Below are 57671 nucleotides of genomic sequence, written 5' to 3'. Positions count from 1 at the left end.
CTTGGGGAAGGGTGGCCGACGTGCTGGCCCGGGAGAAGGCCGCCGGGCTGCAGGAGCTGTCCGGGTACACCGAGTTCTCCGCTCGGGTGGCCAAGGTGCGCCGGGACCTTCTGCGGTTCCTCATCGAAGCGGCCGAGCGCGGCGAGACGGTCGTCGGCTACGGCGCCCCGGGCAAGGGCAACACCCTGCTCAACCACTGCGGCATCCGGCCCGACCTGCTCCCGTACACGGTCGACCGCAACCCCTACAAGCACGGCAGGTTCACCCCGGGCACCCGCATCCCGATCCTGCCGCCCGAGCAGATCAGCACCGACAGACCGGACTACGTGCTCGTCCTCCCGTGGAACCTGCGGGCCGAGCTGGTCGAGCAACTGTCCTTCGTGCACGCCTGGGGCGGCCGGCTGGTCTTTCCCATCCCGGAACTGAGCATTGTCGAGGTCGCGTCTTGAAAGGGCACAGCATGAAGGTCGTACTGTTCTGCGGCGGTTACGGGCTGCGTATGCGCAACGGAACCTCCGACGACATACCCAAGCCGATGACGATGGTCGGCCCGCGGCCGCTGATCTGGCACGTCATGCGCTACTACGCGTACTTCGGGCACACAGACTTCATCCTGTGTCTCGGGTACGGGGCGCACCACATCAAGGACTTCTTCCTCAACTACGAGGAGACGACGTCCAACGACTTCGTGCTGCGCAACGGGCGGACCGAGCTGCTGTCCACCGATATCGCCACTTGGACGATCACATTCGTGCAGACCGGCATCGAGTCACCGATCGGGGAGCGGCTGCGCCGGGTGCGGCACCACCTGGACGGCGAGGAGATGTTCCTCGCCAATTACGCCGACGTGCTCACCGACGCCCCGCTGCCGGAAATGATCGACCGGTTCGCCGTGCGCGACGCCGGTGCGTCGATGATGGTGGTGCCGCCGCAGTCCTCGTTCCACTGCGTGGAGCTGGGCGAGGACGGCCTGGTAGGAGGCATCACCGCGGTGAGCGAACTGCCGCTGTGGGAGAACGGCGGCTACTTCGTGCTCCGCCAGGAGGTCTTCGACCACATCCCGGAGAACGGGGACCTGGTCGCCGACGGATGTGCCCAACTGGCCAAGCACGGCCGGTTGGTGGCGCACCGGCACCGCGGCTTCTGGAAGCCGACCGACACCGTGAAGGAGCGGGCCGCTCTCGACGCCGCCTACGCCCGGGGCGACCGCCCGTGGGCCGTGTGGGAGCGGGACGGCGCGGGAGCGAACCCCGGGGTGAGGACCGCATGATCCAGCTCAGCGCCGGGCGTTTGGACCGGATCGTCGCGGTAGGCGCGCACTGCGACGACATCGCCATCGGCGTCGGCGGCACGCTGCTGACGATGTGCCTCGCGCGGCCGGGTATCCGCGTCGACGCGCTGGTGCTCTCCGGCGGTGGCAGCGAGCGGGAGCAGGAGGAGCAGGCCGCGCTCGCCGCCTTCTGCCCGGGCGCCGAACTGCGGCTGACCGTGCTCAAGCTGCCGGACGGCCGGCTGCCCGCGCACTGGGAGGAGGCCAAGGCCGCGGTCGAGGAGCTGCGCGAGCGGACCGAGCCGGATCTGGTGCTGGCCCCGCGTACCGATGACGCACACCAGGATCACCGCGGCCTGGCGAAGCTGGTGTCCACCGCGTTCCGCGACCACCTGGTGCTCGGCTACGAGATCGTCAAGTGGGACGGCGATCTCGGCCGTCCGGCGGCGTACCAGCCGCTGTCGCCGGAGACCGCCGAACGGAAGGTGCGGCTGCTGCAGGAGCACTACCCCTCGCAACGGCACCGGCCCTGGTACGACCGGGAGGCCTTCCTCGGTCTTGCACGAATCCGCGGCATCGAATGCCACGCGCGCTACGCCGAGGCGTTCGCCGTCACCAAACTCACTCTCAAGCTGGAGGGATGAACCTTGCGCGTACTGCTGACCGGACACCAGGGCTACCTGGGCACCGTGATGGCCCCGGTACTCACGGCCGCCGGACACGAGGTCGTCGGTCTTGACGCCGGCCTGTTCGCCGACTGCGTGCTGGGCCCGCCGCCCGCGGACCCGCCGGGGCGGAGGGTGGACCTGCGCGACGTCACGGCCGAACACGTGGCCGGGGTGGACGCCGTGATCCACCTGGCCGCGCTGTCCAACGACCCGCTGGGGTCGCTGGCACCGGAGCTCACCTACGACATCAACCACCACGCGTCCGTGCGGCTGGCCCGGCTGGCCCGCGACGCCGGAGCGCGGCGCTTCCTGTACGCCTCGACCTGCTCGGTCTACGGCGCCTCCGGCGACCCCGACTTGTCGAACTTGGTGGCCGAGGACGCCCCGCTGCGCCCGGTGACGCCGTACGCGGAGTCCAAGGTGCGGGTGGAGGACGACCTGCACGCGCTGTCCGACGGCGACTTCAGCCCGGTGTTCATGCGCAACGCCACCGCCTTCGGCTACTCACCCCGGCTGCGCGCCGACATCGTGCTGAACAACCTGGTGGGCCACGCGCTCCTGTCCGGCGAGGTGCTGGTGCTCTCCGACGGCACCCCCTGGCGCCCGCTGGTGCACGCCGCCGACATCGCACGGGCCTTCGCGGCCGCGCTGATCGCGCCGCGGGAGGCGGTGCACGACCGGGCGTTCAACATCGGCAGCGAGATCAACAACGTCACGGTCGCCGAGATCGCCGAGCAGGTCGCCGCGGCGGTATCCGGCTCGCGGGTGGTGATCACCGGGGAGAACGGTGCCGATCCGCGGTCGTACCGGGTGGACTTCTCCCGGTTCCGCGCCGCGGTGCCCGGCTTCGACTGCGAGTGGACGGTGAAGCAGGGCGCGCTCGAACTCGCCGACGCCTACCGGAAACACGGGCTGACCCGGGAGGACTTCGAGCGACGCTTCACCCGGCTTGCCGTGCTGCGTGCGGCGTCCGACGCCGGCGCCGTGGACGACACCCTGCGGTGGCGCCGATGACCGCGGTCGGCGAACAGCCGATGACCACCGCCGGCGAAGAGATGCACGCTCTGGTGGAGCGGTTGTACCCGCTGTGCCGGAGCATCACAGGCGACGGTGTGCGCGCCACCCTGGAGATCGTCGGCGAGTACGTTCCGCTGCAGGTGCACGAGGTGCCGACCGGGACGCAGGTGCTCGACTGGACGGTGCCGCAGGAGTGGAACATCCGGGACGCGTACATCGCCGACACCGCCGGCAACCGGGTCGTCGACTTCGCCGCGTCCAGCCTGCACGTGCTCGGCTACAGCGTGCCGGTGTCGGCGACCATGCCGCTGGCCGAGCTGCGTGGACACCTGCACACCCTGCCGGACCACCCGAGCTGGGTGCCGTACCGCACCAGCTACTACCAGCCGGAATGGGGGTTCTGTCTGGCCCAGGAGACCTTGGACGCGCTGCCGGACGGCGAGTACGAGGTGCGCATCGACTCCACACTCGCGGACGGCCACCTCACCTACGCCGAGCACGTGGTCCCCGGTCAGGTCCCCGACGAGGTGATCGTCTCCTGCCACGTCTGCCACCCGTCGCTGGCCAACGACAACCTGGCCGGCATCGCGGTGGCGACGTTCCTGGCCCGGGCGCTGGCGGAGGAGAAGCCCTGGTACACCTACCGGTTCCTGTTCGCGCCCGGCACCATCGGGGCGATCACCTGGCTGGCCCGCAACGCGGAGCGGGTGAATGGGGTATCCCCTGCTCTGGGGGCACCTCCCGGCCGAAGGCTGGGGGAGGAGCCGAGAGCTCGGGGAAGGGTCAAGCACGGGCTGGTGCTGGCCTGCGCCGGCGACTCGGGCCGGCTGACGTACAAGCAGAGCAGGCGCGGAGACGCGGAGATCGACCGGGTGATGCGCCATGTGCTGGTCGCCTCCGACCGCCCGCACCGCGTCGCCGAGTTCACTCCGTACGGCTACGACGAGCGGCAGTTCTGCTCGCCCGGGTTCGATCTCGGCGTGGGCTCGCTCAGCCGGACCCCGTACGCCGGCTACCCCGAATACCACACCTCGGCGGACAACCTGGACTTCGTCTCCCCGGAGGCGATGGCGGACACGCTCGCCGTCTGCCGCGAGGCATTCGCCGTGCTGGACCGCAACCGGCGGTACCTCAACCTCAGCCCCTACGGCGAGCCCCAGCTGGGCCGGCGTGGGTTGTACGACTCGCTCGGCGGCCGCAGCGACGCGAAGCAGGCCCAGATGGCCATGCTTTGGGTGCTCAGCCTCTCCGACGGCGAGCACAGTCTGCTGGACGTCGCCGAGCGGTCCGGCCTGCCGTTCGACACCGTCGCCGTCGCGGCCGGCGCCCTGCAGGGCGCAGGGCTGATCAAGGCATGACGCCGATGACCACCGAGGGGGAGAAGACGACAACACCGGCGGACCGGGCCGGACACGCCCGGCGGACCGCCAAGCGGGCCATGGTCGGCCGGCTGTCCTGGGGACTGGCCGACCAGGCGGCCTCCAGCATGACCAACTTCGCGGTGGGGATCTACGTGGCACGCTCGCTGGGGCTGGCCGCGTTCGGCGTGTTCAGCCTGGCCTGGGTGACGTACGGCGTGGTGCTCAACGTCTCCCGCGGGCTGGCCACCGACCCGCTCGTGGTGCGCTTCAGCGGCGTGCCGGCCGCGTCCTGGCGCACGGCGGTGGCCCGGTCGTCGGGTGCCGCGCTCGGCGTTGGTGCCGTCCTCGGCGCAGCGTGTCTGCTGGTCGGGCTGAGTCTCGGTGGCCGCGTGGGGCCCGCGTTCGCCTGCCTCGGCGTCGTACTGCCGGCGCTGCTGCTGCAGGACGCCTGGCGGTACTCCTTCTTCGCCGCCGGCACCGGGCAAAAGGCGTTCGCCAACGACCTCGTGTGGGGCGTCGCGCTCGTCCCGGCCATGGTGGTCGCGGCCCACGTGGGCAGCGTGGCCGCTTTCGTGCTCGCCTGGGGCGCGTCCGGCGCGGTGGCCGCGGGGTACGGCTGCTTCCAGTCCGGCATCCGGCCCCGGATGACCGGAGCGCGCGAGTGGCTTCGCGAGCATCGCGACCTCGGCTACCGGTACCTGGTCGAGAACGTCAGCGTCAGCGGCGCGAGCCAGCTGCGGGCGTACGGGCTCGGCGCGATTGTCGGGGTCGGCGCGGTGGGTGCGGTCCGGGGTGCCGAGCTCCTGCTCGGCCCGTTCCTCGCCGTACTGATGGGGCTGTCTCTGGTCACCGTCGCGGAGGCGGTACGGGTGCTGCGGCGGGCCCCGCACCGGCTGGGCACGTTCTGCCTCCTGCTGGGCGGCGGGCAGGCTGCCGCCGCGCTGCTCTGGGGCGCGGCGCTGCTGCTGGTGCCGGACCGGGTCGGTGAGTTCGTGCTCGGCGGCGTCTGGAGTTCTGCCTCGGAGCTCATCGTGCCGGCCACGCTCGGCGTCGCGGGCGCCGGCCTCGGCACCGGCGCGGCGGCCGGGCTGCGCGCGCTCGGCGCGGCTCGGCGCAGTCTGCGCTGCCAGCTGTTCGCCTCCGCCTGCTATGTCAGCGGTGGGCTCGGCGGAGCGGCCGTGGCCGGCACGGTCGGCTCGGCCTGGGGCGTCGCCGCCGCGACCGTCTGCGGCTCGGCCGTGTGGTGGCTGCAGCTGCGGTCCGCCCTGCGCGAGCGCCACCAGAAACCCATCCGCGAAGTGAGGACGCCATGACCGCCCATCCCCGGTTGAGCATCGGCCTGCCCGTGTACAACGGCGAGGAGTACCTTGCCGAGGCGCTCGACGCCCTGCTCGGCCAGACCTACGAGGGCTTCGAGCTGGTCATCTCCGACAACGCCTCGACCGACGGGACCGAGGACATCTGCCGCCGGTACGCCGCGCGGGACTCGCGTATCCGGTATCTCCGGCTGCCCCGGAACATCGGCGCCGCGCCGAACCACAACCATGTGTTCACCGAGTGCCGCGGCGAGCTGTTCAAGTGGGCCTCGCACGACGACCTGTACGCCCGGGACCTGCTGCGGCGCTGCGTGGAGGCCCTGGACGAGCGGCCGGACGTGATCCTCGCGCACAGCGGCCAGGCGGTCATCGACGGCGACGCCCAGGTGAAGGTCCCGTACGAATACGGGCTCGCCACCGACTCGCCGCACCCGCCGGAGCGCTTCCGCAGTCTGCTGTTCGAGCCCGGTGGCGACGACTTCTACGGGGTGATGCGGGCCGACGTGCTGCGCCGGGTGAAGCCGCACGACAGCTACCACCACGCGGACCGCACGTTCGTCGCCGAGATCGCCCTGCACGGGCCCTTCCACCAGGTGCCGGAGCTGCTGTACTTCCGCCGCGACCACCCCACCCGCGCCGAGCGGGCGAACCCCGGCAAGCGCTCCCGGTGCGTCAACCTGGACCCGCGCCGGGCAGGCCCGCTGCACCCGACGCCCCGACTGCTCGCCGAGTACGTCTGGGGCTTCGTCGCGGCGATCCGGCGGGCGCCGTTGTCCCCGGCCGACCGGCGCGCGTGCTACCGCCACCTGGCCGCGTGGATGGCCAGCCGGGTCCGGCCGGGCGCCGGCGAGCGGGTCGAGGACCGCGCCCCGGTCGACCCGGGCCGGCTCACTGTCTCCGTCGACGCCCTCGTCGCCGGCCGTGAGGGGAGGCAGGCATGAAGTCTGGACACGAAACTCCGGTGCGCGTCGGGGTGTTCGGCCTGCTCGGATCCGGCAACCTCGGCAACGACGGGTCGCTCGAGGCCGTGCTCGGGTACCTCCGCGCCGAGCACCCGGAGGCGGTCGTGGACGCGCTGTGCGGCGGACCGGAGGCCGTCGCGACCCGGTACCGGATCCCCGCGACGCGGCTGCACTGGTACCGCGGGGAGTACCGGACCGCGTCGCGTGCGGGCGCGATCGCGGCGAAGGGTCTGGGCAAACTCGTCGACGCCTTCCGCACCGCTGCCTGGGTGCGCCGGCACGACGTGGTGATCGTGCCGGGCATGGGCGTCCTGGAGGCCACGCTGCCGCTGCGGCCGTGGGGCTTCCCGTACTCGCTGTTCCTGCTCTGCGCGAGTGGCCGGCTGCTTCGTACCCGGGTCGCGCTGGTCGGCGTGGGCGCGGACAAGATCGGCGACCGGCCGACCCGGGCCCTGGTGCGCTGGTCGGCGCGGCTGGCCACGTACCGGTCGTACCGGGACGCCCTGTCCCGCGACGCGATGCGGGCGATGGGTGTGGACACCGCGCGCGACGAGGTCTTCCCGGACCTCGCCTTCGCCCTGCCGACGCCGCGGGAATGGGGTATCCCCTGCTCGGAGCTTGTCGGAGAGCTTGGGGAAGCGCCGCCGGGTCCGCCGGGCCCGGTCTGCGTCGGCGTCATGGCCTTCCACGGCGGCAACGACGACCGCGCCCGGGCCGAGGAGATCCACCGGCGCTACCTCGACGGGACGACCCGCTTCGTCCGCGCGCTGGTCGAGGACGGCAGGCCGGTCCGGCTGCTCACCGGCGACGAGGTCGACGTGCCGGTGGTCGCCGCGATCCTCGTCGCGGTGGACTCGCCGCTGGTCACCGCTGCCGAGGCGGCCTCGCTGGCCGACCTGATGAAGGAGATGGCGGCTGCCGACACCGTGGTGGCGACCCGGTACCACAACCTGATCTGCGCGCTGAAGGTCGGCACGCCGACCCTCGCACTCAGCTATGCGGCGAAGAGCGACGCGCTCATGGCGCAGATGGGGCTTGACGCGTACTGCCACCCGGCTCGCGACGTCGACGCCGACCGGCTGCTCGAGCAGTTCCGGGCGCTGGAGAAGCGATCGGCGGAGCTGCGGCGGACTCTCTCCGAGCGGAACCTGGTCGCCGCCCGGCGCCTTGAGCACCAGTTCACCGCCTTGACCGCGGCCCTGTTCCCGGCGACCGACCACACCCACGCCCACGCCATGCGGGAGGCTCCATGAAAGCGACCGGAATCCCGGCGATCGCCGACGCGTACGTGTTCGAGTCGACGCCGTACGCCGACGAGCGCGGCTTCTTCTGCCGCACCTTCGACGCCGACGTGGTCCGCTCGGTGGGCCTCGACCCGGACACCTTCGTCCAGGACAGCGTGTCCCGCTCGGCCCGGGGCGTGCTGCGCGGCCTGCACCTGCGCTCCGGCGCCGGCGAGGCCAAGCTGGTGCGGTGCTCGTACGGGAGGATCTTCGACGTCGTCGTGGACCTGCGGACGGATTCGCCGACCTACCGCAACCGGGCCTTCTTCGAGCTGTCCGGCGAGACGCAGGTGACCCTGTACATCCCGGCGGGGTGCGCGCACGGCTTCCAGGCGCTGACCGAAACCGCCGACGTCTCGTACCGGATCGACCGCCCGCACGATCCGGCCGAGGCCGTGACAATCGCCTTCGACGACCCGGAGCTCGCCATTCCCTGGCCGCTGCCGGTCACATCGATGTCCCAGCGGGACCGGGAGGCGCCGAGCCTCGCCGATGTCCTGCAGCAAAAAGATGAGGTGAGGTCGGCATGGCCACCGAAGGCACGGTAGACACCGAAGAGTTCCTCCTGCCCCGGTCGCGGCTGGCGAACGAGCGGCTGCACGCCATGATCCCCGGGGGCGCGCACACCTATGCCAAGGGCGACGACCAGTACCCCGACAACCTGGCCCCGGTCATCAGCCATGGGCGCGGTGCCCACGTGTGGGACATCGACGGCAACCGCTACATCGAGTACGGCTCCGGCCTGCGGTCGGTCAGCCTCGGCCACGCCCACCCACGCGTGATCGAGGCGGTGCGGCGGCAACTCGACCGCGGCAGCAACTTCGTCCGGCCGTCCATCGTGGAGGTCGAGGCCGCGGAACGCTTCCTGGCCACGGTGCCGACCGCCGAGATGGTGAAGTTCGCGAAGAACGGCTCCGACGCCACCACCGCCGCGGTGCGCCTCGCCCGCGCCGTCACCGGGCGCCCGCGAGTGGCCATCTGCGGCGACCATCCGTTCTTCTCCGTCGACGACTGGTTCATCGGCACCACGCCGATGTCCGCCGGTGTTCCGGCGGCGACCACCGAGCTCACCGTGGCGTTCCCTTACGGGGATCTGGCCGCCACGGAGGAGTTGCTCACCCGGTACCAGGACGAGGTCGCCTGCCTGATCCTCGAACCCGCCGGCCACACCGAGCCTTCCCCAAGCTCTCAACTTCGTTCGAGCAGGGGAGACCCCACTCCCGGGTACCTCGCCGGCCTGCGCGAGCTGGCCGACCGGCACGGCTGCGTACTGATCTTCGATGAGATGATCACCGGCTTCCGCTGGTCCGAGGCGGGCGTCCAGGGCCTGTACGGCGTCGTCCCCGACCTCTCCACGTTCGGCAAGGCGCTGGGCAACGGGTTCGCCGTCTCCGCGCTGGCCGGGCGCCGCGATCTGATGGAGCGGGGCGGGCTGCGTCACTCCGGCGAGCGGGTGTTCCTGCTGTCCACCACGCACGGTGCGGAAACGCACTCGCTGGCCGCCGCGATGGCCGTGCAAACCACCTACGTCGAGGAGGGCGTCACCGCGCGGCTGCACGCCCTCGGCGAGCGGTTGGCCGCCGGTGTCCGCGACGCCGCGGCCGGCATGGGCGTCGGCGACCACTTCGTCGTCCGGGGCCGGGCCAGCAACCTGGTCTTCGCCACCCTCGACGAGAACCGGCAGCCGTCGCAGGAGTACCGCACCCTGTTCCTGCGCCAGCTCCTCGCGGGCGGGGTGCTGGCGCCGTCGTTCGTGGTGAGCAGCGCGCTCAGCGACGCCGACATCGACCGCACCGTCGACGTGGTGGCCCAGGCATGTGCGGTGTACCGGAAGGCACTGGACGCCGCTGACCCCACTCCCTGGCTGGGCGGGCGACCGGTAAAGCCCGTATTCCGCCGCTTGGCGTGACGTGACGTCAGCGGCGCTCCAGCCGACCGACGTCGGCCATCCAGTCGGCTATCCGGTCGACCAGCCACGCGGTCGCCGGTGTCACCGCCAGCGCGGTGCACCAGCCGCCGAGAACGTCGGTCGGGTAGTGCGCGCCCAGGGCGACCTGCGCCCAGCCCATGGCAGCGCCGGCAACCAGCGCCGCGGCGAGCACGAGCAACGTGCCGGCCGTCCTGCCGAGGCTGAGCCGGCCGGTCGCGAGCAGCGCCACCACGAGGGCGAGCGCGGTGACAAAGGCGGTGTGCCCGCTCGGGTAGGACAGGTGCCCGTCGTGGATAGTGCGTCCCACCAGGGGCTTGAGCAGCGTCGTCGTCGCCACGGTCATGCCAACGCCGGCAACGACGAGCACCGCCGCGCGAGGCTGCCGAAGCAGCAGGCAGCCCGTCACGGCGGCCACGACCAGCGTCGCCGCTCCGGCGGGCTCCCCCAGGAAGTCCGTGGCCAGAGCGACGTGCCGCCACGGCGGCCGCACACTGTCCGCCGTCGGCTGGATGATCCACCTGTCCATCCTGCCGGGCTCGCTGTGGCCGGCGTACAGGACCCCGAGCACGACGACCATCAGCGTGGCGAGGGCCGCGATCAGCCCGAGCCATGCGCGCAGCGATGGGGGCAGCACCGGGGGCGCCGGCCGGCCGGTCACACGCCCACCGCGTCCGGTGGACCTGCGGTAGCTTGCCGTGATCGGTGGATGGTGTTCCGGATCTTGACTTCTTGACGCAGGGTGAGGGTGCGGCCCTTCATCCGACGGGTGGGCAGCCATGAATCAGCGGCTTCCTGTTTCCCCTGCTCCAGGCCCTCTTGTCCCTGTGGGACTACGAGCCGGTCAGCGACCGGCGGATCGACCTGCTGATGCCCGCGCCGGCGACCGCGCCCCACGACGGCGGGGCGTTGTTTCCGGACGACTCCGGTGACCGTGAGTCCGGGCACGCCACGGCCTATGTGTCCCGTCAGTACCTCGGCTCCCGAAGGCAGGTCGGAAACGGCATTGTCGCGGCCACCACCGCCCTGGCCGATGAGCGCGTGCACTACCCGCCGCACACCGTGCCCTACCAGCCGGCTCCCACCCTGCCCCAAGGGCCTGCCGATCCGGCGTTTCGCCCCCAGGGCCAACTGGCCGCTCACCTGGTGGCCCGGGCCCGCGTCGCGCCCCCCTACGTCGTGGCGGTCGAGCCGAACACCCCGCTCATGACCGAGACGGGGGAAAGCCCATACACCGTCGCAGACCATCCGGCAGATACGATGCACCTTCCCCTCCCCCTCCCGCCGGGGCCGTTGACGCCATGTCACCCGCCGCTACCCCGATGCCGCGCCCCCGAGAGCTGCCCACTGCCGCCCGCCGACATGGCCGGGATCGTCAGATGTACGGGCTGCGCGGCTGGAAACGTGGCCTTCGGCTTCTGCTGGCGCCAACTCCCCACCAGCGAGCCCCCCGTCGTGTCTGAAAACTTGGCCCGCGCGGGAGCCGCTCAGCCTGTGCAGCCCCGAACTCGCCAGCCTGTCCATCACCCTGGCCAAGGGGCATCGGAATCAGTCTCTACTTGCCACCCTAACCCTTCAGTTGTAATTCTGGGCAAGTTGGAGGTTCGGCGTCTGCGGTGGTGTTCGTTGGCGATGGCCTGGTGGTCGGCGGAACTGGAAAACGTGTTGGTGCGGATCGGCCATAGGTTCGAGCGGGTGAATCTGCGGCGGCGGATGTGTCGCTCGTTGTGGCCGTGGCCGTCAAGTCGAGCGGCCATTTGCGGACCGACTGAGTTTGGACGGCGCTGGGGAGCGCGTGGGGAGAATCGGCCGCATATCCCTGCACGAACCTGAAAGACACGGAAAGATACGGAAAAGATACGCGTGCGCAGGTCAATGCCCTGTTCGCGCGCATAGTCGCACGTCAACGGCACCCGGTAGAGGACTTCAAGAAAATCTCCTCGTGGGCGGCCATTCTCTTCGCTCCGACGCTGGTCGGGACAATCTATGGCATGAGCTTCGACCACATGCCGGAGTTGCACAGGGGTGCTCGGATACCCCCTTGCGGTGGGCCTAATGGCGGCCGTATGCACCAGTTTGCACTTCATCTTCACACGGCGGGACTGGCTCTGAGCAGTCGGTGTGGGAACGCGCGCACCGCGAGGCGAAGGCGTACCGAGTGACTCGAACCGGATCACAGCACGACTCCCCCTCCTCCATGTGGCGCTTGTCCCCTGTGCCATACTCGGCGGCGCTCTGCACGTTCCGGACTCGGGGGATCATTGTTCAAGCTGGAGCTTGCCGTCACATGAGCGGCATAGCACTCACGACCCCGTATCTGGACACCGACGCCGACCAGCTCTCCTTCACGCTCGGCCGTCCCGCTCGCGAGGCACTCGCCGTACGCGACCTGACGGTCGGCGGGCTCGATGTGCAGCTCAGACTCCTGGGCGCCTCCCATCAGGTCTTCGCAGGGCCCGTCCGGGAAACCGTGGCCTGCCTGCCTGGCGTCGAGGGAGGCCTCCCGGACGCGGTGGCGCAGGACTTCGACGGCTGGGCCTACCACTTCAGCGCCCGCGTCCAGCACTTCGCCGCAGTGGAGTTCAGTAAACACGTGGCGCAGATCCGCAGCCGGTCCGACGAACACCCCCAGGCGCTGTACGGGATCTTTCCCGGCTCCCCGGAAGCAGTCACCGCACTGACCGTCGAGCGGCAGAGCACGGGACTGAGCTGGCGCACCTGGCACACCTACCCGCAGAGCCGCCAGATCGTGGCAACGCACACCCGGCTGGAGGCCCGATGAAGACTGCCCGACGCATCAGCGTGATGTTCCTCGCCACGGTTGCGCTCGCCGCCTGTTCCAGCGGTTCGGACGACGACGGCAACGACGTGCCGTCCAGCTGGATCCGCAAGGAGTACGGCGGCAGCGGCGTGGGCTACGTCGACAAGAGTGACGCGACGTCCACCGTCGCGGAGGAAATCCACGACCACACCTCGGCCAAGGACCGCACCAGCGACGGCGACATGGTCTTCCTCCGCTACCGGAACGACATCGTCGCCATCACCCCGTACCAGAGCGGCAGCAAGATCGAGCTGGACGACTACCGCACTGGTTACAGCCGCTGGAGGCCCCATGTCGGATCCGTGTGGCCGGATCCGGACAGCGACGCGTTCCGCGGCGGGGGCCCCGGCGCCGGCAAGTAACCACCCGCAGTACACCCACCCCACCCGCACTCCCCGACGACGTCCCCGAAAGGCACCCCCGTGGCAGAGATCTTCGAGTCGGCAGGCACCGCCCTGCTCTACGGCCTGGTCGGCTTTGTCGTGATGGCGGTCGGCTTCATAGCACTCGACCTCACCACTCCCGGCAAGCTCGTCCACGTGGTGTGGCTGGAGCGCAACCGCGGCGCCGCAGTCCTCCTCGCCGGCCAGACGATCGCCATCGGCTATGTCATCGACCAGTCCATCAGGGCCAGCGAATCCGAACAGGGCCTCGACCACGGCCTGCTCAGCACCTTGCTGTACGGCCTCTCCGGCGTCGTCCTGATGACCGTCATCTCCTGCATCGTCGGTCTGCTGACTCCCGGCCGCATGGGTGCCGCCGTGCTCGACGACCAGGGGGACCGTCCCCATCCTGCCGCCTGGGTCCAGGCAGCCATGTACATCGGCACGGCCTTCATGGTCGGTGCCGCGGTTTCCTGAACCACACCATGAGCACCGGTACGAGTACCAGCACCAGCGCCCTGGACGACCGCACCGCGCCGGCCGCCGCACGCCCGCCCGCGATCCACTCGCGGGGGGCGCGTTTCCTGCTGCTGCTCGCGGTGTTCATCTGCGCGGCCTGTGGCCTGGTCTACGAGCTGGCGCTGACGGCGCTGGGCAGTTATCTCATCGGCAACTCCGTGATGCAGACCTCCGTGGTCATCTCCGTCATGGTGTTCGCCATGGGCATCGGTTCACTGGCCGCCAAGCCGCTGCAACGGCGCGCGGTGGGTGCCTTCGCCCTCGTGGAGACACTGCTCGCGCTCGTCGGCGGCCTGTCGGTGCTCATCCTGTATGTGTCGTTCGCCTGGCTGCGGGTCTACATGCCGTCCATGGTGGTGGTCACGTTCGCCATCGGCCTCCTCATCGGGGCCGAGATTCCCCTGCTGATGACGCTGCTTCAGCGGATCAGGCGACAGGAGGCCGGCAGCGCGGTCGCCGACATGTTCGCCGTGGACTACGTCGGAGCGCTGGTCGGCGGCCTGTGCTTCCCCCTGTTGCTGCTGCCTTCCTTCGGCCAGCTCAAGGGCGCGCTGGTGGTGGGTGCGGTCAATGCCGTGGCCGGCGTCGTCGTCGTCCTGTGGATCTTCCGCCGCGAGACACGCCGTATCGTGCGGATCACGTTGCTGACGGGGATGGCCGCCGTCCTTGCCGTACTCGGCACGGTGTACGTACTGGCGGACGACATCGAGGTCACCGCGCGGCAGCAGCTCTACCGCGACCCGATCATCCACGCCGAGACCACGCCGTACCAGGACATTGTCGTCACCCAGTCCACCGCTTTCACCGGGAAGCCCGACACGCGGCTGTTCCTCAACGGCGACCTCCAGTTCTCCTCCGTCGACGAATACCGCTACCACGAGGCCCTCGTCCACCCCGCCCTGTCGGGAAAGCGCTCGTCCGTGCTGATTCTGGGCGGCGGCGACGCGCTGGCCCTGCGGGAGGTCCTGCGCTATGACGACGTCGAAAAGGTGACGCTGGTCGACCTCGATCCGGCGATGACGCGGCTCGCCCGTACCTTCGAACCGCTGCTCGATCTCAACGACCACGCGCTCGGCGACCCGCGGGTCACCGCCATCAACGCCGACGCGTTCAACTGGCTGCGGGACGCCACGCAACGCTATGACGCGGTCCTCATCGACTTTCCGGACCCGGACACCGCCGCGCTGGCCAAGCTCTACTCCGTCGAGTTCTACCACTTGCTGGGCCACGTGCTGAACCCCGGAAGCCGGGTCATGGTGCAGGGCGGCTCTCCGTTCTTCGCCCCCAAGTCGTACTGGTCCATCGCCACCACGATCGACGAGGCCGACTACACAACCACCGAGTACCAGGTGGACGTCCCCAGCTTCGGCAACTGGGGCTACATCCTGGCCACCCCGGGCGCCGGCGGTCCGCCGCCGCCACTGCGCCTGGCCGAGGACGCCCCGCCCTTGCGTTTCCTGGACGACGCCGTCCTCGCAGCGGCCACCGTCTTCCCCCTGGACCGCCGCCCCCAGGACGTACGCGCGAGCACCCTGATGGATCCCGCGGTGCTCGAGTACACCCGCCACGAGTGGCAGAACTACTGAGGGTCTTCAACCGAACACCAGTGTGATCGTTGGGTGCCCCGGATCGCCGTAGCCGCGTACGTCGCCATCGCCGTCCAGTCCGCGCAGCAGGACGCGGATCCGCAGCTCCCTCGCTGCCACAGCGGCGACGATCCCGGCGGTGAGAGCGTCCAGGGTGCCCTGCTCGGCCGCCCGCCGCTGGACCAGCAGGAACTGCTGGAGGCGGCTGAGACCGGCGTCCGCGACCGACAGCGTCTCGCCGAGCAGCGCGGCCTGGATCTGCCGCGTGGCGTTCAGGCCGATTCCGGCCCGGGTGAGTTCGGCCGTGGTGACCTGACTCTGAGCGTCCAGCAGGGGAACATTCGCCGGTACGTCATCGTCCCGCGTGTGTTCGGCCACCCAGCGGTGGAAGGCGTCGGGCGCGTCGATGCCCGGCGGGAGGCGGTCCGGGGCGTGCTGCCGCAGGGCGGAGGTCAGCGCGTCGGCGAACCGGTCACCGTAGCCGGGCACCTCCACGGGTGGCAGTGCCAGTTGGTAGTGGCGGTCGTCGAGGCTGAGCACCACATGCGGGCGGGTGCTCTCGGGTTCCTCGACAAGCCCCTGGAGGTTCCCTCCGCCCACCCGGCGGCCGGCGGTGAAGTCCTGGAAGCTGCCGTCGTCCCTGACCACGGTGATCCGCGCCCCGAAGGTCCGTGCTGCAAGCATCGGGAGCACGTCCGCGGCGGAGTGGTTCCATCCGGCCTCCGACTCGGCGTCGCCCCGCCGCAGGAGTTGGGCTTCCGCCAGTCCCGCCCGGGACTCCGGGCTCAGCTCCGCGGCGTACGGGATGAGGCCGCCGAGCGCGTCGAACTCGCGGCGCTCCGGGGTGTCGTTTCCGAGGTCGAGGCCCGCCCCGGCGATCTCGCCCGTGCTGAAGGCGTCGGTGTCGTCAGGGGTGACGAAGGCCAGCAGATCCGCGTCGGCCGGGTCGTCCAGCCGGGCCGCCAGCTGCTGACGCAGCCGGGACATCGCCGCCGGGTCAGCGAGGTCGACGCCGGCCGCGGTGAGCAGCTCCGGGGCGGCCAGGGCGAGGCCCTGGGCGAGCGCGCGGAAGAAGGACTCGCCGTCCCTCGGCACATCGTGGAGCGTGTAGTTCTCCTGCTTGTAGTTCTCCTGCTCGGGTGAGGTGAGCACGGTGTCCGGTCCGGTACCGGTCCTGGTGTAGCGGGGTGGGGCCGCGGGCGGGGCCTCGGCCGGCTCGGGCGGGGCCTGGTGGGTCACCTCCGGCGGTTCGGCAAGGCCATCGAGCCGCACCCTGCCCTCCTCGGTGGCCGCCAGCCGGTGCCAGCGGGTGAGCTGGTCGGCCCCTGCCCGTACGCGGTGATACTCCGACGCGGCGCTCTCCGCCGCCTCCCTGAGCCGGTCCAGCTCGGCGCGCCGGGTCTCGAAGGCGTCGCGTACCGTGTCGCGGCGGGCGGTGGCTGCGTCGAGCCGCCGGTCGGCGGCCCCGGCGGACAGCTGGACCGTGGTGAGTCGGCCAGCGGCTTCGGCCTGCCCGGTGCGGGCGGTTTCGAGCCGGAGACCGGCCGCCGCGCGCAGTTCGGCGGCGGCCGATACGGCCTCGGCCAGGCGGGCCCCGGCGGCGTCGTGCTCGTCCCGCAGGAGTTGCGCCCAGCCCTCGTGCTCGGGTTCGGCTTCGGCTTCGTACCGGGCGTGGGCGTCGACGTCGGCCTGTGCGACGGCCACGGTGTTCCGCGCGATGCCGTCGTCCCGGGCCGCGTCGTCCTGGGCCTGCCGTACGGCCGTGTCGGCGGCGTCGGCGGCGGTGCGGGCGAGGCCGAGCGGGAGCGCGGCGGCACGGGCGGCCCCGGCGGCTTTGTCCAGGGCGCCCTGCGCGGTGTCGATATCCTTGCGCAGATCGCCGGCGGTGCGCCGGTTCTTCCAGTACGCCTTGTCCGCGTCGACCCACGCCTTGCTCGCGCTGCTGACCGCGTCCCACGCCTTTCCTGCCCTCTCGGGGAAATTCGTGTCGGTGATCAGCATCAGCTCGCGGGCGATGTCCTCCCGTACCCAGGCGATGACGTACGCCTCGGACGTCATCGCCTGCGGACCCGACCTGGCTGTACTGCTGAAGGCCCCGCCTCGAAGCCTGTTCGCGGCCTTCGAGTCCAGGATGTTCCGGTGCACATCGCCGACGCTGAGCCAGGTGGCGGGGACGGCGAACAGGAACGACCGTCCGGTCTTCGGCTTGAGGTTGCGCGAGGTCAGGTGGTCGTCTCCGACCGGCATCCCGCCGCCGTCCAGGTCGTTGGGGCCGGGACCGAAGACCCCCACCTGGTTGAGACCCGCGGCGGGAGAGTCATACAGGAAACCGCCGCCGAAATTCGCGGACTGGGTGTGCTCCTCGGCCGATGTGGTGCCCGCGTTCTCGCCGTACCGCCGGAGCACCTCCAGCTTCTTGCCGTCGGCGACCGTCAGCAGCAGCGCGCGGCTGAAGTCGGGCGTCGAGCGCAGGGACAGTTGCCCGGTGTCGGTACCCAGGAAGGACTTCTCCGTCAGCCCCGCGAACTGGTAGCCGTCGGGCTCCGTGGTGCGGGGGTAGAACGCCGTGACAGCCATGGCACTGCTGCCGTCCTCCAGCGCCTGCGCGGAGCCGGTGCCCAGCTGGGTCAGGCCGGTCTTTCTGGTCTTCCGGAGGAGTTCGGTCAGGGTGGCGGCGTCGGGACCGCCCTCGGCCTCCAGGTCACGGAGGGAGAAGCCGACGTCGTACGCCTTCGTGAGGACGAGGTCGTTCGCGGCGCGGACGTTCTCAAGACCGGCGATCCCCCGGGCGTGGATGCCGTTCTCGGGAAAGGTGAACGGCCGCTCGACGCCGTCCCCGTACCGGACGGTCAGTTCCTGGCCCGCCTGTGGAACCTGTGAAACCTGTGGAAGCGGCACCGGCCGGGGCGCCCTGGCCAGGGCGGGATCGTCCCTCGGATCCGGCGCGGGCAAGAGCGTGTCTGCGCCGGACGGCTCCATCAAGCTGAGCGGCACGTGCTCGCGCAACTCGCCGACGTCGTGTTCCTCGACGATCTGGCGCCTGCCCCGGAAGTGGTCGAGGGCCGTGACCGTCCCCTCCTGCGGCTCCCGGCCGGCCGGGGCGCCCGTGTGGGGGCTGTCGTCCGCCTCCAGAGTGATCCGCATACGGTACGGGGTGACGATCTCCGCGTGCGGTTCGGTGGACGCCGCCCGATAGATCGTGACGGTGGTGGTCGCGTGACTCGACGCGACCGTCTTCCGCTGGGATCCGCTTTCGCTGTACGTGGGCCCGGCGGCCGGGACGTCCACATTGCCGGTGTGCACCAGCTGGCTAGTGATGAACCCCACGTCCGCCCCGGACGAGGACTCCGAGCTCTTCTGGACGGTCTCGATGGCCCGCCGGTTCTCCTCCAGCTCCACGCTGTGGTCGAGTCCCTGAAATTCGGGTGTCCCGGGGATCAGTTCGACTCGGGCCCGGACCCACCGGTTGCCGATTCGCGCACCGTCCCAGCCCAAGCCTCCGACGGTGACCATCGTGGACGGACCGGTGGTCGTCATCTCCCCCTTCAGGGCGCGGGTGGCGCGGGCCGTCACCAGCTGCCGGATCCTCTCCCGGCTCGCCTCGTCAAGGCCCAGCTTCGAGATCCGCTCCTCGAACGCGAGCAGCGCCTCGGTCGGGTCCAGCGCGTTCACCGCGTACGTACCGAAGGCGGCGCCGCGCAGCCACGGCTGCGGCGACCAGACCTCCCGCGTGTAACGGGGGACCTCGCCCAAGCCGTCGTCCAGCAGCCCCATCCGGTGCGCGCTCTTCTCCGGCAGATGCCCCAGCACGCCGCCAGGGGTCGTCAGCTCCGTCCCCGCCGCTCCGGCGAGCAACCGCGGTACGAGCGGACTGGCCGCCGCGGCCTTCCCGATCCGGCCCATCCCGATCCGGCTGGCCGTCAGCGCGAACCAGTGGTGCACGTCGCCGGTCACCAGTACCTGGTGGGTGAACCCCTTGCGGTTCATATCGGCGACGACGGTCCGCACGACGTTGACGCTCCGCGCGCGTGCCAGCGACACAGGGTTGGCGACGAGTCCGTAACCGCCCATGACACCGTGCCCGGGAAACTGGGCCACGGAGTAGACCAGTTGACCGCCGAAGACGAAGCTCGTACCGGTACTGATCTTGCCGCCCGCCTGCCGGGTGCCGCCGAGTGTCATCTCGGTGTCCATGGACATCGACGGAGTGAGGGCGTGCAGTCCCTCCACCGTCGTCGCGTACCGAAAGGTCCCCCACAGCTCGTGGGCGGGCCCCTTGCCCAGCAGGCCGCTGCCCGTCAGGCCCAGGGGCCCCGAGCTCTGGTCGAAGCCCGACGCCGCGTACTGGGGCGTAAAGGTGCGGACGATCGCCTCCCGGGTGGGGGCGCCCTCCTTCACCAGCTGCCAGGCGTCGCCCGACGCCGCCTTCAGGACCCGGCTCACCTCCGCAATCAGCGTGGGCGACAACACCACGTTCACGATCACGAACGGGTGCCGCTGGAACTCCCTGAACTGATCCGTCCCGCGCCCGGCGAGCCGCCCGCCACCGCTCCCGCCGTCGCCGTCGCCGGGCAGCACGAGGTCTCCCCTCGCCAGCGCGAGGGCCCGCTCGGTGGACATGGACACGGGATCGGGCTCGCCGGCCAGGAAGGGGTTGAGGGCCCCGTCCGCGTACGGGTCCACGATGGGGGTGTGCTGGACAGGGACGCTGATCAGCACCTGCCCGGTCACCGGCCCGTCGCCCCGCAGCCCGCCCTGCGCCGTCCAGCCGAAGAGCACATGGGTCGGTTCGTCCAGGACCAGCAGTCCGGGCAGCCCGAAGCCGAAGCTGCGGATCAGGCCGCGGGGCCGCCAGTAGCCGCCCATGGTCGCGGTGAGTTCGAGGTTGTAGCGGTACAGGTGTGTGGGCTCGTTGCTCACCGACATCGGTTCGTTGGTGACCGTCGAGCCGTAGGCGGTCTCCGCCTCCCGCTGCCATCCCTTGCGCGCGCCCAGTGTCAGCCCGAGCGTGTTCTTGGGCAGCCCCGTGGTGTCGATGTTGTTGTCACGGCCCGAGAGAGTGCCTTCGAAGCCCAGGTCCATGCCGCGTTTGACGCTCGTCTGGCCGTCCAGCCGATCGACACCCTGGGCGCTGAAGCGCATCCCTTCGTTGATGTCCTTGCCCTCGTACCGCCGTCCGGTCAGCGTTCCGTGCACCCAGAGGGTGTAGTAGCTCTGTCCGACGGCACCGGGGTCCGTGAGCCTGATCCGCAGGCCGATCGTGGTCAGCGCCTCCAGGTTGGCGGTGACGTTCTGCTGGGACAGCACACCGAGGATCTGCAAGGTGTTCTGGAGCGCCGTGTGGTACTTCGCGGGGTCGGTCCACTGGGGCGGCACGGGCAGGCTCCGAGCCGCGTCGAGCACGTCGTCGGGCTTCCGCTTCAGCAGGTCGTTGAAGCGGGCGCGCCAGCCCTTGGGCAGGTTCGGGGGCAGCAACTGGTCGAGCGGCACCACCATTCCCGGGTGCTGGGCGGCGACGGAGTTCACCACGCTGTCGGCGAACGCGTCGAGCAGTGTGCGGCCGACGCCGTCCGCCGCGTCCGGCGTGACTTGGGTGCGCAGCCCGTCGTCGAAGGTGAACTCCTTCACCCGGTGCATGCCCAGGGTCCGTGGGCGGTCCACGGTCAGATAGGGCGGGACGGGCGGCGGGGAACCATGGCGCAGGACGAGTCTGGTCCCGTCGTCCCATCCGGCCAGCCGCCGTGCCTCGGAGCTGGTCATCCGGTCCAGGCTCCAGGTGAGGAACTGCCGCGGCGGGCCGCTGTCTCCGGCCCGCCGTACCCGCACTGACTTCATGACCAGGTAGAGCGCGGTCCTGGGGCCCTTCACCTGTCCCGCCGACTTGAGGGTGCCCGCACCGCCGAGCCCGGCCGCGTAGGTCCTCGCGTACGAGTACTGGGCGGTCGGCCCGAACTGGAGCCTCAGGTCGAACGGCGCCGTGCCCGGGTCGAGGAAGTTGAACGCGGGTCCGGCGACAGCTTGCAGCATCAGGCTTCTGCCCTGTGCCCGGCTCCGCTCGCTGCGGACGGTCGAGGTGTTGATGTCCCGTATCTCGGCCTTGTCGGTCTCCCCGATGAGCACCGCCGCCCGGGGGATCACCTCCTCCACCACGAAGACGCCCAGCGGTGACTTCTTGCGGTCGTCGGCGAACAGCGGCGGGGTGGTGATCCGGCCGCGCGCCATCGTGCCGCTGTGCCGCTGGAAGCTGTCGCCCGAGAAGAACGTGTCCAGCTCGTCGTAGGCGGTGCTGCCCGGCAGGGCTCCGATGCTCGCTGCCGCCCAGTCGCGGATCGCCGCGACGGGGCCGAACCCCTCGATACGGACGAAGCGGTACTGCGAGTTCCGGTCAAGGTCCATCGACCTGGGGATCCGGCCCGGCTTGGACATCTTGAGCACGCTGTCGGGCAGGCGCACCAGCAGTCCGTTGCGTATGCCGAAGGCGAACTGGGCCGGCGCGGCCGGGTCGGCGTCGGTGCCCGTGACGACCCGTCCGGCGGTGTCGGTGACGCGTAACTCGTAGTAGAGGTCGTCCAGATACGCCCGGGAATCGTCGAGCGTACGGGTCTCCATCTGGTTCATCCGCTGGTCCGTCAGCGTATAGCCGACCTTGTTGATGAAGCCGAGCCGGAAGGCGAGGCGGCCGAAGCCACCGAACGCCGCGGCGCTTGCCGGGCCGATCGGCGCGCCGAGGCCGTACTGGGAGTTGGCCTGCATGTTCTTGGTGAACCCGAAGGTCGCGGCGCCCCGGTGCATGCTGTCGATCTTCGAGGCGTGGCCGAGGCCGTCGTCGAACGGCGTCCAGTTGCCCAAGTGGCGCGTGTTGACGTACAGCACCCGGATCTTTCCGTCCGCGTTGACGTACGGGAACGGGCGCCCGCCGTCCGCCGGCGTCTTCGGCTTCTCCCGGAGCGTCTTGCGGATGTCGGTCAGCAGTTGGGTGTCGCCCTCGGGAAGCCGGGCGTCCGGCCGGCGACCCAGCTCGTACTGGATCGCGTCCATCACCTGGTCGATGCCGCGCAGGACGACGGTGCTCTGGCCGAAGGTACTGGAGTTGACGAGGAGTTGTCCGAGCTCGTCATCGGTCAGGTCGGGCGGCAGCAGCGACTGGAGGTCGTCGATGTAGGCGGGCATCTGCCTGCCGTCCTCGAACCGGGTCGGGTCGCGGCGTCCCCGCAGCGGCGGGGGGAGGCCGCGATCCAGGCGGGGCGCGCTCGGGTCCTCGGGCGGCGGCGGGTCGGACGGTGCCAGGTCGGACGGCGGGTCGGGGAACGGGACAGGTACCACAATCGCGACGGGGTCGGTGGACGGGGTGGAGGCGGAGGAGGAAGTGGGCTGCTTGACGGGGGGCGTGGCCCCGTCCGCGTCCTCGCCCGCGAAGGTGATCCCGGTTTCGCCGATGTTGCCGGTCGACGCGCCGAGGTCCGGTGGGAGCAGATCCCGCGGCCTGATGGCCGCCCAGTCGGCGGCCACCGGACGTCCCTGCCCAGTGGTGAGCACGGAGGGGATGTACGGGTTCGACTGACCGGTTCGGCCCAGGCCCACGCTGCCTTGTGAGGCCCACACACCCCGGCCGGTCGCCACGCTGATGACAGCCCGGGGATCGGTGTTCGGGACGCCTCCGCCCGCCGGTCCCACCAGCCCTGCCTTCGGGACAGCCAGAACGACATCGCCGTTCAGATGGCGGTCGGACAGCACCGGGTCACGCGACAGCAGTTCGGCGACCTCGTCGTACGGCACCCGGCGGCTGAAGCCGCCGGGCAGGGTCATCAGCAGGTGGTCCGATCCGCCCGGAGCCCAGACCAGGTACGGCGCAGGCCGGTCGGGAGCACTCCATGGCGCGCCCTGTGTACCCGTCGGGTGGTAACCGCCGCCCTGCGACGGGGCGAAGGCGACGACGCGGCCCGTGTCCACCCTCGCGTTCGGCGCGGACTGTGCCCAGTTGCGGCCGGTCGGCACGCCTCCGGCATCGGCCAGCTGGGTTTCGGAGGAGAGGGCTCCCAGCAGTTCGAGATGGAACGCGGCCAGCTCTGTCGGGCTGTCCACATCACGCCCCACAGCCGCTGCCTGGGCAACCAGTTGGAGCAGCTCGGGCCGCCGCGCCGGGTCCGGCTGGTCCAGATGGAGAACCTTGGCGGTGAGCGCGTCCGGGTCGGGGACCCTGCTCTCCCATTCCAGGCCTTTCACCGTCGCCCAGAACAGCCGTGACCGCTCGGGCTCCCCGACGGCGGCCGGGCCGCCGTCCAGGCGCAGGATCCTGACGGCCTCGGCGTCCAGGTCCGCGAGGCCGCCCAGCCGCTGGGCCGTCGCGACGATCTGCGGCAGGGCGACGAAGTCGCTGAGGGCGGTGCCGGGCCGCGTGTTCGCGACCTCGGCGGCCCTGGTCAGCAGGTCCCGATAGGCGTCGGGACCCGGGTCGCCGTCCACTGCGCCGGGCTGCCGCTGACGGTCCGCGCGGGCGGCACGCTCGAACAGGTCCATGGTGAACGGCCCGAAACCGCCGAGCGATGGATCGGACTCGCGCATGGCCTCCAGCGCGCCGATGCCGCCGAGCAGATCCGCGTACTGGCTGTCGTCCTCGACAGTCACCCCGAAGGCCAGGCGCAGCGCGCGGACCAGCCTCAGCGCCCGGTCACGGGTCGCGTCCGGGACGGGCCCGGGACCGGTGTGCAGGCCGGCCGCACGGGCGCGGTCGTCGAGCGCGTCACCGGCGGGCTCCGGACGGAACTCCAGCCACCTGCCGCGCCGTCCCTGCGCATCGGTCAGCGCGACATGTACGTATCCCCGGCCCGGCAGGTTCACGAGCCCGACGGCGCGGGTGGAGCCGTACACGGTACGGCCGGTCACGTTGGACGCGTGCTGACCTTCGCTGACAGCCGCCAGCGGGTCGGGGACGAAGGCGTCACGAGCGTCCCTGCGGGAGCGGACCACCCCTTCCGGGGCCGCGTTCCAGCATGCCTCCATCAGCACGCCGTATTCCTTGGGGAGTCGTGCCAGGCTCGGACGCCGTTTGAGCATTCCCCCGGCCTCTCGCCGCCGGGCGACCTTGACCGTGTTCCCCTCTGTCGGCAGATGGGTCTGGCCCGGCCAGGCGTGCGCGCCGAAGACGTACACCGGCTTTCCGGCGAACGGCACGGGCGCGTCGTCCTTGGTCCAGACGTTGGTGGCCGGGTTCCTGTGCCAGAGCTCCGTCGCCTCCGTCGCGTGCCGGAGGTGTTCCATCATCCGCGGGGCCTCGGCCTCGTCGAACACACCTCTGCCGATCGTTCCGTTGTCGGTGACGACGGTGTGGGTCAGCACCTCGCGCTCCCAGCCCGGGGCGCTCTCGTACTCGGCGGAGTCGAGCACCTGACCGGGGGTGCTGCGGATCCAGTCGGCGCGCAACAGGCCCTCACCGGACGACAGAGAAATGGTGTGCGGCAGGGACGGGTCCTGCTGCGGGGCCAGCTTCACGGTGCCGTTGGCCGACCAGGTGTCCCGGCCGATCCGGTCCGCCGTCCGGCGTGGCAGATCCAGGCCCCGGGCACCCGCGCCGGGAATCAGCAGTACGACGGGAACGCCCTCGGGGAGCCCGGCCAGTGCCGGGTCGATGGCCAGCAGCTCGGCGAACACATCGATCGGCACCCGGCGCGGCGCGCCGTCGAAGCCGCGCACCACGACATGGTTGTGCGTGCCCGCCGCCACCACCACATACGGCTCCGGCTCGCCGGGACGGTGCCAGGGGGCCGTACGGACATCGCCGCGCGCCGCCGTGCCGTCGGGTTGGTGGACGACCTTTCCGGCGGTCGTCAGATCCAGATCCGCGATCGCGGCGCCCGTCGTCCAGTTACGGCCCCGGACGCCACCGCCGGGGGCGGTCATGGCCCGGGTGGAGGACAGTACGCCCCTCAACTGGAGGTGGAACGCGGCCAGGGCCGCCAGGCTGCCCGCGGATTCCACCGCCTCGTCCATCGCCACCCGGAACAACTCGCCGCGCTGCGCGCCGGTCACCGGGGCGGCGGTGTCCAGGCCGAGCACCCGGCGGGTCAGGGCGTCCAGATCGAGCGGACCGTCCCGCAGACCGGGGTCGGTCTGCCGCAGCAGGTCGAGCCGCTCCATGGCATCGCGGAGGGCGGGGTAGATGCGGTTCGACTCGACGTCGGAGCCGAATACGCCCGCGAGCAACTGGTGGTGGATCTCTTCGGTGGTGGGGGACGGCTCGGGGGATTCGGCCATGGACTCGTCGTCGGACACCGCGTCGTTGCCGTCCTCCCAGTCCATGATCATGTCGAGCGAGTCGGGGGAACCGGGCATGGACGGCGCGGGGGAGCTGAAGTACACCCCTTCGGAGGCGGTGGGTGGCAATCCCCCGGAGGCAGCCCGGGAGGAGTCCACCGGCAGGGCTTCGGACTCGGTCCGCAGGGGTCGGTACGGCGGCGGACCGTCTGACGTGGTCTTCTCGGACGAGGGAGTACGGGTGTCGGCACCATCGCCGAGCGTGCCGGCGAACGTGCTGCTGACAGGGGCCGCCTGCTCCTGCTGGTCGGGCGGGAGCTGGGTTTCCTCCGCGACCGCCGCCTCGCCGTTGGGGGTGCTCACGGGAGTGGTGCCCCGAGCCGGGGTCGGCTGCTGCGCGCCGGCTTCGGGGCGGGGTGCGGCGTGGGTGTGGGTGTGGGCAGGCGCGGGCGAGAGGTCCGGCACCACCACGGGTACCGACAAGGCCACGGCAGTGTCGGCCGGGGCCACCACCTCCGTTGTGGCGGCGTTCGGTGCTGTCCGGGGGGCCGGGGTGATGTCGTCGGCGGCCGGGGTGCCCTTCACCTGCGCGGTGGCGTCCGGGACGCCGTCCGTGTCCGTGTCCCTGTCCACGTGTGTGTCCTCGGCGAACGGTGCCAAGGTGTCGTCGTCGTCCGCCGTCCGCTCTCGTACGGTCTCTTCCGGGACGGAGCCGGTGCCGTTGTTGGTGCCCGGTCGGCCCGCGGGCGACTCGGCGGACGGAGTGCTCTCCGGATCCGGCAGCCCCTCTTCGGGAACGACGAGGTTGTCGTCGGCGAGGAGGCTGTCGGGGTCCTGGTAGCCGGAGGCGGCGGCCGGAGTGTACGGCGGCACGGGGGCGGAAGAGCCCACGGTGGCGGGGATGTTGGGCAGCGCGCCGACACCCGTACCCGCGGGTGGAACGTACCCGGGTGCCGTGGCGCCCGAGGGGTTGAGCGTGGAGAAGACGCTCTCGGGACTCAAGTCCCCCGTCACGGGCAGAGCGTTCTCCCCGTCCGGATCCGAGGCGTACGAGTACGGCGGCTTGGCCGCACCGCCCGCGCCCAGTCCGTTCACGGTCCCCAGACCGTTCGCCGCGCCCGGGTATGTACCGGCGCCCCCGCCGATCAGCGGCCCCTGCTGCCCGTACTCGCCCCCGTCGAAGTCGTAGTCCGAGACGGACGAAACATCGCTGACGTCGCTGAAAATCGACTGGGTGTCACTGACATCGCTGACAGACGACGCGGAGTCGTAGGTGTCGTAGGTGCCGTTGGCGGAAGCCGTATACGGACGGGGCGAGGCGTCGAAGCGGTACTCGGTCGGGAAGCCGTAGGGATCGGTGCTCTGCTCGGGACCGGGATCGGGGGCCTTCCAGGGAGTCGGCGTGTAGTTGTCACCTCCACTACCGTTCCCGTTCCCACCACCGCCGCCACCCGTGACGTAATTGGTGTCATTCTGACCGAAGTTGAGATCTTGAAAGAACTTGTGGTGCAGCCACTTCCCGCCGTACTCGGCGGTGGTGGAAGCGGCCTCGAAGAGGACCCCACTGGTTCCGGCGCTCACGAACGTGGCCGGGTTGATGGAGAACGTGCCCGTGAAGAAGAGTTTGGTGAACGCTTCCGCGAAGGTTTCGGCCTGCCCCTCGTTGACGAAGGCCAGCGGAAGGTCGAATACCTCCTTCCACGGCGAGTTCTTCTTGAAGAGGTCACGGATGAACGGCGCCGTCACATGGGAGAAAATGTCGCTGAACACCCCCGCCAGCGCCCCCGCGACCGCCGCCTGCCCGATGTCAGCCCAGTCGAATTCCGGACGCCGCCGATCCGGATCGTCCGGCGCGATCATCGAGATAACCTGAGACGCGAAGGTGATGAACGCCTCCTGGATCGCTTCCAGCAACGCGGAGAGCGGCGTCGGGACAGCGCGCCCCAGCCGCTGGAGCAGCAGCAGTATCGTCAGCGCGGTGCGTGACCTCACCAGGGCTATCTGAGTCAGCGAAGTACCACCGGTGAAAACCGCGAGCGCGGCGATCAGAGCGATCTCAAGATTCATGAAAATGAACTCAAGAAGAATCTGGTACTTCGCTTCCCCCAGCTTGATCGACCGGTCCACATTCCGGGCGCCGATCGCCCGGACCTCGTCGGCGAAATCCTGAAGATGGTTCTGCCCGGCATCGTCGACGAACATCTTCACCGCGGCGACGAACTCCTTGGCGATCTCCGGCGGAAGAGAGTCCCCGGCTGTGGCAATCGCCGCCTTCATCGCGTCGGACAGCACTCCGATATCGTCCGCCAGCCGAATATAAGGGTTACGGCTGTCGAAGCCCCTGTCCTCATTGCCGGTGGCGACGTTCGCGCCCACCCAGATCTCGATGAACTCCCGCAACCCCGGCGGGAACATGATCGCCATCTAACGCTTTGTTTCGCTTTCCGCGCAGCGCGAGGCGCGCGGAAACTCCCACCGAACCAAGCCCGTCACGTTCCCCCACAGCCCCCGAGGCGGCACCCCCGGCTCGCCGATGCACGTCATCGCTCCGGGTAGTTCACTCCTGTCAGGTGACAAGCACCTGGGCCTAGTGGGTGACCAATACATGGCGAGCTGACGACAAAAGAGGTCAACGATGTGCCCAGCGGACCGTACGTACGGGAAGAACCGGCCGCCGCCCAGGCGGAAGCGGCATCACCCGAGGGGGTAGCGCACGTATCCGTTCCCCACCGGCCAGAGGGTGTACGGCCTCACGCCACCGGCTGCCCTGGGCAGGAGCCGGATCCAGGAGGCCCCCGGCAGCGTTACCGTTTCGCCGTCGTCGTCCACGGCGCCACCGTCCGGCCCGTACACCTGAAGGCCTGCGATACCGGCCAGGCGGTCCGCCGACAGTTCGACGTCCTCGGCGTACTCGTAGGCATTGACCGGGAGGTACACCGGCTGCCCCAGCGCGGAGGCCACCTCCGAAGCCCACGTGACCAGGGACGCTGAAATGTCGTCGGTGGGGTGGGCGATCACCAGCGGCTGCCCCGGCGACCAGCCCAGGCGGGGCAGCATCGCGATGAACTCCGCGACCCCGAGCCGCCGGCTTCCACCCGAACCGAAGACGTTTGGCACATAGGGCGGACGATTGAACGCGATCATGGAGACAAAGGCGTCGCCGCCCTCGTACATGGCGCGCAGCCTCGCCGACGCAGCCGCAGCCGCTTCCCCCCGGTCCGCTCCTTCCTCGGCGGACCGGAAGAACACCGCTCCCCCGGGCAGTTGGCTGACCAACACGCCGCCCAGCGGCTCCAGCGCCTCAAGCCCCGGCACACCGGCCGTCTCCAGCAGACCGGCCGTGGCGGCGTCGGTCCGAGCGGCGCCCGCGCCGCCGTACCACGAGGTGACCGAGTACAGGGCCATGGCCTGCTCACGGTCCTCGGGCCGCCAGAAGATCAGGTCCAGCATCTCCCGGAAGAGCGCGGTGACTTCGGCCTCTTCCGGCTCGAAGACGGTCACCGAGCCCGGCCCGTCTGCCGCGCGCAGCGCCTGCTGCGCCACGCCGGCGTGCGCGCCCACCTCCTGGTGGGCGGGCGGCTTCCAGTCCGGGTCGCCGGCCATCCGCAGTGCCGCGTACACGAGCCCGAGCGAGATCTTGAGCCTGGTCTGGATCTCTCCCTCGTCCAGGCTCCCGTCGTACGACCGGAACTCCACATGGTCCGAGCCGGTGCCCTGGACCTTCTCGGTGTTCAACGCGTCACCGCGCACCCCGTTGGGGGTGTCGAGGACGCCGTCGTTCCCGCCGGGCGTCTGCGCGCGCAGCGGCCGGGCGTGTTTCACACCTCGGTGGGCCTCGGCCCGCGGGTCCATCGACAGCCGGAACAACACGTCCTGGTAGGCGCTGAACAAGGTCATCAGGGCCGCCTGCGCCCGGTCGTCGGTTCCCAGCTGACGCGTGCTCACATGGACGTGCCCACTCGCCCGCTGGGTGATCCGCGCACCGTGCCGCCCGGCGACAGCCAGTACGGTCCGGATGTCCTGCCATGTCTCCGGGGTGTCACGCAACAGCGGAGAGACGAACTCCCCGCCGACCGTCGGGTCCCGCTCCAGCATCCATCCGTCCCTGTCCTCCCCGTAGCCCCGCGCCCGCGCGGCGTGGTACGTCCCGATCTCGGTCTGCGTGGTGAGCCCGGCCTCACGCAGTTCGTCGACGATCGCCGTGTACGCGTCCTCCTTCGCCTGGTCCGTCAGGCTGTCGGGGAGCTCGAACTCGAACTCAAGGCCGAACACCAGTCCGCCGCGCTCCGGGTCGGCCAGGCCGCCGGTCGCGTTCTCCGGGATGTGAGGCACGTGCGGCTCGCCCCGGGACACCCGGTCGGCCACCCGCCGCGCCGCCGCCGCAAGGGCCTCTTGGCTCGTCGCCGGCGCCTCTCCGGACCGCGACCACCACTCCCGGGCGTGGTCCCGTACCGCCGAAGCCGGGATCGACACCGAGGAGGGTCCGCTGTCGGCGCCGGGAGCGGACAGCTCCTGTGCCAGATGACGCCGCACCGCCCGGTACAGCACCGGGTCGGCCTCCACCACGGCAGGCGGTTCAGATGCCGGTGCGGGGTCCGTAGGTGCGAAAGTGACGGTCTCATGCCGGACGGTGCCGTCCGCGATGCCGCCGCGGTCCGGCAGGAGTACGTCCTCGGGCGAGGTGGCCTTCCAGCCCGCGTCCGCGATCTGCTGCCCGGGGTCGTCGGCGGGCCGCAGCACGAGCATGGACACCGTGTCGTCCTCGACAAGCGTCACGGAGGAGCCCCGGACGGTCCAGTTGGTCCGGCCGGTCGCTTCGGCGACCAGATCTCCCAGGTCGGGCTCGCCGGAGTTGCCGTTCTCCGCCTTCGGCGGCGTCGGGACGGCCAGGGCGATGCCGACGCCCAGATTCTGGGTGCGCATCAGCACCGGGGCGTACGAGAGCAACTCGGCGATCTCTTCGTACGACGCCTGGACAGTGACCTCCTCGTCGTCGGCGTTGCGGAAGGTGAGGGCGGCATAGCCCCGGCGGCCCTCTGCCTCGTCCGCCCGCACTACGTACGGCGCGGGAAGGCCGGCTCGGTGCCACGGCGCGTTTTCCGTGATCTTGAGGTCGCCGCCGTTGTCGTCGCTGCCGCTGTCGTCGCTGTCGTAGCCGTCGTCGGGCAGGGCGACGCGCAGCTGATAGCGGTTCCTGTCCAGGGGCTTGGCCGCGGGGGCACTGCTCCAGTCGAGGCCCGCTTCCCGCTTGCCGTCGCCACCGGTGATGGCGTTCTCCGGGTCGAAGGCTCCCAGCATTTCCAGATGGAACGCGCCGAGCTGTATCTCGCCCAGGTCGCGTCCCGCTGCCGCCGCCTGGATCGCCACTTCGAGCAGATCCTCACGCTGGTCCGGTTCCGGCTGGTCCAGGTGCAGGACCCGCATGGCGACCGCGTCCGGGTCCAGGAGCCCGCCGTACCACTCCCTGCCCCGTACCCCCGCCCAGAACGCCCGGGACCGCTCGGCGTCGCCCACCCTCGCCTCATCGTCCAGGAGCAGGTTCTCCCGGACCCAGTCGTCCAGCTCCGACTCCTCCATGGAGGCCAGATCGTCGGCCACCTCGTCGGCGTACGGGGAGAGGGGGAAGACCTCGGTCAGCGCGGTGCCCGGCTCGGTCCCGTACGCCGCGTCCAGCAGATCGCGGTAGGCGTCGGCGCCCAGCTCGCCGGTCGGCTGCTGAGCGTGCGCTCGGGCGGCCTGTTCGAACAGGTCCATGGTGAACGGCCCGAACCGGTTCAGCGCCGGATCGTCCTGCCGCATCCGCTCCAGCGCGCCGATGCCCTTCAGCAGCTTCTGATACTCCGCGGACGACGGGTTCCGGTCGATGTCCTGGCCGAACCCCGGCACCAAGCGCAGCGCCCGCACCAGCCGCAGCGCCCGGTCCAGGTCCTGCTCCGGCACGTCGCCGGCCAGGCCCGCCGTGCGCGCCCGCTGCGCCAGCTCCTCGCGGGTCGGCTCCGGCCGGTGGATCACCCACTCGCCGAACACCTGCCCCCGGGCGTCGGTGTCCTGCGCGTAGAAGTACCGGGGCCGCCCGTTCTCGTCGTCGATGTTGACCAGTGCCGCGACCCGGTTGCCGACGCGTACGTTCACGCGTGTCTCGTTGGCCACGTGCTGGCCCACCGATACGAAGGACAGCGGGTCGAAGGACGGGACGCGCGCGCCGCTGTTGCGGACGGAGTACCGGTACCCGCGGCTCGCGTCCATGGCCGCGCCGGCCCAGCAGGCGAGCAGGTTGATCCAGACGTCGTCTGCACGCCCGTCCGCCGCAGCCCTGGCCTTGAGGTCCTGGAAGCTCGGCCGTCTGTTGAGCGTGCCGCCGAACTCCGGGCCGTCCGCCATGTGCGTGCCGTCGTTCTCCAGCGGCACGAAGATGAAGCCGGGCATACCGTGCGCGGCGGTGTCGTACACCAGGTCGGCCGGCTCTTCGCCCGGCATCGGCTGCTCGGTGAGGACAAGCCGGTCCGTGGCGGGGTTGAGATGCCAGAAGGTCTTGGCCTCCTTCAGATGGGAGAGCATGTCTCCCATCTGCCCGGCCATCTCGCTGTCGCTGAAGAAGGCCCGGCCGGGTCCGATGAGGCTGTGGCTCACCACCCGGCTCTCCCACTCCGGCGCACTGCCGTCGGCGGGCAGCGCCTGGCCGGACGTGCTGGGGAACCACAGTCCGGGCGGGTCCATTGACAGCAGGTCGAGGGTAGGCGCCTGTGACGGGCTCTCCTGACGTACCGTCATAGCGACGTCGGCGGACCACACCTGCTTGCCGAGCCTGTCGGACACCCGCTCTGGCAACGCCCGCTCCCCGGCACCCGCACGGGGCACCGCCAGCACCACCGGCACGTCCAACTTCAGCTTCGACAGCACCTGAACGTCAAGGGCGAGCAGCTCGGCGAACACCTCCAGCGGCACCTTGACCGGCACACCGTCATCGCCGCGTACGACGACGTGTTCGGGCCCGCCGTCGGCGATCAGGACGAACGGCGCGGGCCCGCCCGGGCGATGCCAGGGCGCCGTACGCACCTGGTCGCGTACGAGAGCGCCGTCGGGCCCGGCGGACAGCACGCCCGCCGTCGTCAGATCCGGATCGGTGACGGGGGTGTCCGTCCAGTTGTATCCGGTGACACTGCCGTCGCCCGCGATCACACGGCGGGCGGCGGAGAACGCGCCCCGGTCCTTCAGTCGGGACGCGGCCATGGTCACCAGACTGCTTGCCTGCCCGAGCTCCGACTCCGCACTCGCCTGCTGGATCACCTCCCGCCGCTGCGCGGGGGACACCGGACTCCCGGCGTCCAGCAGGAGGACACGCCGTACCACTGCGTCCAGGTCCAATGGGCCCTGCCGCAGGCCCGGATCGGCGAGCCGCATGCTGTCCAGCCATATGACACCGCCGTACAGCTCCTCGTAGACCGGCTGCGAGACGATGCCGGGGCCGAAGACGTCCTGAAGGATACGGGCTTCCGGGTCGGCGGGAACGGGACTGCTCGGCCCGCTCAGGGACACGATGTTCTCCGGCGACAGGCGCACCCCCGCTGCCGCCGGGGAGACGGCGGAGTGTGCCGCCACGGCCCGGCGCATCGCGTCGAGCGCCTGCTCGGCTTCCTCCCTGGTCGGCGTCAGGAGAACTGTGTCGTCCGTGTCGTCGTCGACCGTGCCCGGCGCGGGGGTCTCCTGGGAATACGCGGCCTGGGCCTGGGCCTGGCCCTGTGGGCCGGGGGCGTAGCCGTCGGCGAACCTTGGCAGCACGTCCACGGGGAGGGTGGACTGCCACAGCTCGGCCGGTGGCTGCTCCGGCTGGCCGGGCAGCCCGGCCGGCGCCGTGCTGATCACGGTGCTTCTGCCCACCGGGAGGAGCACCGAGAAGCCGTTGTAGGACCAAGTCGTCCGGCCCGTCGCCCACGTCACAGCGGCCCGGAGGTCTTCCGCCGGCAGGCCCGGGCCGGTGAATACGACGTCCGTCGCCAAGTCCTCGCTGACGAACAGGGGGTCGTGGGACGCCAGTGCTGCGAGCTCCTCGTTGGACACCGTCCGCAGGACGCCGTCGCCGAAGTCCCCGGTGACATGACCTGGCCGCGGCGAACCGGACAGGTTCAGGACGAGCGGCGCCCGGGCGCCGGGCTTCCTCCACGGTCCCTCGTACAGGCGCAGGCCGTCGCCATTGGGCGTGTCGGCGTAGCCCTGGACGAAGCCGGTGTTGAGGTTCTCGGGTCGCGCGCCATCCAGATAGTTCCGGCCCACTCCCCCGGAGCCGTCGGCCTTGAAAATGAGCGTCTTCGGACCGTAGGCGCCCAGCGTCTGCAGGTGGAAGGCGCCCAGCTCGGTGGGGTCGCGGAAGTCGCGCCCCACGGTGGCGGCCTGGGTGGCCAACAGGATCACAGCGTCCCGGTCGTCCTGCGTGGGCTGGTGACCGTCCGGCAGGTGCAGGGCCCGCTGGGCAGCGGAGTCGAGGTCGGCACCGCCTTCCAGCCACTCGGCGACCTTGACGGCCGCCCAGAACGTCTCGGAGCGCTCGTCCTCACCCACCACCGGGTTGGTGGCCGTCAGGTGCAGGACCTCGACCGTGTACGCGTTGAACTCGTCCTGCCCGTGTGTGTCGTGGAGCCTTTGCGCCGTCGCCCGCAGGTCGTCGAGCATGGGGTGGTCGGTGAGCCGGGGCAGACCGTCCGGGTGGGTCACTTCCTCGGCCGCCCAGGTCAGTACAGCCCGGTAATCCACTTCGTCCGGCGTGCCGTCACGGGCGATCGCCTCGCCGTCCTCGGATTCTTCAGCGCCGTCGGACATCGAACTGCCGTCGGTGCCCATGGCATCCAGCCGTTGCCGCTCCGCGCGGGCCGCGCGCTCGAACAGGTTCAGATGGAAGGGACCGAAGGAGGCCAGCAGCGGATCGGCCTGCCGCATCCGCTCCAGCGCGCCAATGCCCTTCAGCAGATGCTCGTGGTTGTCCGCGTGGTCGATGTCGTGGCCGAAGACCTGTCGCAGCGCGTACAGCAGCCGCCGGGTGGTCGCGCGCACCTCCTCGGTGGCCGGGCCGTCCCCGGTGTGCAGACCGGCGGTGCGCGCCGGTTCGTCCAGCTCCTCCCCGAGCCGCTCCGGCTCCAGGTCCACCCAGAACTCGGGCCCGCCGCCCCGGCCGTAGATGTCGGTAATGGCGCTGTAGACGTGCCACGTCACGCCCTTGCGGATTGCGGAGTTGATCGACACGCCCCGCGTACGGGCGCGGGTCTTCGCCCGGAGCCGGTTGGCGTGCTCCTGGCCCACCGGGCGCATCCCGGGATGCAGCACGTCCGCGACGAACGGTGTGGGGGACCCGTAGTTCACCGCTGTGGTAGGGCCGGGCGAGGCGCTCCAGCAGACGATGTCATCGAGCCAGGCGTCCTGGCGGCGCTCCAGCAGGTCCTGCAGGCTTGGTCGGCGCTGGAGCCACTTGGCATGCTCCCCGCCCCGCAGATCCACAGGGGCACCGGTCGTCTGCTTCATCCCCGTGTAGCCCGGCCAGCCGTGCCCGGCGTAGCGGTAGGCCGCGTCCGCGGGGCCCTCAGGAGGGAGGCGGAGCTCGGGCCCGTACTGGCCCGTCGCCGGGTTGTGCGCCACATAGGTCGTGATATCTCGGAGGTAGCGCTGGCCGTCCTCCTTTCCGTCCGCGAGCTCGCCTGCGGACACCGTCGTGCGGCCGATCGACTCGCCCTGTTCGGTGGCGATGGGATGGCTGGCGATCCAGCGGTCCTGTTCCGACACGCTGTCGACGGGCCGGAGCACCGGTCGGGGGCGGCTGCGGATCCAGAATCCGCGCTTCGCTCCCGGGGAGTCGGACAGGGCGATGGTGTGCGGGGAGAAGCCGTCCGGGGTGGCCACGTTCAGGATGCCGCTGGTCGAGTAGACCTCACGGAGGTGGCGGTTGGCCGTGCGGCGCGGCAGGTCCACGTAGCCGTCTCCGGCCTGGTCGACGAGCAGCAGGACCGGGGCGTCCTGCGGAGTGGCGGCCAGGATCGGGTCCAGGCCCAGCAGTTCGACGAAGACCGAGGTGGGCACGGTGTGGGACATGCGGGCGCTGTCCCACACTAGGACGTGGTCCTGATCACCGGAGGAGATGACGGTGTACGGCCGGCGACTGTCGATCCGGGACTTCCAGGGCGCGGGGCCCATGGGGCGCAGCCCCTCTTCGTCCATGTACTGGACGCCGACCTCGGCCAGGTTCAGGTCCGGGATCTCCTCCGGGCCCCAGTTCCGCCCGTACGCCGTGCCCTCCGGAGCGGTGAGGGCGAACCTGCCGTCGAAGACGCCCAGGTTTCTGAGATGGACCGCCGCCACCGTGTCCAGGGTGACCGCCTGCGCGGCAGCCGGGTCCATGACCGCGGCGAAGAGCGCGGCATACGCGTCGGGGTCCAGCGCCGCGCCGGGAGCCAGGCTGAGCACCCGGCGCGCCACCGCCTCCAGGTCGAACGTGCCCTGGTCCGCCGCCGGGTCCGCCGAGCGGAGGGTGTCCAGGCGCAAGGCGGCCTGGTACAGGGCCGGGTAGTCAGGACGCGACACCGTATCCGGGCCGAGCGCGAGCGCGAGCTGGTCGCGGACGAGATCGACGGTTCCGGCGTTCGGTGAGGCGCCCTCGGGCGTGCCGAGGACGTCGCCCCGGGCGCCGCCCAGCCCACGGGGCCGCAGTCCGAGGTCGAGCCGGAGCCGGTCGGCGAGTTGCACGGCCGTACGGGGGTCCGCCCCGTCCGTCGCCAGGTGGCGGGCGACCTGCCACACCGCGTCGCGATACGCGTCCCCGGCGTACCGGGAGTCCGCGAGCACGGGGGGCGGCTCCAGCGGTAGCACCAGGCCGACGGCGGTGTCCCACGCCCGGACCGCGTCCGTGTCTGCGCCCGTGTCCGTGTCCGTGTCCGTGTCCGTGCTCGTGTTCGGGCTGTCGGCCGAGACCGTGGCTTTGAAGTCCGTGAATGCCGACCGCCAGATCCGCCGCGACGCCTCGGCCGCGATGGCGTCGAACTCAGGAGGCCACGAGTCGAGCCGTACCATCAGCAGCCGCACATGGTCGAGCGGCTCCAGTTCGCTGTCGCCCACGCGAAGCCGGTCGGCGCCGAGCTGCAACTGGATGTCCTGCTTGGGCGTCAGTGCGATGCCCGCGTCGGTCAGTTCGGCCTTCTTGATGGTGTCGCCGGCGTCAAGACCGGGCGGGTTTTCGGGCAGGTCCGCCGCTGTCACGTGGTGTGCGATCCACTGGCGTGCGGCATCGTCGCGAGGGACGACGGGCACCTGCTCCGCACTGCCGAAGCCGCGCCGCGGTCCCAGGTCGTACGGGTTGACGCCAAGGCCGATCAGCCGCGCCTCGGTGTCCTCCAGGCGCAGACGCGCCTGCTCGGCCCGGTCCGTCGCCCCCTGGAGCGCGGTGGCGCGCAGCGCGTCGGCGTGTTCGTCCCGCGCGACGGCGATAGCCCCGTCGTCCCGGCCGTCCGGGTCGTCGCTCGGGTGCTGCTGTTCCGTGCTCGTGCCGTAGCCGGAGACGTTGGCGCCCAGGTTCACGGGCACGTCAACTGGTGCGGCGTCGCTGCCGTCGTAGTGGTTGACGCCGTTGTAGTAGACCTCCATATGACGTACAGCGGTGGCCGGCCCCGCAATCTCGCTGAACCGCCGGTAGCTCGACCCGACCGGCTGGACCACGTCGACCTGCACGTCGAAGGCATGGGCCAGCAGGGGCAGGAAGGTATGTCCCGTCGGCGTCCGCCAGCGCTTCTCCCAGTTGTCGACGGCGTCCTGGAGCGTGGCCAGCTCCTGGGTGTCCAGCGGCGCGTGGCTCAGCGGGTAGACGGCACTGAGCAAGCGGCGCAGCTCGGCGTCCGTGAGGGCGCCCAGCGCCGGAAGCAGACCACGGTCCCTCAGATAGGCGAACATGTCACGCGGTGCCAGGTCGGCGGCTTGCGCCGCGTGACCGGCCCGGACGTCCTGCGGTGAAATGCCGGAGGTGCCCGGTTCCGCTGCCACGCGGGCGTCGACATAGCGGGTCAGCAGATCCGGGGGGTCGAACGCCTCCGTCAGAGAGACGTGCTGGACACCGTGGTGCGCGAGATGGCGGAGCATCTCGGGCCGGTTCATTCCGTCGACACGAGTGGCGAACGCACGGGTCACTGTCTGCCGGAACTGGCCCACGATCTGGGGATGGAGCCGACCACCGCTGCCGCGCACATAGGCCGCAGCGAAGGTACGCATGGCCTTGATGACGGCGTTCCACTCGCCAGGTCGCCAGATGGAGGCGTGGCTGCGCAGGTCTCTGTGGACCGAGGCGGGATTCGCGAGCCAGTCGTACGCGGCGCGATTGGTGGTGGCGAGGCCGGGCAGGCGGCTGCGGATGTGCACGGGGTCGCTGGCCATGAAGGAGGCGAGCAGGCACGCACCGTTGCCGTGCACGCGTACGGCACCTCCCCGCGCGGGGAGGCTGGCGGCGTTACCCGGCCGCGTCGATGCCTTCGACGTCGATGCCTTCGACGTCGAGGCGCTCTTCGCCGGGTCGTGCTTGGTGGACGTCTTCGCCGAGGTCTGCGAGGCATCGGTGACCGACGGATCCGGCGGAGGCGGGGGCAGAGGTAGAGGCGGGGACAGAGGCGGAGGCGGAGGCAGAGGCTTCGGCTTTCCCTTCCCGCCGGGCGGGCCGGATGCCGGCAGGACCGTCCCGGTGACTATGGACGGGGGCCGCGGGGGCCGGGGCTCGCTGGTCTGGTGGTTCAGGGGACCGCGGGGGTTACGGGGTTCGCGGGGCAGCGCGGTGAGGTATTCGCCGCCGCGCTCGTACACCGTAAGGCAGTCCAGGGGGTCGGCCAGCACATTGCCGAAGGTGTCGACCGTGCCGTCCTCGTGCACGAGCGTGATGTGGAGCTCCCCATCGTCCGGCGCCAGCAACTCGGCGGCCAGCAGGGCTGTACCGCGGTCCCAGCGGCGGGCCGTAACCAACTGCGTACGGATGAGGGCTTCCTCTTGCTCGCGGGTGAGCAGGAGCGACGCGGGCAGGCGGCCTCCGCCGCGGGTGAACTCGCGTTCCTGCTGCTCGTCGAGTTGAATTCCGGCGTCCTGAAGCTCCAGCAGCCGGAACGTCGCCCGGGGGGCGAGCCGCGCCGTGTCCGGTAGGGGCTCGCTTCTGATGGGCTCGATCAGGCCAGAAGCCACCGAAGGGGCCACGAGGGAAACAGCCGAGTAAGCCACCGAAGCAGACCCCGCGCTGGACAGATCCGCTCCGTCGGAGTATTCGGGCGTGGGGTCTTTCGCCTCCGCCAGGGCCTTGTAGAAAAGGTTCCCGTCGCCACGCAGTGGGATCAGGTCGAAGACATAACCGTCGGGATCGACCAGTTCCGCGTAGTGCGAGGCCGCGTCGAACCTGGGTTCGCTCCCGTACGTCTCCTCGTCAAGGCCCTCCCACGTCCACGGGAGGCTGGTGTGGGCAGGCAGGAGATTGCCGTCAGGCGCGGGCTCGGGGGGCTTGAGCGGCTCGGACGGGGGCGGCCCTTCCGCAACCTCCACTGCCTCCAAAGCACGGAAGTGCCGGTCGGCCAGGTACATCACCACCGAAACCCGCTCGGCAACCTCCCGCAGGGGCTGATCGGGGTCGGGGCCGGGGTCGGGGACAACGGGGTCGTAGTCGAGGAAAGTGCCGTCGTCCAGGACGACGCGTACGCCTATGCCGTACATACCGGCCGCGAGCGAAGGGAGTATGTCGGCGGCGCCGTGGTCCCAGCTCGCTTCGTCCTTGATGTCGGCCGGGCGGCGCAACTGCGCGGCGGCGAGCCCTCGGCGCTGTGCGGGAGTCGTCCCCACCGAGTGCGGAATCACCTTCAGGGCGTCGAACTCCCGCTGTTGCGGTGTGTCGGCGCCGAGGTCGAGCGTGGCGTTGCCCAACTCGGCCGAGGTGAAGGTGTCCTTCTCGTCCGGGAACAGGTAATCGAGCAGCGGCGAGCCGTCCGGCAGGGCGTCCAGGGCGTCCGCGAACTCCGTTCGCAGCTGGTCAACAGGCGTGGTGAGCCCATTGGCCAGGCGAAACGCGTGGAAGAAGGAGTTGCCGTCCTTCGGCACGTCTCGCAGCCGGTGGGTCGCCCCCTCCGGGGACTTCAGCGCGGGTGAGCCGTCGTCGAGGTCGGTCACCTCGCTGTAGAGACGCGGCGGCTCCGGCTCCTCGGTTGTCGAGTCGAGCTCCGGCTCCTCGACCACCAAGTCGACCGCGGGCTCCTCGATTACCGATTCGAGCGTCGGCTCCTCGATTACCGAGTCGAGCTCCGGCTCCTCGGTTATCGAGTCGAGCTCCGGCCTCTTTGCCACTCTTTGCGCGGGAGACCCGCTCGTCCTGATCGGCTGCGCCACTGTGGGCTCCGATGTGGGCTCCGGCAACTCGGGCTCCGCCACCCCGGCGCGCGTCGGGGCCGCCCCGTCCGCGCCGCTGCCGGGGTCTTCCGGCAGCCGGTGCCAGCGGTTCAGCCGGTCGGTCGCGGACCGCACCAGATGAAAGTCGTCCGCCGCGGTCTCGGCGATCGTCTGCTGCCGGCCCACCTCACGGATTCGGTCGTCCAGAGTCCGCTGCGCCTCCCGCACCGCGTGCGCCGCCTCCCGCACCGCCTCCTCGGTCTTCCACCGCGGCAGGTTCGCCGTCTCCCGCCGCAGCGTGAGGGCCGACTCGGCGTCCGCGACGAGCTGGTCCCGCTCGGCCTGCCGGAGACCGGCGACCCGGAGCTCCGCGGCGGCGAGCTGCTCGCGCTGGTACTCCGCCCAGCCGTCGTCCTCGGGCTGCGCCATGCTGTCGTTGAGCCGCTCGGCCGCCAAAGCGTCGAGAGCGGAGCGGAGCAGCCCCCGGGAATCGGCGTAGACCGCCTCGGCGGGGCGGAGCAGTGCCGCGTCGGCGGCCCGCACGGCGGCGGTGAAATCCCGCTGGGCGGCGGCGCGCTCCTCGCGGGCGGTGTTCCGGGCCTCGTCCCGCTGCCGTCTGGCGACAGAACGCTGTGCCAGCGCCTTGTCAACGGCCTCCCGCAAGCCAGGGACGTCCCGGCGCAGACTCAGGTACTTCTTGTCCGCGGCGGTCCATGCCTTGCCCGCGGCGTTGACCTTGTCCCATGCCTCGACGACCTGCTTGGGGAAGTTGGCGTCGGTGATCAGCCCGAGGTCGCGGGCGATGTCCTCGCGTATCCAGGTAAGGACATGGGTCTGCGTCTCGACGGCCTGGTCGCCGGGCTTGACTCCGCCCAGTGAGCCCATCAGGTGCTTACGTGCCCAGACGGCGAACGCGGTGTCCTTGAACTGCCGGTCCACGTGGGCGACGCTCAGCCAGGTGGTCGGAATGGCGAACGCGAACCCCCGGCCCGTCTTCGGTTTGACGTTCGCCTGCTCGGCCTCATTGTTGATGACCACCCGCCCGTCGGTATCAGTGGTGTCGGTGCCCGTCCCGGACAGTCCCGGATTCGCCGCGCCGATTCCGTCCGACTTGGCCACGGGGAACACGCCGATGATCGTGTCCTGGGTGCCCCCCTGCGCGGCGGTCGAGCTGTCGCTGTGCCCGTCCCGCGTGACGCTCTCCATCCGGATGCCGTCGGCCACCGCCAGCAGTTCCGCACCGGCGAAGTCCGGCCGGGAGTACACGACGAGCAAGCCGTCCGACCGGTCCATGAGCGAGTTCTCGAGCAGCCCTGCGGTCCGGTAGCCGAACCTCGTCGCGGCATCGGGTGCGAACGCGGAGAGAGCCCCGCTCCCGTGGGAGTCCTCCAGCGCCTGCGCCGATCCGGTCCCTTCCGCGGTCAGGGGGGTGACCCGTGCCGCCGTCAGAGCCCGGTCGAGCGCGTCGCCGGTCAGTTCCCCGGATGTGGTGGTAAGCCGGTTGTCGTACGCCTTGCCCAGGGCGATGACGCTCGCCGCCTGGATCTGTTCCGCTCCGATGACGTTGCGGACGTGGTATCCCGTGGGCGGCATTTCGAACGGCCCGTGCGTGCCGTCGGGCCGTTTGATGGAGCGCCACTTCTCAAGCCCCCTACCGCCCCCGGCTTCGTCCCTCAGCGGGTTGTCCTTCCCCGTCAACACGTTCACCCTCGGCGCCGTGCGGCCAAGCTCCGGCGGGCGCAACGGGTCAAAGGCGCCGGTGTCCGACCGCAGCAGGCTGACCGGGACGATCTCACGCAACGCGCCGACCGGCCCCTCGGCGGAGGCCAGCAGCTTCTTCTTCTTCGGCGTGTCCCCCTTCTTCTGGCCGAATTCGACGGTGAGGCGGAGCGAGTACTTGGTGGTGAACTCGGCATGCGGCTCACTGGTATACGTCGTCCACAGCCTGGTGTGGGTGACGGCCTCCGATATGGACTGCGTCTGCCGGTTGGAACCGGTCTCGGAGTGTGTGGGACCCACCGCACTCACCGTGGAGTCATGGGTGTGCACACCCTCGGTGACCTGCGTACCGATGTCGACGCCCCGCCCCTCGAAGGACGAGTCGCTGTGGGTCTCGATCGCGAACCGGTGGTCCTCCAGCTCCAGGCTGGGCCAGAGCTGAACGAATTCCTGGCCGTCGCTGTCCGGCACCAGCTGCGCCCTGACCCGTACGTTCCGCCCGCCGATCCGCGCGCTCTTCCACCCGGGGCCGCCGACCCTGGCGGTCACCGAGGAGCCGATGCCGAGCATCTCCCGGCGCAGCGCACGCGTGACCCGGCTCGACACCAGACCGTGCACGCCCTCCCGGCTGGCGTCGTCGATCCCCAGATCACGCAGCTGCTTGTCGAAGTCGGCCAGGACACCGGAGGTGTCCAGGGAGTTGACCGGGTAGCTGGCGAACGGATGGTTCCGGAACCACCCGGGCTGGGTCCACTTCTTGCGCGCGTACTTCGGTACCGCGCCGAGACCGTCCCGGATGACGCCCATCTGGAGCGCGCTCCGCTCGGGCAGGTGCCCGAGCCAGCCGCCCTTGATCTTCTGCCGTAGCCCGGCCCAGTCCCTCCAGCCCGGAACGATCCGTCCGAACGCCGAGAGCCAGCCGAGGACGTGCACCTCCGCCGCGACCTCGTGCTCCGCGTCGCCGGCGGTCAGCACCTGGTAGCCCTCGTCGACCCGGTTGATCTCCGAGGTGACCGTCCGGGTGACGGTTGTCGTCGATCCCCGGGAGCGCCACCACGGCCGGAGGACGACCCCGTAGTTGCCGGTCACGCCCGGTCCCACGGAGTGGGCTTTACCGTAGACGGCCGTGATGCCGGCATGCTGCGTCATGGACTTGCCCATCGTCCCCGCGGCCCGGTTGCTGCCGCCGGCCGTCATCTCGGTCTGCAGCGGCTCCGGTCTGCCCAGGGCGCGCAGCCCGGTCACCCGCACCCGGTGGACGACCGTCGCCAGCCGTTCGTTGTACGGCCCCTTGCCGAACAGGCCCGCGGTACGCGACCCCAGCGGTCCGGCGCTCTGGTCGAAGTCCGCTGTCCGGAACTGCGGCTGGTTCGGGCGCACGGCGGCGTCGTGTGCGGGCGCGCCCGCGTACGTCAGATGCCAGCTGCCATCCGACGCCGTGTTCAGTACCCTGCCCACGATTCCTGGGTCGTTCTTCTTGAGTTTCGGGGCCAGGACGGAGACGGTCTGGTACGGGTGCTGGTCGAGCGGCCCCGGCTCCTGGTCGCTGTCGATGGCCGAGAGTGAACCGCGCGCCAGTGCCTTCGCCTCGTTCGCGGGCATGGGAGTCGGGTCGCTCTGGGCGTGGTCGCTGTAGGGGTTGTCCGCGCCTTTGATGTGCGGATCGCTGGACGGGGTGTGCTCCGCGGGGACACTGAACAGCACCCGGCCCCGCACGCTGGGATCCTGGGCGTCGCCGCCGATGAGATCAACCCTGTCCTGGTTGCCGAAGACGAACCAGTGGGTGCCCAGGATGCCGACTGAGATGGCTCCCCGGAGCGCGCCGCGGAACCGCCAGTAGCCGCCGGTGCTCGCGGTGATAGCGAGGGCGTAGCTGTACTCGTGGGCCGGCTTGGTGGAGACCGACATCGACTCGAACGTCGCGGTCGGGCCATAGCCGGACTCGCTCTGCCTTTTGCGGGACCTCTGGTACCCGATCTGTATGGTGCCCGCGTCCTTGGGGACCTTGATGTCGTCGGTGGCGGCATTCCGGAGCGACGCCAGCCCCTCGACTCCGGCTTCGGTGCTCTGAGACCCGAACCGAGACCCGTCGACACGGGTTTCACCGACCGCGCTGGCCCGGATGATGGGCTGTCGTGGGGTGCCCTCGTACCTCCGGCCGGTCAGCTCCGCGTCCAGCCAGACATAGCGGTAACCACGAGTGAACCGGCCCGGTTCCACCAGACCGATGCGCATGCCGGTGTTCATCATGGCCTCCAGGTTCCCGGCCATGCTGTGGTGCGCCAGCGCGTTCATGATCGTCAGTGTGTTGTGCAGCGCCATCGAATACTGCCCGTGGTTCCGCCACGTGGACGGATCACCCAGTCCTTCGAGTGGGGCGACCATCGTGGGGTACTTGCGGGCGACCGCGGCCACGACCATCCTGGTCAACTCGCCGAGCGCGGTGGGCGGGGGGCCAGCCGTCGCGGGAGCGGGCGCGGGCGCGGAGAGCTTGGAGAGTTCGATGCCGTCCTGGCCCTCAACGGGCGGGGTGGGCGAGGTTTCCGGCGGGCTCTTGAGGCTGTACTTGCCGTCCTCGAAGGTGAACTGCACCACCCTGCTCATGGCAAGCGTCGGCGGGTGGTCCGGGGTGAGATACGCCGGGGCGAAGGGTTCCTCACCGTCGGGCAGCGCCTTGGCACGGTCGTCGTCCCAGCCGGCCAGGCGGCGCGCCTCGGAGTGCGTCATCCGGTCCAGGCTCCACACGGTGAACGGCGTCGCCTCCGTGTCCCCGGTCTTGCGCACATAGACCGTCTTCTCGACCTTGTACAGATCGGTGGTGGTGGCCTTGGACCGGCCCACCGACTTGGTCGCACCCGAACCCCCCGTCGCCCGGGAACGCCCCGACGAATGCCCGTAGCGCGCGTTCGGCCCCAACTGCAACCGCACCTTCACCGTATCCACCAGCCCGAACAGGAAGTTCGGAAGGTTGAACGCCGGCCCCACGGCGATGGAGACATCCTTGGTGAACGCCTTCGACTCCTTCCGTACGTTCTCCAACGTCAACTGGCCGGTGACCCGAAGCTCAGCCTTGTCGGACTCCGAGACCAGCACTGCCCGCCTCGGCACCGTCCGCTCGATCACGAACGCGCCCAGGGGCGTGCGCTTCCTGTCATCCGCGTACAGCGGGGTTCCCGCGACCATGGACTGGGACAGCCGCTGGGACATCTGATGAAAGCTGTGGCTGGAGAAGAACAAGTCCAGTTCGTCGTAGGCGGAGCTGTCCGGCTTGGCGCCGATACGGTTCACCGCCCAGTCCCGGATCTGCTGGATGGGACCGAAACCCTCGGTGACGACGAGCCGGTAGTCGGATTCGGGCCCCAGCGTCATCTCCCGCGGAGTGCGGCGCGGCTTCGACTCACTGGTCAGGCTGTCCGGGAGCCGTACCATGAGCCCGTCACGCATGCCGAAACCGAATATCTGCTCCCCGGCCTGCACTCTGGCGGCTCTGCGCCGCCAGGGGGTGCCCAGCACTCCCCGCCTGGCCGACTTCGGCTCTTGTGCGTCGGTGATGCGCACCTCGTAGTACACGTCGTCGAGATGTACGCGCGAATGGTCGAGAGTGCGGGTCTCCCCCTGGCTGGCCACTTGGTCGTTCATCGTGTAGTTGACGTTGCGGCTGTATCCGAGCCTCACGGCGATCCGGCCGAACGGCGCGACGAGCCACGACGGCGGCCCGATCGGCACGCCCGGAGCCACTTGCAGGGCCTTGCCGACCGTCTTGCTGCTCCCGGTGGTGGCCTGGCTGCGACGCGTGTTGTCGAGCTTGGTCAGATCACTGCCTTCGTTGAACTGCTCCCACTCGCCGTAATTCCGGATCTTGATGTGCAGCCTCAGGAGCCGTCCCGACTCGGAGCGGTACAACCACTCGCGCCCGTCCTGAGCGAAGGTGCGCGGATTCTCCGACAGGGCCCATCCGAGCCTGTCGATGACAGGATCGCCGTGGTGGCGGCCTCGCCGCCACTTGCTGCGGGGATCCGGCGGGAGTGGCCGGGTGTCTGAATCACCGTTCAGTACCAAGCTGATTTCCTGTACGACTTGACCGGTGCCGCGCAGGTGGACATCGCTCTGACCGAAGGCGATCGCGTCGGGGGACTGGCCCTGTGTGCCTTGCTGTCCGGCGAACGACAGAAGGCCGTCGACATAGCTCGGCAGTCTGCTGTCGTTCGTGAACCGACTGGGTCCATGGACCACCGGGGGCAGCGGCATGACTTGGTCCACCCGAGGCGGGCGGCGGCGGTTCAGCTCATAGTCGATCTGCACGCTCGGGAACTTCGGCGTCTGATCCTGTGGCGGAGGGGGTGTAGGGGAGGGCGGAAGGGGCGGAAGGGGAGGAAGGGGAGGAGCGGCGTCGGTCTCCGCCTCGACGACCGGAGCGGATTCCGACAGTTGGGCGGCGGAGAGGCCCGGGTCGGAGTCGGAGACCGGCACCGAGGTGGCGGGCTGGACAACCGGTGCTTGCGGGGCAGCAGGGTGGGCGGCGTTCCAGCCGGTCTTCCACGAAGCGGATACGTGGCCCATCATCGCGGGGGCTGTCGCGCTGAAGCCGGACCAGCTGATCATCTTGTCGGGGTGCCAGACGTCTCTGCCGAGCCTGGCGGCGAGCTTGTCCGCCAGCCGGTCGTACGTGCCGTTGCCGGTCGACACGGACAGGACGAGAGGAACCTCCAGTTTCTGGGCGTATATCTCGGGGTCGTTGGCCAGCAGTTCGACGAACTCGTCCTCGGTCACAACACGACGCTTCCCCGCGGCGTTCGTCAGCGTGAGGCGGTTTCCCGCTACGCGCTCGACGGCGACGACCATCGGAGCGGGACCGTCCTCGACGTGCCACGGGGCCTGCTCCGTGACCGTCGCCGACACCCTGAGCTGGGACGCGTCCACCCCACCGGGTATGGGCAGACCTGCCCAGTTGCGGCCGAAAGACTCCCCTCGTATACGGGTGTCCGAGGACAGAAAACCATCGAGTTCGAGAGCGAACGCGACCAACGCGTCCGTGCTGTACGGATCCCGCCCATCGGCCACCGCCATGGCCACCGAATCGCGCAGTTCCTCACGCCGCCCCGGATCCGGCGCCCTCAGATGCAGCACCCGCACCGCCAGCGCGTCCAGATCGGACGTTCCCGCAAACGCCTCCTTGGTTCTGGACATCGCCCTGAACAGCTTGGAGAACTCGGACTTCCCCACCGGCGTCTCATCGGGCAGACGCAGAATCCGGCGGGCGAGAGCGGCACGCTCCACATCCCCCAGTGCGGCCAGCTCCCCCGCCACTTCCTTCAGCAGCGGGAGCGCGGCGAACGAGGTGAAGAGGCGGCCGGGGTCGGCTGCCCGGGTTTGCGCCGCTCTGACCAGCAGGTCGCGGTAGACATCGGGGTCCAGGTCGCGCTCCGCCCGGCCGGTCCGGTCCTGCCGGTCCGCACGGGTCACCTGCTCCAGCAGATCCGTCGTGAACAACGGCGCCACGGACGACAGAGCGGGGTCAGCCTGTCGCATCAGCTCCAGGGCACCCGCGCCACGCAGCAGCTCCTGATACGCGTCGCTCTGGCTGTCCCGGTCCACATCGGACCCGAAGACCAGCCGCAAGGCACGCACCAGCCGCAACGCACGGTCCCTCGCCTCCTGCGGAACATCCCCCTCGCCCTGGTGCAGACCCGCGACCCTGGCCCGCTCGTCAAGCTCCCCATCCTTCGGCTCCGGCCAGAACTCCAGCCACTGCCCCTCCTCATCACGCACAGAGCCGGACAGCGCGTCCCAGTACGTTCCGTCGAGCTTGAGGTGATAGCCGCGGGTCCGGTTGGCGGAGATCACACGATGGCCGGTCTCGTTGGCCACGTGCTGACCGACGGGAACGTTCTCCAGCGGGTCGGCGACGAACAGATCAGGAGAGGCATCCTGGGCGGTCGCGGCGTCACGGCCACGGTCCGAAGCCGCACCGGCCCAGCACGGCGCGATGTACAGCGTGCTGCCCTTGGGAAGCCTCGCCACGCTCGGCCGCCGCTTGAGAGCCCCCCCGAGCTCCGGGCCACTGACCTTCTTCGTGGTCTTCGAGGTGCCGTCGTCCAGCTCCAGGAGCACCCAGCCCGGCCCACCATGGCTGAAGAACCTGTAGTCGGCCCCCTCCGGAGGAAAGGACTTCTCTTCCCGTCCCATCGTTCTCAACGCGGGGCGGAAGTGAATCTTCTTCATGGCCTCCGAGTGACGGTGGTATTCCTCTCTGACCGCCAGATCCTCCGGCTTGAACGAGGACCGTCCCAGGCGCTTACCGTCTGTGTTGACGATGGTGTGCGTCACCCAGTGGGCCTCCCACTCCGGCGCGCCCGGCTCCGGCGCGCGCCGGTCAGCCGGCGCGCTGGAGACCCAGTCGCCGCCCGCCAGGTCCGGGTGTTTCACCGACGCGATGTAGTAACGCCCCTGGTCGGAAGTTTTCACCCCCACGTCACCGCTGTACGACCAGACGGTCCTGCCGGTCTTCTCGGCGACAAGCTGCGGCAGCTCAAGCCCTCTGTCACCGGAGTACGGGAACGCCAGAACCACAGGGGCGTCCCGGGGAAGTCCCTTCACGTCCGGGTCGTTCGCCAGCAGTTCGGCGAACTCCTCGATACCCACCCGTACGGTCCTGCCGTCCGGCAACGGCACCATCACATGGTCGTGGCCACCGGCATCCGCCGCCACGACATAGGGCAACTCACTGGTGTCGTCCACCTCCCACGGCGCCTCGTCGACATCGAGACGGCTGCCTGCGGGGGTCAGCTTCGCGACCGACCGCGACGGCAGACGGACAGAGCCGTGGGACGTCCAGTTCAGACCCCGGGTCGCACCCTGGAAACCGGGGTTGTCGGGCCGCCCCTGGGACGTCTGAAGGTGATACGCGCCCAACGCGGCCAGACTGGACGCCCGGCCGACAGCGCGCGCATCCCGCAGCAAAGTAAGCAGGTCCTCGCGCACAGCCAGATCCACGGGCGCCGTGCTCTTCAGGTGAAGGACCTGACGGGCGACAGCGTCCACATCCAACAGGCCGTCCCGCAGGCCGGGATCCTTCAGCCGCAACGCGTCCAACAGCGCGAGATCCGTCCCGGGATCCGCGATCCTGACGGTCGCCAGCCGCCGGTCCTCAGGATCCACACCGGCGGTCCAGCCGACCTCGCCGACCTCGCTCCCCCGGCTCAGCGGCTCCATCAGCAGATCGTCGGCTGACACGCGTTGCGCCTGCGGCAGGCCCTGCTGACGCTCGGCGAGCACCCGGGACAACTCCGCCCGCAACACGTCGGTCACCGCTCCCGCACGCTGCGCCCCCGTCTTTCTGGCGCGCTCCTCTCCGCCGAACACCGACCCGTTGCCATACCCCGTGACCACGGCCTTCGGCAGCGGCAGCTCCGCCCGCCGATTACGCAGAGCTGCCTTGGCCAAGTGATCAGCCAATTTCGCGACGTCCAACTTCCAGACCGCCGCCAGCCTCTTGGAACCCTCTGCGAACGGGAATGCCTTCAGCGGCGGCAGCACAGGAATGGCCCCGTCAACCGGCACGGCACCCCTCGGAGCAGAGGCCACCCCTGTGCCGGAAGCCGGCTGCTGCCGCGGCGTCTTGGCCATGTCCGCGGTCAACGCCCCCTCATCCGGGCCGGGGGCGCTGTCCGTGAGGGGCGTTTCAGCACGCGGGTCAGCCGGCAGGCCCGCTGCGGTCCGCACGGGCTCACCGGACGGCAGCACGATCCCCTCGGGCTCGGGCTGTTCCTCAACGTCAATGCCCGAGTCCCGCCGCAGCGGGGTATCGGAGGAGGCCGGGGCGGAATCGAAGTTCGGCGCGGGGCCGGTTGTTGTCGGCGGCGGCGCCGAGGTGACGGGCTGGGCAACGGGGGCCTGCGAGGCAGCAGGCTTGGCGACGTTCCAGTTGCTGTAGCCCATCATGGCGGTGGGGTCTGTGCTGCTGAAGCCGGACCACTTGATCAGGTTGTCGGTGTGCCAGACGTCTCTGCCGAGCCTGGCAGCGAGCTTGTCCGCCAGCCCGTCGTACGTGCCGTTGCCGGTCGACACAGCCAGTACGAGAGGAACCTCCAGCTTCTGGCCGTATATCTCGGAGTCTTGGGCCAGCAGTTCGACGAACTCGTCCTCGGTCACCACGCGACGCTCCCCCGCGGCGTTCGTCAGCGTGAAGCGGTTATTTTCCGCGCCCTCGAACGCGACGACCTGAGGTGTGGGACCGTCCTCGACGTGCCACGGGGCCTGCTCCGTGACCGTCGCCGACACCCTGAGCTCAGTCGCGTCCACCCCGCCGGACAGGGGCAGGTCCGCCCAGTTACGGCCGCTGGACTTCCCGCGGATACGGGTGCCCGGGTCCAGGAAACCGTCGACTTCGAGAGCGAACGCGGACAACTCGTCCGTATTGTACGGATCCCGCCCCAAGGCCACCGCCATGGCCACGGCCACCGTAAAGCGTGCGCGCAACTGCGGACCCGGCGTCCCTTGATGCAGCACCCGCATCGCCAGCGCGTCCAGATCGGACACTCCCGCAAGCGCCTCCCTGGTCCTGAACATCGCCCGGAACAGCTTGGAGAACTCGGACTTCCCCACCGGCGCCCCATCGGGCAGACGCAGAATCCGGCGGGCGAGAGCGGAATGCTGCACATCCCCCAGCGCGCTCAGCCTCCCCGCGACTTCCTTCAGCAGAGGGAGCGCGGCAAACGAGGTGAGTACACGGCCAGGATCGGCTGCCCGCGCCTTTGCCGCCCGGACCAGCAGGTCGCGGTAGACATCGGGGTCCAGGTCACCCTCGACCACGCCGGCCTGTGCCTGCCGGTCCGCACGGGCCACCTGCTCCAACAGGTCCATCGTGAACAACGGTGCGGCGGACGACAGATCGGGGTCGCCCTGCCGCATCAGCTCCAGGGCACCCGCACCACGCAGCAGTTCCTGGTACGTCTCGCTCTGGCTGTCCCGGTCCACATCGGACCCGAAGACCAGCCGCAGCGCATGCACCAGCCGCAGAGCACGAGCCCTCGTCTCCTCCGGGACATCTCCGTCGCCCTCGTGCAGACCCGCGATCCTGGCCCGCTCGTCAAGCTCCTCCCCTGTCGGCTCCGGCCAGAAGTCCACCAACTGCCCTTCCCGGCCACGCGCGTCGGTGGACAGCGCGTCCCGGTACTTTCGGACTCCGCCAATGATCACGTACCCGATCCCACGGGACCGGGTGAAGGCGATCACGTGATGGCCCGTCTCATTGGCCACGTGCTGACCGACGGGATGGTTTTCCAGCGGGTCGGCGACGAACAGAGCGGGAGCGCTGTTCAGACTGGCCGGAGCATTGAGTCGACGGTCCGAAGCCGCCCCGGCCCAGCACGGCCCGACGTACAGCGTGCTGCCCTTGGGAAGCTTCGCCACGCTCGGCCGCCGCTTGAGAGCCCCCCCGAGCTGCGGGCCACTGACCCTCTTCGTGGTCTTCGAGATGCCGTCGTCCAGCTCCAGGATCACCGAGTTCGGCCTGCCATGGCTGAAGAACGAGTAGTCCACCGTCCCCGGCGGAAAGGACGTCTCTTCGCGCACATACTTATTCGTGACGGGGTTGTAGTGCCATCTGGTCAGGGTCGCGGCGTGACGGTAGTTGTCCTCCCTGATCGCCAGACTTTTCGGCTTGAACGAGGACCGTCCGAGGCGTTCACCGTCGGTGCTCATCATGGTGTGCGTCACCCAACGGCGTTCCCACTCCGGCGCCCCCGGCTCCGGCTCGCGCCAGTCACCCGGCTTGCTGGGGATCCAGTCGCCGAACGGCAGGCCCGGGTGGGTCACCGTCGTGATGTGGGAATCACCTTGGTCTTCGCCAGGCACCCTCACGTCACCGCTGAACGACCAGACGGTCCTGCCGGTCTTCTCGGCGACAAGCCGCGGCAGGTCAAGCCCTCCGCCACCCGAATGCGGGAACGCCAGAACAACGGGAGCACCCTCGGGAAGCTCCTTCAAGTCCGGGTCGTTCACGAGCAGTTCAACAAACTCCTCAATACTTACCCGCAGGCTCCCCCCATCCCGCGAAGGCACCATCACATGGTCATGACCGCCCGCAGCCGCCGCGACGACATAGGGCCTGCTGCTGCCGTCCTTGTCCCACGGCGCCCTGTCGGGATTGTCGGCGGGAGTGCCGTCGGCGGTTGTCTTCCTGACCGCCCCCGTCCGCAACACGACAGACTCCTGCGACGTCCAGTTCAGGCCACGGGTCACGCCGTGGAAACGGCGGTTGACCGGCCCTTGGGACCTCTGAAGGTGATACGCACCCAACGCCGGCAGACTGGACGCCCGGCCGACGGCACGCGCACTTCGCACCACAGTGAGCAACTCGGTGCGCACAGCCAGATCCACGACCGCCGTCTCCTCCAGGCGAAGGACCCGGCGGGCGGCAGCATCGACATCCAGCGGACCGTCACGCAGACCGGGATCCTTTTGCCGCAACCCGTCCAACGTCACGAGATCCACCCAGGGATCCGTGATGCTGACGGTCACCTGCCGACGCAGATCTTCAAGAGCCACACCGTCGGCCAGGCCATCCCGGTCGACCGCGCTCCCCCCGCTCCGTGGCTCCATCAGGAGATCGTCGGCCGACACGCGTTCCGCCCGCGGCAGGTCCTGCTGAAGCTCGGCAAGCACCCGGGACAACTCCGCCCGGAACACATCAGCCACCGCTTCGGCGCGCTCCGCACCCGTCTGACTGGCCCGCTTCTCGCCCCCGAGCACCGACCCATTGCCATACCCCGTGACCACGGCCCTCGGCAGCGGCAACCGCGCCCGCGAGTTACGGTCAGCCGCCTCGGCCATCCCCGCCGCCAAGCCCTCGACGTCCGACTTCCAGACCGCCAGCTTCTTGGACCCCTCTCGGAACGAGATTCGCGTCAGGGGCGGCACTACGGGGACGGCCCCGGCAACCGGCACGGCGACCATCGGAGCGGAGGTCACCCCTGTGCCGGAAGCCGGCTCCTCCTGCGACGCCTCAGCCATGTCCGCAACCGGCGCCCCCTCATCCGTACCAGGGGCACTCTCCATGAGGGGCGTCTCGGCACGCGAGTCAGCCGGCGGTCCCGCTACGGTCGGCAGAGTTTCGGACTCGGTCCGTACGGGCCGGTACGGCGGCGGGGCGTCGGACGCGGTCCCCGGCACCGCCGAACGCTGTGCGCGCTCCTCGGACGAGGGGGTACGGACATCGGGGTCCGTACGGACGTCGGGGTCCACGGCGTCCGGGTGTGACGGCAGGGCGGAATGGGGCGGGCCGTCGGCGGAGGAGGCAACGGCCGCGACGGCCTCACCGGAAGCGGTCTGGGGCCGTTGCTGCGGGGCGGCGGCCTGCGGACCGCCGACGAGGGGAGAAGCGGCGGCCGGGAGCGGCGCCGGGGTGGCCGACTGTTCCCGCTGGTCGGGGATGAGCTGGGTTTCCTCCTGGACCGCTGTCTCGCCCTCGGGCGTGGTGCCCTGCGCCGGGGTCGGCTGCTGTACGCCGGTTTCGGGGCGGGGTGCGCCGGGGGCAGGGGCAAGCGCGAGGTCCGGCACCACCAGGGGCTGCGAAAGGCCCTCCACGGTGTCGGCCGGGGCCACCTCCTCCGGAACGAGCTCCGGTTCGGCCATGGAGTCGGCGCGCTCCGTCGTACCGGCGCTCGGTGCTGTCCCCGGGGCCGGGGCCGGGGTGGCTCCGCCGGCGGTCGGGAGGCCCTGCACCGGCGCGGTGAGGTCCGGGACGCCGTTCTCTGTGCCGGCGGCTTCGGACGGAAGAGTGTCCGCGTCCGACAAGGTGTTGTCGTCGTCCGCTGTCCGCTCTCGTACGGTCTCTTCCGGGACGGAGCCGGTGCTGTTGTTGGTCCCCGGCCGGTTCACAGGCGACTCGGCGGACGGAGTGCTCTCCGGATCCGGCAGCCCCTCCTCCGGAACGACGAGGTTCTCGTCGGCGAAGAGACTGTCGGGGTCCTGGTAGCCGGAGGTGGCGGCGGCCGGAGTGTACGGCGGCACGGGAGCGGAAGAGCCCACGGTGGCGGGGATGTTCGGCAGCGCGCCGACACCCGTACCAGCGGGTGGAACGTACCCGGGTGCCGTGGCCCCCGAGGGATTGAGCGCGGAGAAGACACTCTCGGGACTCAAGTCCCCCGTCACGGGAAGAGAGTTCTCACCATCCGGATCCGAGGCGTACGAGTACGGCGGCTTGGCCGCACCGCCCACACCGCCCAGCCCATTCGCCCCGCCCGGGTACGTACCGGCGCCCCCGGCGATCAGCGGCCCCTGCTGCCCGAACTCGCCCTCGTCGAAGTCGTAGTCAGAGACGGAGGAAACATCGCTGACGTCGCTGAAAATCGACCGGGTGTCACTGACATCACCGACAGACGACGCGGAGTCGTAGGGATCGTCGGGGTCGTAGGCGTTGTTGGGGGCGGACTGATACGGCGGGACATAGATGTCGTTGGCGGAAGCTGTGTCCGGGCGGGGTGTGGCGTCGAAGCGGTAGTCGGTCGGGAAGCCGTAGGGGTCGGTGCTCTGCCCGGGGCCGGGATCGGGGGCCTTCCAGGGAGTCGGCGTGTAGTTGTCACCTCCACTACCGTTCCCGTTTCCATGACCGCCGCCGCTTGTTGGGTGATTGATGTCATTCTGGCCGAAGTCGAGGTCCTGAAAGAACTTGTGGTGCAGCCACTTTCCGCCGTACTCGGCAGTGGTGGAAGCGGCCTCGAAGAGGACCCCACTGGTTCCGGCGCTCACGAACGTGGCCGGGTTGATGGAGAACGTGCCCGTGAAGAAGAGTTTGGTGAACGCTTCCGCGAACGTTTCGGCCTGCCCCTCGTTGACGAAGGTCAGGGGAAGGTCGAACACCTCCTTCCACGGCGAGTTCTTCTTGAAGAGGTCACGGATGAACGGCGCCGTCACATGGGTGAAAATGCCGCTGAACGCCCCCGCCAGCGCCCCCGCCACCGCCGCCTGCCCGATATCGCCCCAGTCGAATTCCGTACGCCGCCGATTCGGGTCGTCCGGCGCGACCATCGAAATAACCTGGGACGCGAACGTGATGAACGCCTCCTGGATCGCCTCCAGCAACGCCGAGAGCGGCGTCGGGACAGCACGCCCCAGCCGCTGGAGCAGCAGCAGTATCGTCAGCGCGGTGCGTGCCCTCGCCAGAGCTATCTCAGTCAGCGAAGTACCACCGGTGAAAACCGCGAGCGCGGCGATCAGAGCAATCTCAAGATTCATGAAAATGAACTCGAGAAGAATCTGGTACTTCGCTTCACCGAGCTTGATCGACCGGTCCACATTCCGGGCGCCGATCGCCCGGACCTCATTGGCGAAATCCTGAAGATGGTTCTGCCCGCCGTCGTCGACGAACATCTTCACCGCGGCGACGAACTCCTTGGCGATCTCCGGCGGAAGAGACTCACCCGCCGAAGAAATCGCAGCCTTCATCGCATCGGACAGCGCACCGATATCGTCCGCCAGCCGGATATAAGGGTTACGGCTGTCGAAGCCCCTGTCCTCATTACCGGTGGCCACGTTCGCGCCCACCCAGATCTCGATGAACTCCCGCAACCCCGGCGGGAACATGATCGCCATCTAACGCCTTGTTTCGATTTCCCCGCCATACGCCTGAATGTCTTCCAGCGCGAGGTCCTGCGGTCTCTGCACGTTGTCGGCCTCCGCTTCGACCGCGTCGACCAGAGCCCGAAAACCGCTGGTGATGGCATCAAGCGTCTGCATCACCTGCGCCCGCTCTTCACGGACCTGCGGAATGACCTGGTTGGCGAAGAGGTCGTCGCCGCCCTCCTCGCCCCAGCAGTCGTCGTACTTCTCGCTGTCGGTCTCGAACCTGGGCCCGATCGCATCGCCTTGTCTGGAGGCTTCACCAATTTCCCTGGAACTGCCGCGGATTCCGTCGGGGAACGCCGAAAACTCACCAGCCATCGCTACTCGCCCCCCTGCCGCACGTTCTTCGCGCCACGACCGCCGGGCGGGCCTGTGGGCTCCGCCTCGTCCTCGTGAATCTCGTCACGAAGCCGGCTCATCGCCGTCGGCCCCTCGTCCACAGAGGTTTCGCTGAGCAACGACCCGAAGACCGAGCCCCAGTCGACGCCCATACGCTCCGGGGCCATGCCGCGCGCGGTCATCCTGGTGAGGGGGTCCAGCAGGTCGACGACCCGGCGTGCCATCTCGGCGCGAGCCGTGTTCGCGGCTTCCAGCACCGAGGCGGACAGCTGTGAGGCGGCCATGGACCGGTACTTGCCGTCGAGGAACTCCAGACTCGTCAGTTCACCCTTCGGCCCGACGGCCACCCGGACCGATCTGTCCGCCGAGCGCGCGGTGACCGACGCCGTGTTCAGCTCGCCCTCCGCCTTGGCCACCGCCTCTTCCGTCGCCTTGAGATGGGCCCTCGCCGCGGCCACACGGTCTTCCATCGACTGACTCAACGCGGTCTCCTCACTGGGCAACATGTGTACAACCGACACGCGGTATTGCGGCCCACCCGTCACATATGACGGGCCGCCATCCTGTCATCTCCCCAGTGCCTGGGGAGCGCCGCCCTCATCAGTGCCCCAGACGTCCTCGTCCTCCGCCACCCATGTGGTCCGCTCCCGGTCGCCGCTCTCCGTCTGCTGCCCTCCCCCTCCGCCTCCGGGCATGCCTCCCATCGGCGGCATGAAGGGCTGCTGGCTGCTGGTCTGCGTGCCCCTCGGGGCCACGCGGTGTTCCTCGCCCTCGACGGTCGGCGTGGCGTTGCCCGCTCTGGCGGAGCGGCCGACACCAGGCTCGATGACATTACGGGTCCGCTCGCCGGAGGACCCGGACTCGCCGCCGCCACCGGCGCCCCGCATCATCGGCGGGGCCATCCCCGGCGAACCCGCTGCCCCATTGGAACCGTCAGAGGCGGAGGCCATGGCATCGCTTCCCTGGGGGCGCCCCAGCGCGGATGACAGATCGTCCTGGTTGTAGAGGTTGTCGCGGAACGCGGAGGAGTACGCCGAGCCGGCGCCGTACGACGAGAGGTCAGGGGGCACCGGGAGATCCGCGATGCGCTGGCGGATCAGCTCGTCGATGTCCTTCTCGCCGGCCCCGATCCGGTCGTACTCGGCCTGGATGTCCCCCATGGTCCGGTCGTACTCGGCTCTGGCGTCCCGCCGCGCCTGCTCCGCGTCCGTGCGCGCCTGCTGCCGTTCGTCCTGGGCGGCGGCCTTCTGCTCCTCGTACTCGCTTCTGGCCTCCGCCTCGGCGCCGTTGGCCTGCTGCACGGCTTCCCGTTCGGCGGCGTCGATCTCGGCGATCCGGCGGTCGTACTCCTCGCGGGCTGTCCGCTCGTCGGCGCCGCCGGCTACCTCACGGTCGTAGTCCTGCCGTGCTTCCGTCCGCTCCTGCTCGGCCTGCTGCTTTGCCTCGTCGCGCTGCTGCTGCGCCTCGGCCTTCTCCTGCTCGTACTCCTGCTTCGCCGCCGCCTCCTGGCGATCGGCTTCCTGCTCAGTGGCTTCGCGCTCCGCCCGCGCCTCGGCCTTCTGCTGCTCATACTCAGTCTGTGCTTCGGTCTTGGCCTGCTCGGCCTCCAACCTGGCCTGCTGCTTTTCCCGTACAGCCTCTTGCCGGGCCTGCTCCTGGACGTTCTCCGCCTCGCCCCTCGCGGCGGCCTGCTCCTGCTTCCCGGCGGCTTTTTCCTGCTCGGCTTCGGCCCTGGCCTCCGCCTGTTCCTGCTTCGCGGCGGCCTTCTCCGCCGTCGCCTCGGCCTTCGCCTCCTCCTGGCCCTTCTTGGCCTCGGCCCGGTCCTTCTCGTTCTGGGCCTTCGCCTCGTCCTTCTCCTTCTCCGCTTCGGCCTTGGCCTCGGTCTGTTCCTGCTTCGCGGCGTCCTTCTCCGCCTTCGCCTCGGCCTTCGCCTCTTCCTGGCCCTTCTTGGCCTCGGCCCGGTCCTTCTCGTTCTGGGCCTTCGCCTCGTCCTTCTCCTTCTCCGCCTCGGCCTTGGCCTCCGCCTGCTCGGCCTTGGCCTCGTCCTTCTCCTTCTTGGCTTCGGCCTTCGCCTCGGCCTTCTCCGCGTCCGCCTCCTTCTTGGCCTCCTCCTGATCCTTCTTGGCCTCCGCTCGCTGCTTTTCCGCCAGGGCGAGGGCGACCGCCTGCTGCGCTGCCGCCTCGGTCTTCGCGTCCTCCTGGCCCTTCTTGGCCTCGGCCCGGTCCGCCTCGTTCTGGGCCTTCGCCTCGTCC

20 protein-coding genes and 2 pseudogenes (1 of these 22 only partly in view) are annotated in these 57671 nt (G+C 70.0%); 16 read left to right on the top strand and 6 right to left on the bottom strand.

The genetic code is table 11. The features are described from left to right. The 10 genes in view from ACIHCQ_RS23745 to ACIHCQ_RS23700 are tightly spaced (at most 11 nt apart) and all read left to right on the top strand, a layout consistent with a single transcriptional unit that may run on beyond the window. On the top strand, positions 1 to 449 hold the 3' portion of the coding sequence (locus ACIHCQ_RS23745; RefSeq protein WP_399665667.1) for a class I SAM-dependent methyltransferase. 853 nt of this gene lie to the left of the window's left edge; the window shows 449 of its 1302 coding nt (coding positions 854-1302); its start codon lies beyond the left edge, outside the window; it ends in the stop codon at positions 447 to 449. Between the two features lie 11 nt (positions 450 to 460). Continuing rightward, positions 461 to 1270, top strand: coding sequence for a glucose-1-phosphate cytidylyltransferase (locus ACIHCQ_RS23740; RefSeq protein ID WP_399665664.1), 810 nt, complete (start codon positions 461 to 463; stop codon positions 1268 to 1270). Further along, complete coding sequence (locus ACIHCQ_RS23735) at positions 1267 to 1914, top strand: PIG-L deacetylase family protein (protein WP_399665661.1); 648 nt, start codon at positions 1267 to 1269, stop codon at positions 1912 to 1914. Before ACIHCQ_RS23740 ends, ACIHCQ_RS23735 begins: the two co-directional genes overlap by 4 nt. A gap of 3 nt (positions 1915 to 1917) precedes the next feature. Further along, a complete protein-coding gene (locus ACIHCQ_RS23730) occupies positions 1918 to 2952 on the top strand; it encodes an NAD-dependent epimerase/dehydratase family protein (RefSeq protein WP_399665659.1) in 1035 nt (344 codons plus the stop codon). Further along, on the top strand, positions 2949 to 4313 hold the full coding sequence (locus ACIHCQ_RS23725) for a DUF4910 domain-containing protein (RefSeq protein ID WP_399665657.1): 1365 nt from the start codon (positions 2949 to 2951) through the stop codon (positions 4311 to 4313). Before ACIHCQ_RS23730 ends, ACIHCQ_RS23725 begins: the two co-directional genes overlap by 4 nt. Next, positions 4310 to 5629 carry a hypothetical protein gene (locus ACIHCQ_RS23720; protein ID WP_399665654.1) on the top strand — a complete coding sequence of 440 codons (1320 nt, stop codon included), beginning with the start codon at positions 4310 to 4312 and terminating at the stop codon, positions 5627 to 5629. Before ACIHCQ_RS23725 ends, ACIHCQ_RS23720 begins: the two co-directional genes overlap by 4 nt. Continuing rightward, the gene (locus ACIHCQ_RS23715) at positions 5626 to 6573 is read left to right on the top strand and encodes a glycosyltransferase family 2 protein (protein WP_399665651.1); all 948 of its coding nucleotides are present in this window, start codon (positions 5626 to 5628) and stop codon (positions 6571 to 6573) included. Before ACIHCQ_RS23720 ends, ACIHCQ_RS23715 begins: the two co-directional genes overlap by 4 nt. Continuing rightward, positions 6570 to 7847: a polysaccharide pyruvyl transferase family protein gene (locus ACIHCQ_RS23710; protein ID WP_399665649.1), complete on the top strand. Its 1278-nt coding sequence runs from the start codon at positions 6570 to 6572 to the stop codon at positions 7845 to 7847. Before ACIHCQ_RS23715 ends, ACIHCQ_RS23710 begins: the two co-directional genes overlap by 4 nt. Further along, on the top strand, positions 7844 to 8425 hold the full coding sequence (locus ACIHCQ_RS23705) for a dTDP-4-dehydrorhamnose 3,5-epimerase family protein (protein ID WP_399665646.1): 582 nt from the start codon (positions 7844 to 7846) through the stop codon (positions 8423 to 8425). The genes ACIHCQ_RS23710 and ACIHCQ_RS23705 overlap by 4 nt, the downstream gene beginning before the upstream one ends. Further along, entirely contained in the window at positions 8404 to 9786 is a 1383-nt protein-coding gene (locus ACIHCQ_RS23700; protein ID WP_399665643.1) for a glutamate-1-semialdehyde 2,1-aminomutase, read from the top strand. The genes ACIHCQ_RS23705 and ACIHCQ_RS23700 overlap by 22 nt, the downstream gene beginning before the upstream one ends. 7 nt (positions 9787 to 9793) lie before the next feature. Here the strand turns inward: ACIHCQ_RS23700 and ACIHCQ_RS23695 are convergent, their stop codons facing one another. Next, positions 9794 to 10465, bottom strand: a complete 672-nt coding sequence (locus ACIHCQ_RS23695) for a phosphatase PAP2 family protein (RefSeq protein ID WP_399665640.1) — start codon at positions 10463 to 10465, stop codon at positions 9794 to 9796. Positions 10466 to 10623: 158 nt separating this feature from the next. On the opposite strand from ACIHCQ_RS23695, the gene ACIHCQ_RS23690 reads away from it, so the two are divergent. From ACIHCQ_RS23690 to ACIHCQ_RS23665, 6 genes and pseudogenes are all read left to right on the top strand, one after another. Next, positions 10624 to 11637 (top strand): transposase, encoded by a 1014-nt coding sequence (locus ACIHCQ_RS23690; RefSeq protein WP_399665638.1) that lies wholly within the window; start codon positions 10624 to 10626, stop codon positions 11635 to 11637. Between the two features lie 86 nt (positions 11638 to 11723). Then, positions 11724 to 11916, top strand: a pseudogene (locus tag ACIHCQ_RS23685) (CorA family divalent cation transporter); the annotation flags it as partial. Between the two features lie 175 nt (positions 11917 to 12091). Next, entirely contained in the window at positions 12092 to 12586 is a 495-nt protein-coding gene (locus ACIHCQ_RS23680; RefSeq protein WP_399665635.1) for a DUF2617 family protein, read from the top strand. Next, positions 12583 to 12987: a DUF4247 domain-containing protein gene (locus tag ACIHCQ_RS23675; protein WP_399665633.1), complete on the top strand. Its 405-nt coding sequence runs from the start codon at positions 12583 to 12585 to the stop codon at positions 12985 to 12987. The genes ACIHCQ_RS23680 and ACIHCQ_RS23675 overlap by 4 nt, the downstream gene beginning before the upstream one ends. 60 nt (positions 12988 to 13047) lie before the next feature. Further along, positions 13048 to 13485, top strand: a complete 438-nt coding sequence (locus tag ACIHCQ_RS23670) for a DUF350 domain-containing protein (protein WP_399665630.1) — start codon at positions 13048 to 13050, stop codon at positions 13483 to 13485. 8 nt (positions 13486 to 13493) lie between these two features. After that, positions 13494 to 15113: a polyamine aminopropyltransferase gene (locus ACIHCQ_RS23665; RefSeq protein WP_399665627.1), complete on the top strand. Its 1620-nt coding sequence runs from the start codon at positions 13494 to 13496 to the stop codon at positions 15111 to 15113. Positions 15114 to 15119: 6 nt separating this feature from the next. Here the strand turns inward: ACIHCQ_RS23665 and ACIHCQ_RS23660 are convergent, their stop codons facing one another. The 5 genes and pseudogenes from ACIHCQ_RS23660 to ACIHCQ_RS23640 form a co-directional block, all read right to left on the bottom strand. Further along, positions 15120 to 27788, bottom strand: a complete 12669-nt coding sequence (locus ACIHCQ_RS23660) for a lonely Cys domain-containing protein (protein WP_399665625.1) — start codon at positions 27786 to 27788, stop codon at positions 15120 to 15122. Positions 27789 to 28058: 270 nt separating this feature from the next. Next, positions 28059 to 55049, bottom strand: coding sequence for a lonely Cys domain-containing protein (locus tag ACIHCQ_RS23655; RefSeq protein ID WP_399665622.1), 26991 nt, complete (start codon positions 55047 to 55049; stop codon positions 28059 to 28061). Then, positions 55050 to 55397 (bottom strand): hypothetical protein, encoded by a 348-nt coding sequence (locus ACIHCQ_RS23650; RefSeq protein WP_399665620.1) that lies wholly within the window; start codon positions 55395 to 55397, stop codon positions 55050 to 55052. Positions 55398 to 55399: 2 nt separating this feature from the next. Beyond that, the gene (locus tag ACIHCQ_RS23645; protein ID WP_399665617.1) at positions 55400 to 55888 is read right to left on the bottom strand and encodes a YbaB/EbfC family nucleoid-associated protein; all 489 of its coding nucleotides are present in this window, start codon (positions 55886 to 55888) and stop codon (positions 55400 to 55402) included. A 96-nt stretch (positions 55889 to 55984) separates the two neighbouring features. Continuing rightward, positions 55985 to 57671: pseudogene (locus ACIHCQ_RS23640) on the bottom strand (hypothetical protein); the annotation flags it as partial.

Source organism: Streptomyces sp. NPDC052236 (genome assembly GCF_044548015.1).
Lineage (GTDB): Bacteria > Actinomycetota > Actinomycetes > Streptomycetales > Streptomycetaceae > Streptomyces.
This window is presented reverse-complemented; position numbering and strand designations above follow the sequence as displayed.

What these genes read in the sequence shown, in the direction of transcription:
- ACIHCQ_RS23650 (WP_399665620.1), bottom strand. Translation starts at nt 55,397, where the DNA reads ATGGCTGGTGAGTTTTCGGCGTTCCCCGACGGAATCCGCGGCAGTTCC.
- ACIHCQ_RS23705 (WP_399665646.1), top strand. Translation starts at nt 7,844, where the DNA reads ATGAAAGCGACCGGAATCCCGGCGATCGCCGACGCGTACGTGTTCGAG.
- ACIHCQ_RS23735 (WP_399665661.1), top strand. Translation starts at nt 1,267, where the DNA reads ATGATCCAGCTCAGCGCCGGGCGTTTGGACCGGATCGTCGCGGTAGGC.
- ACIHCQ_RS23675 (WP_399665633.1), top strand. Translation starts at nt 12,583, where the DNA reads ATGAAGACTGCCCGACGCATCAGCGTGATGTTCCTCGCCACGGTTGCG.
- ACIHCQ_RS23665 (WP_399665627.1), top strand. Translation starts at nt 13,494, where the DNA reads ATGAGCACCGGTACGAGTACCAGCACCAGCGCCCTGGACGACCGCACC.
- ACIHCQ_RS23660 (WP_399665625.1), bottom strand. Translation starts at nt 27,788, where the DNA reads ATGGCGATCATGTTCCCGCCGGGGTTGCGGGAGTTCATCGAGATCTGG.
- ACIHCQ_RS23680 (WP_399665635.1), top strand. Translation starts at nt 12,092, where the DNA reads ATGAGCGGCATAGCACTCACGACCCCGTATCTGGACACCGACGCCGAC.
- ACIHCQ_RS23740 (WP_399665664.1), top strand. Translation starts at nt 461, where the DNA reads ATGAAGGTCGTACTGTTCTGCGGCGGTTACGGGCTGCGTATGCGCAAC.
- ACIHCQ_RS23710 (WP_399665649.1), top strand. Translation starts at nt 6,570, where the DNA reads ATGAAGTCTGGACACGAAACTCCGGTGCGCGTCGGGGTGTTCGGCCTG.
- ACIHCQ_RS23645 (WP_399665617.1), bottom strand. Translation starts at nt 55,888, where the DNA reads ATGGAAGACCGTGTGGCCGCGGCGAGGGCCCATCTCAAGGCGACGGAA.
- ACIHCQ_RS23725 (WP_399665657.1), top strand. Translation starts at nt 2,949, where the DNA reads ATGACCGCGGTCGGCGAACAGCCGATGACCACCGCCGGCGAAGAGATG.
- ACIHCQ_RS23700 (WP_399665643.1), top strand. Translation starts at nt 8,404, where the DNA reads ATGGCCACCGAAGGCACGGTAGACACCGAAGAGTTCCTCCTGCCCCGG.
- ACIHCQ_RS23720 (WP_399665654.1), top strand. Translation starts at nt 4,310, where the DNA reads ATGACGCCGATGACCACCGAGGGGGAGAAGACGACAACACCGGCGGAC.
- ACIHCQ_RS23655 (WP_399665622.1), bottom strand. Translation starts at nt 55,049, where the DNA reads ATGGCGATCATGTTCCCGCCGGGGTTGCGGGAGTTCATCGAGATCTGG.
- ACIHCQ_RS23715 (WP_399665651.1), top strand. Translation starts at nt 5,626, where the DNA reads ATGACCGCCCATCCCCGGTTGAGCATCGGCCTGCCCGTGTACAACGGC.